The organism is Escherichia sp. 20412-1 (assembly GCF_003027595.1).
GTDB classification, from domain to species: domain Bacteria; phylum Pseudomonadota; class Gammaproteobacteria; order Enterobacterales; family Enterobacteriaceae; genus Escherichia; species Escherichia marmotae.
The window spans coordinates 57,672-99,200 of the sequence record NZ_PYQM01000016.1 but is presented as its reverse complement, the minus strand read 5'-3'; the positions used below and the strand labels follow the sequence as shown (position 1 = coordinate 99,200).

General features: G+C 50.5%; 43 protein-coding genes, 1 tRNA gene and 2 pseudogenes (1 of these 46 cut by a window edge). 24 read left to right on the top strand and 22 right to left on the bottom strand.

The window, feature by feature from the left end; genetic code table 11:
* Positions 1 to 134: 134 nt before the first annotated feature.
* The 3 genes and pseudogenes from C7B16_RS13155 to C7B16_RS13145 all read left to right on the top strand — a co-directional run.
* Positions 135 to 941, top strand: a pseudogene (locus tag C7B16_RS13155) (tyrosine-type recombinase/integrase); the annotation flags it as partial.
* Positions 942 to 1,035: 94 nt separating this feature from the next.
* Complete coding sequence (gene torS / locus C7B16_RS13150) at positions 1,036 to 3,780, top strand: TMAO reductase system sensor histidine kinase/response regulator TorS (protein ID WP_107179794.1); 2,745 nt, start codon at positions 1,036 to 1,038, stop codon at positions 3,778 to 3,780.
* Positions 3,781 to 3,851: 71 nt separating this feature from the next.
* Complete coding sequence (locus tag C7B16_RS13145; protein ID WP_016248569.1) at positions 3,852 to 4,925, top strand: 4Fe-4S binding protein; 1,074 nt, start codon at positions 3,852 to 3,854, stop codon at positions 4,923 to 4,925.
* Between the two features lie 49 nt (positions 4,926 to 4,974).
* Here the strand turns inward: C7B16_RS13145 and C7B16_RS13140 are convergent, their stop codons facing one another.
* From C7B16_RS13140 to cspG, 4 genes and pseudogenes are all read right to left on the bottom strand, one after another.
* A complete protein-coding gene (locus C7B16_RS13140) occupies positions 4,975 to 5,148 on the bottom strand; it encodes a GnsA/GnsB family addiction module toxin (RefSeq protein ID WP_001019201.1) in 174 nt (57 codons plus the stop codon).
* Positions 5,138 to 5,359 (bottom strand): annotated as a pseudogene (locus C7B16_RS25015) (cold-shock protein). Before C7B16_RS25015 ends, C7B16_RS13140 begins: the two are co-directional and overlap by 11 nt.
* The gene (locus C7B16_RS13125; RefSeq protein ID WP_071524879.1) at positions 5,334 to 5,522 is read right to left on the bottom strand and encodes a cold-shock protein; all 189 of its coding nucleotides are present in this window, start codon (positions 5,520 to 5,522) and stop codon (positions 5,334 to 5,336) included. Before C7B16_RS13125 ends, C7B16_RS25015 begins: the two are co-directional and overlap by 26 nt.
* Before the next feature lie 10 nt (positions 5,523 to 5,532).
* Positions 5,533 to 5,745, bottom strand: coding sequence for a cold shock protein CspG (gene cspG / locus C7B16_RS13120; RefSeq protein ID WP_000066492.1), 213 nt, complete (start codon positions 5,743 to 5,745; stop codon positions 5,533 to 5,535).
* 284 nt (positions 5,746 to 6,029) lie between these two features.
* On the opposite strand from cspG, the gene cspH reads away from it, so the two are divergent.
* The 8 genes from cspH (at position 6,030) to etk (ending at position 14,400) form a co-directional block, all read left to right on the top strand.
* Positions 6,030 to 6,242, top strand: a complete 213-nt coding sequence (gene cspH / locus C7B16_RS13115) for a cold shock-like protein CspH (RefSeq protein ID WP_000087760.1) — start codon at positions 6,030 to 6,032, stop codon at positions 6,240 to 6,242.
* A gap of 434 nt (positions 6,243 to 6,676) precedes the next feature.
* A complete protein-coding gene (locus tag C7B16_RS13110; RefSeq protein ID WP_038355270.1) occupies positions 6,677 to 6,991 on the top strand; it encodes a hypothetical protein in 315 nt (104 codons plus the stop codon).
* Positions 6,992 to 7,097: 106 nt separating this feature from the next.
* Complete coding sequence (gene gfcB / locus C7B16_RS13105) at positions 7,098 to 7,742, top strand: lipoprotein GfcB (RefSeq protein WP_105267714.1); 645 nt, start codon at positions 7,098 to 7,100, stop codon at positions 7,740 to 7,742.
* The gene (locus tag C7B16_RS13100; RefSeq protein WP_107179793.1) at positions 7,739 to 8,485 is read left to right on the top strand and encodes a capsule biosynthesis GfcC family protein; all 747 of its coding nucleotides are present in this window, start codon (positions 7,739 to 7,741) and stop codon (positions 8,483 to 8,485) included. Before gfcB ends, C7B16_RS13100 begins: the two co-directional genes overlap by 4 nt.
* Positions 8,485 to 10,581, top strand: coding sequence for a YjbH domain-containing protein (locus tag C7B16_RS13095; RefSeq protein ID WP_107179792.1), 2,097 nt, complete (start codon positions 8,485 to 8,487; stop codon positions 10,579 to 10,581). The genes C7B16_RS13100 and C7B16_RS13095 overlap by 1 nt, the downstream gene beginning before the upstream one ends.
* Positions 10,582 to 10,626: 45 nt before the next feature.
* Positions 10,627 to 11,766, top strand: coding sequence for a polysaccharide export protein (locus C7B16_RS13090; protein WP_038355274.1), 1,140 nt, complete (start codon positions 10,627 to 10,629; stop codon positions 11,764 to 11,766).
* Complete coding sequence (gene etp, locus C7B16_RS13085) at positions 11,754 to 12,200, top strand: protein-tyrosine-phosphatase Etp (protein WP_038355275.1); 447 nt, start codon at positions 11,754 to 11,756, stop codon at positions 12,198 to 12,200. The genes C7B16_RS13090 and etp overlap by 13 nt, the downstream gene beginning before the upstream one ends.
* A 19-nt stretch (positions 12,201 to 12,219) precedes the next feature.
* On the top strand, positions 12,220 to 14,400 hold the full coding sequence (gene etk / locus C7B16_RS13080) for a tyrosine-protein kinase (protein ID WP_107179791.1): 2,181 nt from the start codon (positions 12,220 to 12,222) through the stop codon (positions 14,398 to 14,400).
* Positions 14,401 to 14,441: 41 nt separating this feature from the next.
* Here etk and C7B16_RS13075 read toward each other — a convergent pair whose 3' ends face one another.
* From C7B16_RS13075 to hyaA, 10 genes are all read right to left on the bottom strand, one after another.
* A complete protein-coding gene (locus C7B16_RS13075) occupies positions 14,442 to 15,740 on the bottom strand; it encodes an AppA family phytase/histidine-type acid phosphatase (protein ID WP_107179796.1) in 1,299 nt (432 codons plus the stop codon).
* Between the two features lie 87 nt (positions 15,741 to 15,827).
* Entirely contained in the window at positions 15,828 to 15,920 is a 93-nt protein-coding gene (cbdX, locus tag C7B16_RS13070; protein WP_000270307.1) for a cytochrome bd-II oxidase subunit CbdX, read from the bottom strand.
* A 13-nt stretch (positions 15,921 to 15,933) separates the two neighbouring features.
* Positions 15,934 to 17,070: a cytochrome d ubiquinol oxidase subunit II gene (gene appB / locus C7B16_RS13065; protein ID WP_107179790.1), complete on the bottom strand. Its 1,137-nt coding sequence runs from the start codon at positions 17,068 to 17,070 to the stop codon at positions 15,934 to 15,936.
* Between the two features lie 11 nt (positions 17,071 to 17,081).
* The gene (gene appC, locus C7B16_RS13060) at positions 17,082 to 18,626 is read right to left on the bottom strand and encodes a cytochrome bd-II oxidase subunit 1 (protein ID WP_107179789.1); all 1,545 of its coding nucleotides are present in this window, start codon (positions 18,624 to 18,626) and stop codon (positions 17,082 to 17,084) included.
* Between the two features lie 134 nt (positions 18,627 to 18,760).
* A complete protein-coding gene (locus tag C7B16_RS13055; RefSeq protein WP_107179788.1) occupies positions 18,761 to 19,618 on the bottom strand; it encodes a hydrogenase expression/formation protein in 858 nt (285 codons plus the stop codon).
* Positions 19,615 to 20,013, bottom strand: a complete 399-nt coding sequence (gene hyaE / locus C7B16_RS13050; protein ID WP_107179787.1) for a hydrogenase-1 operon protein HyaE — start codon at positions 20,011 to 20,013, stop codon at positions 19,615 to 19,617. The genes C7B16_RS13055 and hyaE overlap by 4 nt, the downstream gene beginning before the upstream one ends.
* A complete protein-coding gene (hyaD, locus tag C7B16_RS13045; RefSeq protein WP_000003648.1) occupies positions 20,010 to 20,597 on the bottom strand; it encodes a hydrogenase 1 maturation protease in 588 nt (195 codons plus the stop codon). Before hyaD ends, hyaE begins: the two co-directional genes overlap by 4 nt.
* On the bottom strand, positions 20,594 to 21,304 hold the full coding sequence (hyaC, locus tag C7B16_RS13040; RefSeq protein WP_001156752.1) for a Ni/Fe-hydrogenase b-type cytochrome subunit: 711 nt from the start codon (positions 21,302 to 21,304) through the stop codon (positions 20,594 to 20,596). Before hyaC ends, hyaD begins: the two co-directional genes overlap by 4 nt.
* An 18-nt stretch (positions 21,305 to 21,322) precedes the next feature.
* Positions 21,323 to 23,116: a Ni/Fe-hydrogenase large subunit gene (gene hyaB, locus C7B16_RS13035; RefSeq protein ID WP_001516140.1), complete on the bottom strand. Its 1,794-nt coding sequence runs from the start codon at positions 23,114 to 23,116 to the stop codon at positions 21,323 to 21,325.
* A complete protein-coding gene (gene hyaA / locus C7B16_RS13030; RefSeq protein ID WP_001516139.1) occupies positions 23,113 to 24,231 on the bottom strand; it encodes a hydrogenase 1 small subunit in 1,119 nt (372 codons plus the stop codon). The genes hyaB and hyaA overlap by 4 nt, the downstream gene beginning before the upstream one ends.
* A gap of 404 nt (positions 24,232 to 24,635) precedes the next feature.
* Between hyaA and C7B16_RS13020 the strand changes: the two genes are divergently transcribed.
* From C7B16_RS13020 to tusE, 3 genes are all read left to right on the top strand, one after another.
* Positions 24,636 to 24,723 (top strand) — tRNA-Ser (locus C7B16_RS13020).
* 207 nt (positions 24,724 to 24,930) lie between these two features.
* The gene (gene yccA / locus C7B16_RS13015; RefSeq protein ID WP_000375136.1) at positions 24,931 to 25,590 is read left to right on the top strand and encodes an FtsH protease modulator YccA; all 660 of its coding nucleotides are present in this window, start codon (positions 24,931 to 24,933) and stop codon (positions 25,588 to 25,590) included.
* Between the two features lie 91 nt (positions 25,591 to 25,681).
* Positions 25,682 to 26,011 (top strand): sulfurtransferase TusE, encoded by a 330-nt coding sequence (tusE, locus tag C7B16_RS13010; protein ID WP_010376933.1) that lies wholly within the window; start codon positions 25,682 to 25,684, stop codon positions 26,009 to 26,011.
* On the opposite strand, the gene yccX is transcribed toward tusE, so the two are convergent.
* A complete protein-coding gene (gene yccX / locus C7B16_RS13005) occupies positions 26,008 to 26,286 on the bottom strand; it encodes an acylphosphatase (RefSeq protein ID WP_016248563.1) in 279 nt (92 codons plus the stop codon). The two genes, tusE and yccX, sit on opposite strands and share 4 nt — an antisense overlap.
* Before the next feature lie 94 nt (positions 26,287 to 26,380).
* Between yccX and rlmI the strand changes: the two genes are divergently transcribed.
* Both rlmI and hspQ read left to right on the top strand, forming a co-directional pair.
* On the top strand, positions 26,381 to 27,571 hold the full coding sequence (gene rlmI, locus C7B16_RS13000) for a 23S rRNA (cytosine(1962)-C(5))-methyltransferase RlmI (RefSeq protein ID WP_107179785.1): 1,191 nt from the start codon (positions 26,381 to 26,383) through the stop codon (positions 27,569 to 27,571).
* A gap of 57 nt (positions 27,572 to 27,628) precedes the next feature.
* Positions 27,629 to 27,946 carry a heat shock protein HspQ gene (gene hspQ / locus C7B16_RS12995; RefSeq protein ID WP_001295356.1) on the top strand — a complete coding sequence of 106 codons (318 nt, stop codon included), beginning with the start codon at positions 27,629 to 27,631 and terminating at the stop codon, positions 27,944 to 27,946.
* Between the two features lie 44 nt (positions 27,947 to 27,990).
* On the opposite strand, the gene C7B16_RS12990 is transcribed toward hspQ, so the two are convergent.
* Positions 27,991 to 28,404, bottom strand: a complete 414-nt coding sequence (locus C7B16_RS12990) for a CoA-binding protein (RefSeq protein WP_001516136.1) — start codon at positions 28,402 to 28,404, stop codon at positions 27,991 to 27,993.
* A gap of 172 nt (positions 28,405 to 28,576) precedes the next feature.
* Between C7B16_RS12990 and C7B16_RS12985 the strand changes: the two genes are divergently transcribed.
* Both C7B16_RS12985 and mgsA read left to right on the top strand, forming a co-directional pair.
* Positions 28,577 to 29,239 carry a DUF2057 family protein gene (locus C7B16_RS12985; RefSeq protein WP_000847778.1) on the top strand — a complete coding sequence of 221 codons (663 nt, stop codon included), beginning with the start codon at positions 28,577 to 28,579 and terminating at the stop codon, positions 29,237 to 29,239.
* A gap of 95 nt (positions 29,240 to 29,334) precedes the next feature.
* Positions 29,335 to 29,793, top strand: coding sequence for a methylglyoxal synthase (mgsA, locus tag C7B16_RS12980; protein WP_001516135.1), 459 nt, complete (start codon positions 29,335 to 29,337; stop codon positions 29,791 to 29,793).
* Positions 29,794 to 29,824: 31 nt separating this feature from the next.
* Here mgsA and helD read toward each other — a convergent pair whose 3' ends face one another.
* A complete protein-coding gene (gene helD, locus C7B16_RS12975) occupies positions 29,825 to 31,879 on the bottom strand; it encodes a DNA helicase IV (protein ID WP_001516134.1) in 2,055 nt (684 codons plus the stop codon).
* 122 nt (positions 31,880 to 32,001) lie between these two features.
* Between helD and C7B16_RS12970 the strand changes: the two genes are divergently transcribed.
* Together C7B16_RS12970 and yccS are read left to right on the top strand one after the other, a co-directional pair.
* Positions 32,002 to 32,448 carry a YccF domain-containing protein gene (locus C7B16_RS12970; RefSeq protein ID WP_001261229.1) on the top strand — a complete coding sequence of 149 codons (447 nt, stop codon included), beginning with the start codon at positions 32,002 to 32,004 and terminating at the stop codon, positions 32,446 to 32,448.
* A 9-nt stretch (positions 32,449 to 32,457) separates the two neighbouring features.
* On the top strand, positions 32,458 to 34,620 hold the full coding sequence (gene yccS / locus C7B16_RS12965) for a YccS family putative transporter (RefSeq protein WP_143192603.1): 2,163 nt from the start codon (positions 32,458 to 32,460) through the stop codon (positions 34,618 to 34,620).
* Here the strand turns inward: yccS and sxy are convergent.
* On the bottom strand, positions 34,583 to 35,212 hold the full coding sequence (gene sxy / locus C7B16_RS12960; protein WP_016261884.1) for a CRP-S regulon transcriptional coactivator Sxy: 630 nt from the start codon (positions 35,210 to 35,212) through the stop codon (positions 34,583 to 34,585). The genes yccS and sxy overlap by 38 nt on opposite strands.
* A gap of 217 nt (positions 35,213 to 35,429) precedes the next feature.
* Between sxy and sulA the strand changes: the two genes are divergently transcribed.
* Together sulA and ompA are read left to right on the top strand one after the other, a co-directional pair.
* Positions 35,430 to 35,939 carry an SOS-induced cell division inhibitor SulA gene (sulA, locus tag C7B16_RS12955; protein ID WP_000288698.1) on the top strand — a complete coding sequence of 170 codons (510 nt, stop codon included), beginning with the start codon at positions 35,430 to 35,432 and terminating at the stop codon, positions 35,937 to 35,939.
* A gap of 355 nt (positions 35,940 to 36,294) precedes the next feature.
* The gene (ompA, locus tag C7B16_RS12950) at positions 36,295 to 37,347 is read left to right on the top strand and encodes a porin OmpA (RefSeq protein ID WP_001516132.1); all 1,053 of its coding nucleotides are present in this window, start codon (positions 36,295 to 36,297) and stop codon (positions 37,345 to 37,347) included.
* A 73-nt stretch (positions 37,348 to 37,420) separates the two neighbouring features.
* Here the strand turns inward: ompA and matP are convergent, their stop codons facing one another.
* Complete coding sequence (gene matP / locus C7B16_RS12945; RefSeq protein ID WP_001516131.1) at positions 37,421 to 37,873, bottom strand: macrodomain Ter protein MatP; 453 nt, start codon at positions 37,871 to 37,873, stop codon at positions 37,421 to 37,423.
* Between the two features lie 187 nt (positions 37,874 to 38,060).
* Here matP and C7B16_RS12940 point away from each other — a divergent pair, with 187 nt between their 5' ends.
* Complete coding sequence (locus tag C7B16_RS12940) at positions 38,061 to 39,821, top strand: AAA family ATPase (RefSeq protein WP_000156540.1); 1,761 nt, start codon at positions 38,061 to 38,063, stop codon at positions 39,819 to 39,821.
* A gap of 68 nt (positions 39,822 to 39,889) precedes the next feature.
* On the top strand, positions 39,890 to 40,408 hold the full coding sequence (fabA, locus tag C7B16_RS12935) for a bifunctional 3-hydroxydecanoyl-ACP dehydratase/trans-2-decenoyl-ACP isomerase (RefSeq protein WP_000227927.1): 519 nt from the start codon (positions 39,890 to 39,892) through the stop codon (positions 40,406 to 40,408).
* A gap of 69 nt (positions 40,409 to 40,477) precedes the next feature.
* Here fabA and rmf read toward each other — a convergent pair whose 3' ends face one another.
* The 3 genes from rmf to pqiB form a co-directional block, all read right to left on the bottom strand.
* A complete protein-coding gene (gene rmf / locus C7B16_RS12930) occupies positions 40,478 to 40,645 on the bottom strand; it encodes a ribosome modulation factor (RefSeq protein WP_000828647.1) in 168 nt (55 codons plus the stop codon).
* 255 nt (positions 40,646 to 40,900) lie between these two features.
* Positions 40,901 to 41,464: a membrane integrity-associated transporter subunit PqiC gene (gene pqiC / locus C7B16_RS12925; protein WP_001516130.1), complete on the bottom strand. Its 564-nt coding sequence runs from the start codon at positions 41,462 to 41,464 to the stop codon at positions 40,901 to 40,903.
* Positions 41,461 to 41,529: the 3' portion of an intermembrane transport protein PqiB gene (gene pqiB, locus C7B16_RS12920; RefSeq protein WP_000445524.1), read on the bottom strand. It continues 1,572 nt past the right edge of the window; 69 of the gene's 1,641 nt are visible here — the last part of the coding sequence; its start codon lies off the right edge, out of view; the stop codon is at positions 41,461 to 41,463. Before pqiB ends, pqiC begins: the two co-directional genes overlap by 4 nt.

Sequence of the window (41,529 nt, the reverse complement as noted above, 5' to 3'; positions counted from 1 at the left end):
ACTATATCGTTGGATATTACAGCGCACTAAGACCGCACGAATATAACGGTGGATTACCCCCAAACGAATCGGAAAATCGATACTGGAAAAACTCTAACTCGGTGGCCAGTTTTTGTTGACCACTTCACACCGAAAGGGGGATCAGGCCGAAAACTCTACTCGACTACGCCAGCAAAATCAGGGCAATCCGAAGAAAATTGCCGGACAAACCGCTCACTGACATATCAACGAAAGAAGTGGCAGCAATGCTAAACACCTACGTAGCAGAAGGTAAAGCAGCTTCCGCAAAATTAATCAGGTCAACCCTTGTTGACGTTTTTCGTGAAGCAATAGCCGAGGGGCATGTGGCAACGAATCCGGTAACAGCAACCCGTACAGCAAAGTCAGAAGTAAGGCGCTCAAGGCTGACAGCTAATGAGTATGTCGAGATTTACCATGCAGCCGAACCTCTCCCTATCTGGCTAAGGCTGGCGATGGATTTGGCCGTCGTTACAGGGCAGAGAGTCGGCGATTTGTGCAGAATGAAATGGTCAGACATAAACGACAACCATCTTCACATTAAACAGAGTAAAACAGGGGCTAAACTCGCCATTCCGCTAACGCTAACGATTGACGCGCTCAATATCTCATTGGCTGATACACTACAGAAATGCAGGGAGGCCAGCAGCAGTGAAACTATAATCGCATCAAAGCATCACGATCCGCTTTCCCCGAAAACAGTATCAAAGTATTTTACAAAGGCGAGAAATGCATCTGGCCTCTCATTTGATGGAAACCCGCCAACATTCCATGAACTGCGTAGCCTGTCAGCGAGGCTATACCGGAACCAGATTGGCGATAAGTTTGCTCAACGTCTTCTCGGGCATAAATCAGATTCAATGGCGGCGCGGTATAGGGACAGCCGTGGACGGGAATGGGACAAAATTGAAATCGACAAATGATTTTATTTTGACTAATAATGACCTACTTACATTAATTTACTGATAATTAAAGAGATTTTAAATATACAACTTATTCACCTAAAGTGCACCAACTGTGAATTTAACCCTGACCCGAAGACTCTGGATGGGCTTTGCCCTGATGGCGTTGCTAACCCTGACCAGTACTCTGGTGGGATGGTACAACCTGCGTTTTGTCAGCCAGGTAGAAAAAGCCAATACTCAGGCATTGATTCCTACCATGAATATGGCGCGTCAGTTGAGCGAAGCCAGCGCCTGGGAACTTTTCGCCGCGCAGAACCTGACCAGTGCCGATAACGAAAAGATGTGGCAGGCACAGGGGCGAATGCTCACCGCGCAAAGCCTGAAGATTAACGCGTTGTTGCAAGCGTTACGGGAACAAGGTTTCGACACCTCTGCGATTGAACAACAGGAGCAGGAGATCTCCCGTTCGTTACGTCAGCAAGGCGAACTGGTGGGGCAGCGTTTGCAACTGCGCCAGCAACAGCAACAACTCAGTCAGCAAATTGTCGCTGCCGCTGATGCGATCGCACGTATGGCGCAAGGTCAGGCGAATAACGCTGCGACCTCTGCCGGAGCCACTCAAGCCGGGATTTATGATTTGATCGAACGTCATCAACACCAGGCTGCCGAAAGTGCGCTCGATCGGCTGATTGATATCGATCTTGAGTACGTTAACCAAATGAATGAACTGCGTCTCAGCGCCCTGCGGGTGCAGCAAATGGTGATGACTCTGAGGCTGGAGCAGATCCAGAAAGATGCGCCAACGTTGGAAAATCAACTCAATAATGCAGTGAAAATTCTACAACGTCGGCAAATACGCATTGAAGATCCGGGTGTGTGCACACGGGTGGCACAATCCTTAGAAATCATTCATCGTTATAGCGATTTACTGGCGCTTTATCAGCAGGACAATGAAATCAGCAATCGTCTGCAAACTCTCGCCCAAAATAACATCGCCCAGTTCGCACAGTTTAGTAGCGAAGTCAGCCAACTGGTTGACACTATTGAGCAACGCAACCAAAGTGGACTCACTCATCTGGAAAAAGCCAGTGAACGAGGGCAATACAGCCTGCTACTCCTGGGCGTCGTTTCCCTTTGCTCTTTGATTCTGATCCTCTGGCGCGTGGTTTATCGTTCAGTCACGCGCCCACTTGCCGAACAAACGCAGGCACTGCAACGCCTGCTGGACGGCGATATCGACTCCCCTTTCCCGGAAACCGCTGGCGTGCGGGAGCTGGATACCATCGGGCGGCTGATGGATGCTTTTCGCAGTAGTGTTCATGCGCTTAATCGCCACCGCGAACAACTGGCAGCGCAGGTCAAAGCGCGCACTGCCGAATTGCAGGAACTGGTAGTAGAACACCGGCTGGCACGGGCAGAAGCAGAAAAAGCCAGTCAGGCAAAATCGGCGTTTCTGGCGGCAATGAGCCATGAGATCCGCACTCCGCTGTACGGCATTCTCGGCACCGCTCAACTGCTGGCGGATAACCCGGCGCTTAACGCCCAGCGTGATGATTTGCGGGCAATTACCGATTCTGGCGAATCATTGCTGACCATCCTTAACGATATTCTCGATTATTCGGCTATCGAAGCAGGTGGCAAGAATGTCTCGGTCAGCGATGAACCGTATGAACCACGCCCGCTGCTGGAAAGTACCCTGCAATTAATGAGCGGGCGGGTGAAAGGTCGTCCGATTCGACTGGCAACGGAAATTTCCGACGATGTACCGACCGCGTTAATGGGTGATCCGCGACGTATTCGCCAGGTTATTACCAATTTGTTGAGTAATGCCCTGCGTTTCACTGACGAGGGGCAGATTGTCCTGCGTAGCCGCACTGATGGCGAACAATGGCTGGTCGAAGTGGAAGACAGCGGCTGTGGTATTGATCCCGCGAAACTGGCTGATATCTTCCAGCCATTTGTTCAGGTGAGTGGTAAACGCGGCGGCAGTGGACTGGGGTTGACCATCAGTACCAGCCTGGCCCAGGCGATGGGCGGCGAACTGATCGCCACAAGCACGCCGGGGGTTGGAAGCTGTTTTTGCTTACGGTTACCGTTACGCGTTGCCACCGCGCCAGCACCTAAAATAGTCAATCAGGCGGTGCATCTGGATGGTTTACGCTTGCTGTTAATTGAAGATAACCCGCTAACGCAGCGTATTACCATCGAGATACTGAACACCAGTGGTGCTCAGGTCACTGCCGTTGGAAATGCCACGCAGGCTTTAGAGACGCTGCAAAATAGTGAATCGTTTGCTGCCGCGCTGGTGGATTTTGATCTGCCGGATATCGACGGCATTACACTTGCCAGGCAACTTTCGCTGCAATATCCGTCGCTGGTTTTGATTGGCTTTAGCGCCCATGTCATCGACGAAACGTTGCGCCAGCGTACCAGTTCGCTATTTCGCGGAATTATCCCTAAACCGGTGCCGCGTGAAGTGCTCGGTCAGTTACTGGCGCACTATCTCCACCAGCAAAAAAATAACGATCAGCCGCTGGATGTATCGCAACTCAATGAAGATGCACAGTTAATGGGAGCGGATAAGATCCACGAATGGCTGACATTATTTAAACAACATACCCTGCCGCTTCTTGATGAAATAGATACTGCTCGCGCCAGACACGACAGCGAGAAAATCAAACGCGCTGCGCACCAGCTAAAAAGTAGTTGCGCCAGTCTGGGAATGCGCAGTGCCAGCCAGTTGTGCGGGCAACTTGAGCGGGAACCATTAGCCGCTCTCCTGCCGCGCGAAGAAATTACACGCAGTATCGCGGCTCTGGAAGAGTGGTTGAATAAGAAAGACCTGAACGCGATTTGAATCAATATCAGCCAGATAAGAAGACTTAGAATAGTAGCATTTAGCATGCAACTTAATGGACTGGCAAAATCATGGCTGAGAAAAAAAGAATCCGCTGGCAGCGGCGGCCAGGCACAACGGGCGGTAAATTACCGTGGAATGACTGGCGCAATGCCACGACCTGGCGTAAAGCGACGCAATTATTACTGCTGGCAATCAATATTTATATTGCCATCACCTTCTGGTATTGGGTGCGCTATTACGAAACGGCAGGTAGTACGCCTTTTATCGCAAGGCCAGGTGGTATTGAAGGCTGGCTCCCTATTGCCGGTCTGATGAATCTGAAATACAGCCTTGAAACAGGCCAGTTACCTTCCGTGCACGCCGCCGCGATGCTGTTGCTGGTCGCTTTTATCATTATCAGCTTGCTGCTGAAAAAAGCCTTTTGCTCGTGGCTATGCCCGGTTGGTACGCTATCTGAGTTAATTGGCGATCTGGGGAAAAAACTGTTTGGTCGGCAATTTGCCCTTCCTCTCTGGCTGGATATTCCTCTGCGTGCGGTGAAATATCTGCTGTTGAGTTTTTTTCTCTATATCGCGTTATTCATGCCCGCTCAGGCGATTCACTATTTTATGCTATCGCCCTACAGCGTGGTGATGGATGTTAAAATGCTCGATTTCTTTCGTCATATGGGGACAGCGACGTTAATCAGCGTGATCGTTTTGCTGATTGCCAGCCTGTTTATTCGCCATGCCTGGTGTCGTTATCTCTGCCCGTATGGCGCGTTAATGGGACTGGTTTCGCTATTATCGCCGTTTAAGATTCGTCGCAATGCCGAAAGTTGTATCGACTGCGGCAAATGCGCAAATAATTGTCCGTCACGGATCCCTGTCGATAAATTAATCCAGGTTAGAACGGTGGAATGTACCGGCTGTATGACCTGCATCGAGTCATGCCCGGTCGCCTCAACATTAACTTTTTCGCTGCGAAACCCCGCGATAAATAAAAAAGCTTTTGCGTTATCTGGCTGGCTAATAACACTACTGATATTGGGAATTATGTTCGCGGTGATTGGTTACGCGATGTATGCAGGTGTATGGCAAAGCCCGGTGCCAGAGGAATTGTACCGACGCTTAATTCCACGGGCGGCAATGATTGGTCATTAACAGAGTGACAAGCGGAACATCACCTCGTGCTGGGGTGATGTCCACAAAATCACATTATTTGAATTTTGACGTCATAGCCTTCAAGCCCGGTCATTTTCTCCCGCGCGGTGAAGCGAATTTCAGAGACTTCTTTCCCTGTGCTCTTGTTTAACTCGGTGATTTTTTGCGCAATAAAGTCGGAGATTTCTGTTTCGGCTTGTTTTTTTAGCTCTTCAATATTCACTGTTAACCTCTTCTGGTCTTAAAAGGCAGCAACACGCCAGTAAGGTGTTGGTTCCCTGTTCAGGTAACAAAAGTTATAAGCTATCTGCCTGAAAGATTCAATAATCAGTAGGTTATCGCTCAATATGCATACAGGGATGAGTGCAAACAGAAGATATAAAAAAGGCTCCGCGAGGGAGCCTGATATTATTTTGTGAAATCCAGTGGCGCATGGTCTGTGCGTATTTGTAAAGCAACGTTATCAAAGGTGATCATCGTCGATTTACAGAAAATACACTTAGCTCCCAAAGGATTTCGCTCCGTCACATCGAATGCCGATGTGCGGTACTGTGAACCATGACAACATGGACAGCGGAAATGGAGATGTTGAGTAATAACGGCAACCTTAGAGCGCAACAACGTTCGCTGCCGAGGGACCACGTTGCCCCTGCTCAATAGAAAATTCGACTTTCTGATTTTCATTCAGAGTGCGGAATTCATTGCTCTGGATGGCGGTGAAATGAACGAAGACGTCCTTGCTGCCATCATCAGGAGTGATAAAGCCAAAACCTTTATCTGCGTTAAACCATTTTACTAAACCAGTCATTTTATTAGACATATTTTACTTCCTTCATTTTGGGCCTTTCGGCAAACAGGGCTTTAATACAGAAACTACTTAGTGTTCAGGAGAGAGACTCAAAAGAAGGGGATAATGCCTGATAATGAGAACTGCTTTAGTAAACTACTTTGTATGCTGTCTGTCTTTCAAACCGACGCAGCTATTAACGCATGATACACATAATTAAGCAAATTTATTTTAGCCGTCCGGCGGTCTTAAATATCGCTGGCTTTATTTTTTTAAAACCGTATAGTGCAGCGCAGTATTTTTAGTAAGGAATTTGTTTGTCCCGTAAAATGACAGGAATTGTCAAAACCTTTGATCGCAAAAGCGGCAAAGGATTCATCATCCCCTCCGACGGTCGTAAAGAAGTCCAGGTCCATATTTCCGCATTCAGCCCCCGCGACGCAGAAGTACTTATACCAGGGTTACGCGTAGAGTTTTGCCGCGTTAATGGCCTGCGTGGACCAACAGCGGCAAATGTTTATCTCTCTTAATATGGCTCTGAATTCTGATTTGTTTCTATTTATATAGCCAAACAATCAATAACTGCATTGTAACCTGAGTTATATTTCCTCCATGTAATTAATACAATAAACCGAACCTGTCCGCGGCTAATAGCTATAAACGCCATTTAATTCGCGATTATAATACTGCGCGTAACTATATCATCAGCAATAATTAGTGGCTTTCTTAACAATTTTCTTATCTTTAATTTGTATTTTTCTGAGATTTATCTTATGCTCGCAAGTCGTATTTCCAGAGGGGAATCGTTAACAACCTTATATTTCCCTTTGCGCGCCTTTCCCACTCGCGGTTTATTGTGCCGGCTGTATGTGGAAAGGGAGGTTCCACAAGGATGTTATACTCAAAGTTGACAATCCTGATCTCAAGCGTACGTATTGTTCATGCGATGAATAAAGGAAAAGTTATGAAACACAAGCTTTCTGCAATCTTTATGGCCTTCATGTTGACGACGCCAGCTGCGTTTGCTGCACCTGGAGCAGAAAACGCAGCCGAGGCGAGCACGACAACGACTGGTACTACTGGCACAACGGCGACCACTACCGGCGCAACAACAACTGCCGCAACCACTGGCGGCGTGGCTGCTGGCGCTATCGGCACAGCAACTGCTGTAGGTGTGGCAACGGCTGTTGGTGTAGCGACCCTGGCAGTAGTAGCAGCAAACGACAATGGCGACGGCGGTTCTCACAATACTTCGACCACGACGTCTACTACGCGTTAATTCTGCCTGAAATCGTCGAAACTTAAGTTAAATAATGCCCGGTTGCGATATTCCCACCGGGTTTTAGAGATTTGCATTTTTTAAATTAACCTTTCAAGGATTAAAGGTGCGCCCTCTTATTTTATCGATATTCGCACTATTTCTGGTGGGATGTACTCACAGCCAGCAAAGTATGGTCGATACATTTCGTGCCAGCATTCTCGATAATCAGGATATCATCGTAGCGGATCAACACATCCAGGCGTTGCCTTATTCCACCATGTATTTACGCCTGAATAATGGGCAACGAATATTTGTGGTGCTGGGATATATAGAACAAGAAAAAAGCAAATGGTTATCCCAGGATAACGCCATGTTGGTTACCCACAATGGACGTCTTTTAAAAACCGTCAAACTTAATAATAATCTGCTGGAAGTGACAAATTCCTGGCAGGATCCTCTGCGTAACGCGCTGGCATTAAAAGATGGCAGTCGCTGGACACGAGAAATTCTCTGGAGTGAAGACAACCATTTTCGCTCTGCGACCGTCAGCTCTACTTTTTCCTTTGTTGGACTGGAGACGCTGAATATTGCGGGTCGCGATGTGTTATGCAATGTCTGGCAGGAAGACGTAACGTCTACGCAACCGGAAAAGCAATGGCAGAACACATTCTGGGTCGATTCGGCTACTGGCCAGGTTCGTCAAAGTCGGCAAATGTTAGGCGCAGGGGTAATTCCCGTGGAAATGACGTTTCTTAAACCCGCACCATGAATAAATTACAGTCGTATTTCATTGCCAGCGTACTTTACGTGATGACGCCCCATGCCTTTGCGCAAGGAACGGTGACTATTTATCTACCTGGCGAACAACAGACACTTTCCGTTGGCCCCGTGGAGAATGTTGTCCAGTTGGTGACACAACCGCAGTTGCGCGATCGCCTCTGGTGGCCTGGAGCTCTATTGACCGACTCCGCAGCAAAAAACAAAGCGATTAAAGACTATCAACATGTCATGGCACAACTGACTTCCTGGGAAGCAGAAGCTGATGATGATGTGGCGACCACGATTAAATTCGTGCGCCAGCAGTTGCTCAATCTCAATATCACTGGCCGCTTACCGGTCAAACTGGACCCTGATTTTGTGCGAGTCGATGAGAACAGCAATCCCCCACTGGTCGGTGACTATACGCTCTATACCGTACAGCGTCCGGTGACTATCACTCTGCTGGGCGCTGTTTCCGGGGCTGGGCAACTGCCCTGGCAGACGGGCCATAGTGTTACCGATTATCTACAAGATCATACCCGTCTGGCAGGCGCAGACAAGAATAACGTTATCGTTATTATGCCTGAGGGTGAGACTGTCGTCGCCCCTGTCGCTCTGTGGAATAAAAGGCATGTGGAACCACCGCCAGGCAGCCAGCTTTGGTTGGGTTTTTCCGCACATGTTCTGCCCAAAAAGTATGCTGATTTAAATGACCAGATTGTGTCTGTTTTAACGCAACGTGTTCCTGACTGATGAAGAAGAACTCTTATCTTTTAAGCTGCCTGGCTATTGCTGTCTCCAGTGCCTGTCATGCAGAAGTGTTTACCTACCCGGATCCGCTGGGTTCATCGCAATCAGACTTTGGCGGCACAGGATTGTTGCAGATGCCTAATGCACGCATCGCGCCGGAAGGTGAATTTAGCGTCAACTACCGGGATAACGACCAATACCGTTTCTACTCCACGTCCATAGCGCTGTTCCCGTGGCTGGAAGGAACTATTCGTTATACGGATGTGCGCACGCGCAAATATAGCCAGTGGGAAGATTTCAGCGGCGATCAGTCATACAAAGATAAATCTTTCGATTTTAAACTTCGTCTGTGGGAAGAAGGTTACTGGCTACCGCAAGTGGCGTTTGGTAAACGTGATATTGCGGGTACGGGTCTGTTTGACGGTGAGTATCTGGTGGCCAGCAAGCAAGCGGGGCCGTTTGATCTCACTCTCGGGATGGCTTGGGGTTATGCCGGGAATGCGGGCAATATTACCAACCCGTTTTGCCGGGTGAGCGATAAATATTGTCATCGTGCTGAATCCCACGATGCAGGCGATATCAGCTTTAGCGACATCTTTCGTGGCCCGGCCTCCATTTTTGGCGGTATTGAGTATCAAACGCCGTGGAATCCCCTGCGTCTGAAACTCGAATACGACGGCAATAATTACCAGAATGATTTTGCTGGCAAACTGCCGCAAGCAAGTCATTTCAACGTTGGCGCAGTTTATCGCGCTGCCAACTGGGCAGATCTTAACCTGAGTTATGAGCGTGGTAACACGTTGATGTTTGGCTTCACTTTACGGACCAATTTCAACGAATTGCGCCCTGCCCTGCGCGATACACCAAAACCGGCCTGGCAGCCTGCGCCAGAGTCTGAAGGGTTGCAGTACACCACGGTAGCGAACCAACTTACTGCGCTGAAGTACAACGCAGGCTTTGACGCGCCAGAAATTCAACTGCGTGATAAGACGCTTTATATGTCTGGTCAGCAATATAAATATCGTGACTCACGCGAAGCAGTTGATCGCGCCAACCGGATTCTGGTAAATAACCTGCCGCAAGGTGTCGAGAAGATTAGTGTGACGCAAAAGCGTGAGCATATGGCGATGGTAACTACCGAAACCGACGTAGCCAGCCTGCGTAAACAACTGGCGGGCACTGCGCCGGGTAAACCAGAGCAACTGCAACAACAGCGCGTTGAGGCTGAAGATCTTTCTGCCTTTGGTCGGGGCTACCGTATTCGTGAAGATCGGTTTAGCTACTCTTTCAACCCAACACTTTCGCAGTCGCTGGGCGGTCCGGAAGATTTCTATATGTTTCAGTTGGGGCTGATGTCCAGCGCCCGTTACTGGTTTACCGATCACCTGCTGTTTGATGGCGGTATTTTCACCAATATTTACAACAACTACAACAAGTTTAAGTCTTCGCTGTTACCTGCAGACTCTACCCTGCCCCGCGTGCGCACACATATTCGTGATTACGTTCGCAATGACGTCTATCTCAACAACTTGCAGGCTAACTACTTTGCCGACTTAGGCAACGGTTTCTATGGCCAGGTGTATGGCGGTTATCTGGAAACGATGTATGCCGGTGTGGGTTCCGAGCTGCTTTATCGTCCGCTTGATGCCAGTTGGGCGCTGGGTGTGGACGTTAACTACGTGAAGCAGCGTGACTGGGACAACATGATGCGCTTCACCGATTATTCCACGCCAACAGGTTTCGTGACGGCTTACTGGAACCCGCCGACGCTCAACGGAGTGCTGATGAAACTCAGCGTTGGGCAATACCTGGCAAAAGACAAAGGGGCAACTATCGACGTCGCCAAACGCTTTGATAGCGGCGTGGCGGTAGGGATCTGGGCAGCTATCAGTAACGTGTCGAAAGATGACTACGGCGAAGGCGGCTTTAGCAAAGGTTTTTATATCTCGATTCCGTTCGACTTGATGACCATTGGACCTAACCGCAACCGCGCGGTGGTTTCGTGGACACCATTGACGCGTGACGGTGGGCAAATGCTGTCACGCAAATACCAGCTCTATCCAATGACGGCAGAGCGAGAAGTACCGGTTGGACAATAACCTGGCGCGATTCATAACGTTACATTGACTGATAAATATAACCCAATGAAAAATAACATTTTTAAGTTTTCGGTACTGACATTGGCTGTTCTGTCTTTGACAGCATGTACCCTTGTTCCTGGTCAGAATTTATCGACCAGTAATAAGGATGTCATCGAGTTACCTGACAATCAGTATGACCTGGACAAAATGGTCAATATCTATCCTGTCACACCTGGGTTGATTGAGCAGCTACGCGCAAAGCCGATTATGTCGCAGGCTAACCCGGAGCTGGAGCAACAAATCGCAAACTATGAATATCGCATCGGCATTGGCGATGTGCTGATGGTTACGGTCTGGGATCACCCGGAACTGACCACTCCCGCGGGGCAATACCGTAGCGCCAGTGATACGGGTAACTGGGTTAACGCCGATGGCGCGATTTTCTATCCCTATATTGGTCGCCTGAAAGTGGCTGGAAAAACCCTCACCCAGGTACGCGATGAAATTACCGCGCGCCTGGATGCAGTTATTGAAAGCCCGCAGGTCGATGTCAGCGTCGCAGCGTTCCGTTCGCAAAAAGCATACGTTACCGGCGAAGTGAGTAAATCTGGCCAGCAACCGATTACCAATATCCCACTAACCATTATGGATGCGATTAACGCCGCGGGCGGTCTGACCGCAGATGCTGACTGGCGCAACGTGGTACTCACCCAGAATGGCGTGAAGACCAAAGTGAACCTCTATGCGCTGATGCAGCGTGGCGACTTGCGTCAGAACAAACTGCTGCACCCGGGCGATATTTTATTCATTCCGCGCAACGATGACCTGAAAGTCTTCGTGATGGGCGAAGTGGGTAAACAGAGCACGCTGAAAATGGACCGCAGCGGTATGACGCTGGCGGAAGCCTTAGGCAACGCCGAAGGTATGAATCAGGATGTCGCCGATGCGACGGGGATTTTTGTTATTCGTGCAACGCAGAACAAGCAGAATGGCAAAATCGCCAATATTTATCAGCTGAATGCGAAGGACGCATCAGCAATGATACTCGGAACGGAATTCCAGCTTGAACCTTACGACATTGTTTATGTCACTACTGCACCGCTGGCTCGTTGGAACCGTGTGATTTCTCTGCTGGTACCGACGATTTCCGGGGTGCATGACCTGACAGAGACTTCACGGTGGATTCAAACATGGCCCAACTAAAATTTAACTCTATCCTGGTGGTTTGTACTGGCAACATTTGCCGTTCGCCCATTGGCGAGCGCTTGCTGCGTAAACGTCTGCCAGGAGTAAAAGTCAAATCAGCAGGTGTTCATGGTCTGGTAAAACACCCTGCAGATGCAACAGCGGCAGATGTTGCTGCTAATCATGGCGTGTCGCTTGAAGGTCACGCCGCCCGTCAGCTCACCGCTGATATGGCACGAAATTACGATCTGATTCTGGCAATGGAATCAGAACATATTGCTCAGGTTACCGCGATAGCTCCCGAAGTCCGTGGGAAGACGATGTTATTTGGGCAATGGCTGGAGCAAAAAGAGATCCCCGATCCTTATCGCAAAAGCCAGAACGCATTTGAACATGTTTACGGCATGTTGGAGCGCGCCAGTCATGAATGGGCGAAGCGTCTCAGCCGGTAATTTGAGTTTATAAAATACGATGACAACTAAAAATATGAATACGTCGCCAGGTAGCACTCAGGAAAATGAGATCGATCTGCTTCGTCTGGTCGGCGAGTTATGGGATCACCGTAAGTTTATTATCAGTGTGACCGTGTTGTTCACGCTGGTAGCTGTCGCCTACTCACTATTAAGCACGCCGATTTATCAGGCGGATACGCTGATTCAGGTTGAGCAGAAACAAGGCAACGCCATTCTCAGCGGCCTGAGCGATATGATCCCTAACTCATCGCCGGAGTCAGCGCCGGAGATCCAACTGCTGCAATCGCGCATGATTCTTGGCAAAACCATTGCTGAACTGAATCTGCGTAATATTGTTGAGCAGAAGTATTTTCCGATTGTTGGTCGCGGCTGGGCGAGATTAACCAAAGAAAACCCCGGTGAACTGGCGATTAGCTGGATGCATATTCCGCAACTGAATGGTCAGGATCAGCAACTGACGCTGACTGTTGGGGAAAACGGCCACTATACGCTGGAAGGTGAAGGGTTTACCGTCAACGGTATGGTCGGTCAGCGTCTGGAAAAAAATGGCGTTGCGTTGACTATCGCGGACATTAAGGCCGAACCTGGAACGCAGTTTATCCTGAGCCAGCGTACCGAACTGGAAGCGATTAACGCGTTGCAGGAAACCTTTACCGTTAGCGAACGCAGTAAAGAAAGCGGGATGCTGGAGCTCACCATGACCGGCGACGATCCCCAGTTGATTACCCGTATTCTGAACAGCATTGCAAACAACTATTTGCAACAGAATATCGCTCGCCAGGCGGCGCAGGATTCACAAAGCCTTGAATTCTTACAGCGCCAACTGCCTGAAGTGCGCAGCGAGCTGGACCAGGCGGAAGAAAAACTCAACGTCTATCGCCAGCAACGCGATTCGGTTGACCTTAACCTGGAAGCCAAAGCCGTTCTTGAGCAGATTGTTAACGTTGATAATCAACTCAATGAGCTGACCTTCCGCGAGGCAGAGATCTCCCAACTGTATAAGAAAGATCACCCGACCTATCGTGCGTTGCTGGAAAAACGCCAGACGCTGGAGCAAGAACGTAAACGCCTGAATAAGCGGGTATCGGCAATGCCTTCCACCCAGCAGGAAGTATTGCGTTTAAGCCGTGACGTAGAAGCGGGCCGTGCAGTATATCTGCAATTGCTTAACCGCCAGCAAGAGTTGAATATTTCGAAATCCAGTGCGATTGGTAACGTGCGGATTATCGACCCGGCAGTCACTCAGCCGCAGCCAGTGAAACCGAAAAAAGCGTTAAATGTGGTGCTTGGGTTTATTCTCGGCCTGTTTATTTCGGTGGGTGCCGTGCTGGCGCGCGCGATGTTGCGTCGTGGTGTAGAAGCGCCGGAACAGCTAGAAGAACACGGAATCAGCGTTTATGCCACTATCCCGATGTCAGAATGGCTTGATAAGCGTACCCGTTTGCGCAAGAAAAGTTTATTTTCTAATCAGCAGCGCCACCGTACTAAAAATATCCCCTTCCTGGCAGTGGATAACCCGGCGGATTCTGCTGTAGAAGCGGTTCGTGCACTACGTACCAGCCTGCACTTCGCTATGATGGAGACTGAGAATAACATTCTTATGATCACCGGTGCGACGCCAGACAGTGGTAAAACATTTGTCAGCTCTACCCTGGCGGCGGTGATCGCCCAGTCCGATCAAAAAGTGTTATTCATTGATGCCGACTTACGCCGTGGTTATTCGCATAACCTGTTTACCGTGGGTAACGAACATGGCTTGTCAGAATATCTGGCAGGTAAGGATGAGATCGGCAACGTGATTCAGCATTTTGGTAAAGGTGGATTTGACGTGATTACCCGTGGTCAAGTGCCACCTAATCCATCAGAACTGCTAATGCGTGATCGGATGCGTCAATTACTGGAATGGGCGAACAACCATTACGATCTGGTGATTGTCGATACGCCGCCGATGCTTGCAGTGAGTGATGCCGCGGTAGTGGGACGCTATGTCGGCACCAGCCTGCTAGTCGCCCGTTTTAGTTTGAACACTGCCAAAGAGGTGAGCTTGTCAATGCAACGTCTGGAACAGGCGGGCGTCAATATTAAAGGCGCTATCCTCAACGGTGTGGTTAAACGCGCAAGTACCGCTTACAGTTATGGCTATAACTATTACGGTTATAGTTACTCAGAGAAAGAGTAAAACTGAGGGCATTCAGATAACTGAATGCCCTTTTTTATGCACTATAAACTGCAGGCCGGAATACGCGCTTCATTCACGATTTGCGTAAAATCCGCCAGTGAACACATGCCCTGCGCGTTTCTTTCTTCACACTCGGCCAACGTCAACTTCACTTCCCCTGGCGGCGTATCAAGCGACAGACGGGCTTTATCACGCATCTGCTGCAAGGTCTGGAATACCAGCGAAACCTGAATCCACTGACTGTTATCACTTAGCCGCCGCCAGCGTTCAAATACCAGTTCACCTCCCGGCGGGGTGTTATCCGGTTGGCCCGGCAGCGTCCAGTTAAGTCCCAGTGCCCCACCTAAATTCGCCAGGTTAGTATCATGCCCGGCAATAAACAGCAGCGAAGTCGGTAGCGTAACACCATAGCTCTGCCTTTGCGGATTATGTGGCGTCAGCGCCGTCAGGAGCAAATCCAACAGGGGCGTGGCACGGCTACGGGCCACTTCTGGGGTACGTTGCAGCAGATAAAACTGCGCATTATGCAGACTCAGCAAGGTGTTCCACTGGTGTGAATCAGTAATTCGTCCCCAACCAGGCTCCGGCATTCCCTGTGCCTGCTGCAGGAGAAATATCTCCGTCAGCATTGATGCCAGACTCACCGCACCGGTTAATGAAACGTTATCGGTACTTACTTTCAGTTCAGACGGCAATACTTGCGTCAATGAACAACTTTCGTCTTGTTTCTCTCGTTTGAGGCACAGACTTGATTGCGGGAAATTAAGCACCCGCTCCAGTTCGTGAAATGCCGTTTGCCGATGATCAGTAAAGTTAGTGATCGAGCCGCCTGCCCTGTTAAGAATAGCTTCTGTCACGTTCGCTTTATCCAGTTGGCAGACACCGGTTTTCAGCGGGTTAAATAGCGGATCGGGACTGGCGGTGTCTGACCGGGTATGTACGGTTATTGCACAATTGGGAGCCAGCCCAGCGGCAAAGGCTTCGCCTGTTTTACGGGTGCGTTCGTCGACATCAGCAATAATCGCCACCTGACCTGGTTTCGGACAGCCATTTTTTGCCAGCAAACCGCCAGCCACCAGACGCTGGCGTTGGTAATGTCCGAGATAAGAGATCAGCTCACCGCCTCGTGGTGTCAGCCAACCCAGTTTCACCGGCCAACCTGGCCATGTGTCTGGAGTAATTTCCTGCATGAGTTGCGTAGATTTAGTGGGGGCACGCACGCCATGACGGCTGACAATCACCACACTCTCCAATTTCAGTTCCGGCTCACTCTGAGCGTATGCAGGTAGTGGTGTTAACGGAAGCAGAAGAGAAAAAAAGGGGAGCAATATCGCTTTCATCGCCAGGTTTCCGTTTTTCATGTTTCGCATTATTGCCGGATACGACGCTGACGCTTCTTCTCCGGCCTATGTTCGTTGTGCGTCAAATCAACCTTTTAGACGCGGTTCCAGCCACACCAACACCACGGTGGAGAGTGAACACATCAACAAAATGCCGACGAACCACAATAAATACCACATTGTTCATCCCTCCTTAGTACAGCTCATGATCGTGATGGCGGAGAGTTTCAGTTGTCATACGCCCCCACATTTTGTAGTAGCTCCACACAGTGTAGAGCAACACAATAGGCAAAAATATCAGCACAATTACTAACATAATGCTCAACGTCAGTTGACTGGAGGTGCTATCCCACAGCGTCAGGCTGGAGATCGGGCTGATGTTCGAAGGCATAACAAATGGAAACAGCGTGATGCCTGCCGTGAAAATCACGCCAAATTGCATCAATGACGCCAGCAGAAATCCCCAACCGGGGCGACCACGATAAATCGCCATCACCGTCAGCAACGGGCAGAAGAAACCCAGCAGCGGGAAGATCCACAATGCCGGCGATTCAACAAAATTATTCATCCAGGCACCAGGCAATACCGCAACCAGTTTCATTAACGGATTGGATGGACCGTTAACATCCTGAGCGAGCAATACGAAGCCATCAATACCAACCCACAGCCAGTACCCCGCCAGCAAAAAGCAGAGCATCACCAGCAGAGCCGCGCGTTTGGTCGCCAGTTGCGAACGCAGGTGAATAGCACCGACTGTTTTTAGTTGCAGCCAGACGCCCCCCTGCAAAATCACCATTCCAAGACTGAGCAAACCGCACAGTAGTGGGAATGGCGTCAGTAATTGCCAGAAGCTACCGAGGTACTCCACGCGTAATTGCGGCGTGAAAGCAAACGGCACGCCGAGTAACAAATTGCCAAACGCGATACCGAAGACGACCGGCGGTATCAGACTACCGATGACCAGCCCGGCATCCCACATTTTACGCCAGCGTGCATCCGCGATTTTTCCGCGATAATCAAAGGCCAGCGGGCGGAAGAACAGCGAGCACAGCACCAGGATCATCGCCACATAAAATCCAGAAAACGCAGCGGCGTAAACTCTGGGCCAGGCGGCAAATAATGCCCCTCCCGCGAGGATTAACCAGACCTGGTTGCCTTCCCAGTGTGCGCCAACACTGTTAATCACTATCCGGCGTTCATCATCATCACGCGCCACCAGCGGCAGCAGGCAACCGATCCCCATGTCAAATCCGTCGGAGATCATAAAGACCACCAGAATCACGCCAATCAGTAGCCACCAGATGAAGCGCAATGTTTCATAATCAAACATGATTCTCTCCTTTACCCCTGCTGCTGCGTCGGTTGTTCACTCTGCATCGCGCTTGGCCCCAGACGGGCATATTTCTGCATCAGGTAGACTTCAGCGATTAAGAACAGGGTGTAAAGCCCTACTATCATGATCAGTGAAAAAGCCAGTTGTCCTGTGGTTAAGGCAGAGTGCGCGGAGTATGTTGGCAAAATGTCCTGAATCGCCCACGGCTGACGGCCAAACTCGGTCATAAACCACCCTGCTTCAATGGCAATCCACGGCAGCGGCAAACTCCAGAGCACCATTTTCAGCACCCAACGATGCTGGTCGATTTTGCCGCGCAGCGTCTGAACGAGCGCAATCAGCATTACCAGTAACAACAGCGAACCGCAGCCCACCATGATGCGGAAACTCCAGAACACCGGCGCAACTTGTGGAATAGCACCGCGCATAGCCGCCTGATACTGCGCAGGTGTGACATGATTCATATCCGGCGCATAGCGGGAGAGCAACATGCCATAACCGAGATCGTTTTCCAGCTCATGAAATGCTTGCAGTACATGCGGCTCGCGGTTGCCTTGCGAAATCTCCTGCATCAGCAGCCAGGCCATACGCCCGCGTTGCAATCGTGGATAAGTTTCAGCCATCAAATTTTTCAACCCTGGTACAGGCTTATCTAATGAGTGAGTGGCGAGGATCCCTAACAGCGCAGGGATTTTGATGGCAAAAGCGTTACGCTCTTGATCCTGTTCCGGCCAGGCAATGAGATGGAACGGCGCAGGTGCCGGTTCGGTTTGCCACTCCCCTTCCATTGCCGCCAGTTTTACCGGCTGAACGCGTGCGACTTCATAAGCAGAACTGTCTCCAAGTTGCAGCGCGCCGATTATCGCCAGTGTGCCAAAGACCGAACCGATAGCAAACGAACGTAAAGCGACATCACGCTCCCGTCCGCGCAGTAAGTACCAAGCGCTGATCGCCATAATGAACATCGCCCCGGTCACATAACCAGCCATCACCGTATGGACAAATTTCACCTGGCTGACGGGGTTAAAGACCAGATCGCTGAAACTGGTCATCTCCATACGCAAGGTGTCGATATCGAAATGCGCGCCGGTCGGAAACTGCATCCACCCATTGGCATTCAAAATCCACAATGCGGAGATATTGGAACCAAATGCCACCAGCCAGGTGACCAGCAGGTGCTGGTATTTATTCAGCCGTTGCCAGCCAAAGAAGAACAGACCGACAAAGGTGGATTCGAGGAAGAAGGCCATTAATGCTTCCATCGCCAACGGTGCGCCAAAAATGTCGCCCACATAGTTGGAATAGAATGACCAGTTAGTACCAAACTGAAACTCCATGGTGAGACCAGTAACCACGCCGAGAGCGAAGTTGATACCGAAGAGCTTACCCCAGAAGCGCGTAATATCGCGGTAGACTGTTTTGCCGGTGACCACGTAAATGGTTTCCATGATAGCCAGCAAAAAAATCAGCCCCAGGGTAAGGGGCACGAACAAAAAGTGGTATAGCGCGGTCAGTGCAAACTGCCAGCGCGACAAATCAATAACATCCCACATGCGAACTCCTGTAGGCGAAGAGAGGGAAATAACCCTTTAATAGTAGATCTCCCTTTTTATCCTTACAGTTTGTAGGTGGTTGTATTCGCTGATTGCGATATTCATAGGACTGAAAGCGATATTTGCCGCCATTTTCACTGTTGCGCACTTTCTATAAGCCACTGACACACCTCGCCCAACCGCTGCGCGGAGTCCGCCAAATCTTCCGGCGCTGCCAGCACAACTTCCGGTATCGGGCAGATTTCATAACTCTCAAGTAATGGGCCTTTTAACGTATCCATACAGCGTAAATGCCAGACATGTCGCAAACCGGTGGCGTTGATATAGCTCTCGCCATAGCCAATAGTGCGAATCTGGATATTACCCGACCCGCACAGCCGCGAGAGAAATAACCTGTCAGCCTCGCTGACAGGCAACTGCGTCAGGTTAATACTATGTGGCTGCGCCTCAGGATTACGCACATGCGCCAGCAATTCATGAGCCAGCGGCAGTCCGTTCATCAGACCATCAATGGGCGGTGGTAGCAGCGAATCTGTCGGCAGCGTATTATGCGTTGCCGCCTGCCATAACGGCAGCGGCGCGCAGCCTGTCTCCAGCCGGTCTTCCAGCAACAGCTCACCGCTACGCCTGCGTACTCGCCACAATCCGCAGAAGATCGCCTCCTGAATTTCACTTTCACTGCCGTCAATATGTTGGATGCGCACTGACACTTCCCCTTCTCCGAGAAGCGTATTGATAAAGTGGCGATCATCAGCATTGAGATTTAACAGATCGACGGCCAGCACCTCGCCTAATGGCGGTACGCGTTGCGTTAGTTGATGCTGTAGATCGTTTAACAGCGTAATCACCCGTGGACTATGAGCACACTGCTCCAGTGCCGCCATGCTCGGTTCATCATTCACCTGACAGGTAATTGGCAGCGGATTCATGCTGAAACTGTCATCATCAGGTTGCGTTCCTGGCCCCAGCAGATGGAAAAAAGTCTCACTCATGAATCACATTCCTGTTTTGATTCGACAAGGCCGCGCATCAGGTTTATCAGCTCTGCCCACGGGTGAATGCCATTCAATACGCCGCGATAATGACCATCAGTAAACACTAATGTGGCTGGAAAACGAAAAACACTAAATCTGTCTCCGATGGCTTCACTTTGCTCAAGATCGGCAATTGCCACTTGCCATGCATAATCTGGAAACTCACGCAGTAGCTCTGCGACCATCACCGGATTATCACTGACTTCAGGAGTACGTTTCGGATCGCTGCTTAACAGCACCACACTATCCGGCGCTTGCATAAGCCACTGATAGAGACGAGGCTCAGTGATCGGCGTCCAGCCACGCGCCAGCATACGTTGCCACAACGCACTAAAAGGTGAGTCGTTAATCATCCCTGCTCCTCCAGCGTCATCCGATACTGACGCAAGCGAACACCTTCGTAATTTTCCATCGACAGACAGTCATAATTGAGACAACGCGATTCCTCCGCCCGTTGTGGCACAACTCCCCACGCCGACAGTTGCACCAGCGCCGCCTGTTCCGCTGCAGGCAGTTGCTCCCGCGCAAGCTCGCTAAGGCTACCGCCGTAGTCGTCGAGCATTGCCGGTTGTAACCCGACGAGGGCAATATGTGTTGGCAGATGTCCGCGGATATCTGCCAGCGCTAATACTTCGGAGAAACTGTTCTGGTGCAGGCTCATTTTCTTCGCACTGAGATATGCCGGAATGCGCTCTCCGGCATATGTTCGTAGTGTTCCAGGTTCCAGCCCGTAATCAATAGCATCGAGAATCAACAGATGGCTGGCGTTTTCAACATACCCCAGCAGGTTCAGCCCCTGAGTACCACCATCGACAATCTCCACGTTTTCGGGCCAGTGATAATGGGCATACAGCCGTTCCGCCACCCGCACACCGAAACCTTCATCGGCCCACAGCAGGTTGCCCAACCCCATTACCACTACACGTTGCTCGCTCATGAACGCTCCTTGTCGCTGCTCATTTTTCCAAATTTGTGGCTACGGTAGCCGTTCACCATCGTGGAGATCACCGTGTCGTCGGACATGATGTCTTCACGCAGCGCCATATAAACATGACCAATCACAAATGCGCCAATCAACCACATGCCCAGCCGATGCCAGCTATGAATGTCCAGCGAGTTGCCGCCCGTCCAGTAGAAAAATTCCACTACATAACGAAACGGCGCAAAAATGGCGTACTGGCTGTGTTCGCTATACAGCGCAAAACCGGTGACGATCATAAAAACAGACATCAGGAAATAGCCGAACATCGCAGCCTGCGCGATGGGGTTATGGCCAATGTCAGCGCTCGGGCGTTTTGCCAGAAACAGATACCAGCGGATTTCGTACCACACGCCCAGCCACCAGCTTTTGCGCCATACCGGCACGATGAAAAGCTCGCGTGAGTAGCGATTGCCGACAAACGCCCAGTAGATCCGCATCAGCAAGACGACGGTAAAAATCATCCCGGCGCTGAAGTGTATTAGCCTGATGTAGCCCATATAGAACAGATACGTCGCCTCACCACTGACTGAAGGCAGCGGCTTGCCGATAAAGTAGCCGGTGACCATCAATACCGCCATGCACAGCACCGTCAGCCAGTGCCATATCCGCACGGGCGCTTCAAAGACATAGTGGCTGATAACGTTGTCGCTTTTCTCTTGCATGATGATTCTCCTTCGCTGTTAGCGCACCTGCACGGAGATCAGTTCGCTACCGTCGTCGCCCAGCACATGCGTTGAACAGGCGAGGCACGGGTCGAAGCTGTGCAGGGTACGCAGGATCTCCAGCGGTTGCTCGGGGATCGCCATTTTGGTGTTCATCAGTGCGGCTTCATAAGCACCAATTTGCCCTTTGGGATCGCGCGGGCTGGCGTTCCAGGTGGTCGGCACCACACACTGGTAGAGATCGATTTTGCCATCGCGAATAGCAGCCCAGTGACCTAAAGCCCCACGCGGTGCTTCAGTAAAGCCGACGCCACGGCACACTTTCGGCCAGGTCGCAGGCTCCCATTTTTCGGTGGAGGCGGTGGCAAGATTGCCGTTTTTCAGGTTGGTCATTAACTTGTTGAAAAAGTACTGTAACTTACTTGCAGCCCACTGAGCTTCATGGGCGCGGCACAGAATGCGGCCTAACGTCGACTGGATGCCAGAAAGCGGCAGGTTCAGCGCCGACATCATCCGATCAACCGACTCAACGGTCGCAGCATCGCCTTTGTGGTAAGCGATTAACGTGCGAGCCAGCGGCCCTACTTCCATCGCGTGACCGCGCCAGCGTGGCGCTTTGATCCACGAGTAGCGCTCCTGTTCATTCAGTTGCTGAATGTTTGTATCGCTGCCTTTAACGTCGCCGGGGTTGTACCACGGGTCGGTGATACCATCGAACGGATGACGCCCGACCTGATCGTCGGGATAACGATACCAGGCGTGATCGACAAATTCCTGCACCTGCTGCGGATCAACTAAATCCACTGGCAGTACGTTTTTGAAATCGCCATTGATCACCGCACCGCCAGGCATCAGCAGACTTTTCTCGCCAAAGTCGTTAGCGATATCCGGGAACGCACCGTAGCTGAGGACGCATTTATCAGAAAGGCCAGTGCCGATTTCACTCCACGGTTTGTTGAACTGGCCGATGGCTAAGGCGTCGGGGATCATCACGTTATTAATGAAGTCCGCCGTGCGGGTAATGATCGACTGCACCAGGTTCAGGCGCTCCATATTAACCGCCCCGACCGCACCGCTTTCGTCGATATTTATGGCACAAGGCATCCCGCCGACAATCCAGTTGGGATGCGGGTTTTTACCGCCAAAGACCGCGTGGATTTTGACGATCTCACGCTGGAAATCGAGAGCTTCGAGATAGTGAGCAAAGCCCATCAGGTTGGCTTCTGGTGGCAGTTTGTACTGCGGGTGCCCCCAGTAGCCGTTGCGGAAGATCCCTAACTGCCCGCCTTCGACAAATTTCTTCAGTCGATTTTGCACATCAAAGAAGTAACCAGGGGAAGACTTCGGCCACGAGGAGAGGCTTTGCGCCAGTTCGGAAGTTTTACGCGGGTCGGCTTGCAGCGCGTTAAGTACGTCGATCCAGTCCATTCCGGCGAGCTGATAAAAGTGCACCAGATGGTCGTGGCACCAGAGCGTCGCCAGCATAATGTTGCGAATGATATTGGCGTTATCCGGCACTTTGATGCCAATAGCATCTTCAATGGCGTAAACCGAAGCCAGGGCGTGTACGCCGGTGCAGACGCCGCAGATACGTTCAACAAACGCCCACGCATCACGCGGATCACGGCCTTGCAAAATGATCTCCAGCCCGCGAAACATCGTGCCGCAGGAGACAGCATTGGTGATCACATTCTGATCGTTAATATTCACTTCACAGCGCATATGACCTTCGATGCGCGTGATCGGGTCGACCACCAGGCGACGTCCGGCATTATTGATGGTGTATCCCTGAGTTTCGTACTGAGTGCTCATGCCTGTTTATCCTCATTGCCTGGCTGTTGTTCGGTCTCTGCTGGTTGCTGGTTATGACGTCTGCGCTGGTCAATCGCGCTGGCGACTGCATGTACGCCAACAGCCGCAGCCACGACGCCAAGCGCGGTTAAGCCCACGGTATCGGCGGTAGAGTGCGTTCCCATCTGCGGAATATCGACCACGCGGCTGTAGAATGAGCCGCGATCCCAGAAACCATTTTCAGAACAGCCCAGGCAACCGTGACCGGACTGGATCGGGAAGGAGACGCCATCATTCCAACGGGTTGAGGAGCAGGCGTTATAGGTGGTTGGCCCTTTACACCCCATTTTGTACAGGCAGTAACCTTTGCGAGCGGCGTCATCGTCCCAACTCTGGACAAACTCACCAGCGTCAAAGTGGGCGCGGCGATAGCATTTATCGTGGATACGTTGACCGTAGAACATCAGTGGACGCCCCATTCTGTCGACATCTGGCAGGCGATCAAACGTCACCATATAAGTAATGATGGCGCTCATCACATCCGGGATCGGCGGGCAACCAGGGACTTTAATGATTGGTTTGTCGGTAATGACTTTATCGATAGGCGTTGCCTGCGTCGGATTGGGGCGAGCGGCTTGTACGCAGCCCCAGGACGCGCAGGTTCCCCAGGCAATAATTGCGCTGGCCCCCGCAGCGGCACGTTTGAGTTTCTCAATAAACGGCCGACCGCTGCTGATACAAAACATCCCCTGCTCGCCCAGCGGCGGGTTACCTTCTACTGCAAGGATATATTTGCCGTTGTATTGCGTGATGATATCTTCAAAGACTTCCTCCGCCTGAGTACCAGCGGCAGCCATTAAGGTATCGTCGTAGTCGAGAGAAATAAGGGAAAGAATGACATCCTTCGCCAGCGGATGAGCAGAACGGATAAAAGATTCGGTGCAGCAGGTACATTCCAGACCGTGGATCCACACTACCGGAATGCGCGGTTTATTCTCCAGCGCCCAGGCAATCTTCGGTGCCATCCCCGCGCCTAATCCCAGCGAGGTGGCAGCCAGACTGCAATATTTAAGAAAACTCCGCCGGGTAACCCCCTGACGTCGCATAGCCTGGTAAAAGGTTTCCTCATTATTCATATCGCACGTCTCTTCTCCTTGCGACACCGACTGAAGTGCCGGGCGCTTTTGGTCGGCAAGCGACGTCCCTGTAGCAAGGTAAACTATCGCTTCACGAGAGAGACAGAAAACGAAAGCTCATCCTTCTGCACTGGCGCACGTCGCCAGAAAGTATTGTTAATAAAGCGTAGTGAACGTTTTGCACAAAACAATACAAAGTGTGTGGATTTATCTTTTAGCGATAAAAATGGATCTTATTTTCCTAAAAGCCTGACGCAGGAAGATTACGAGTGGTTTTTATGGCGACGAAACACCCAAATCGCTGTTATTTCACGCAAACAACACCATTTTGGCTGTTTTTCAGGCAAACAAACAAATTGGGGGTTTACACGACGCATCGGGATGTTTATAGTTCGCGTCATTCCGGAAGTGTGGCCGAGCGGTTGAAGGCACCGGTCTTGAAAACCGGCGACCCGAAAGGGTTCCAGAGTTCGAATCTCTGCGCTTCCGCCAAATAAGATAAGGGGTTAGCTAAATGCTAACCCCTTTTTCTTTTACCTGTCAAAATCACCATGCCGTTATACCATTCCCAATGGTTAAACTCGTCTTTGCTAAATCTGTTCCAGATCAAATGCGTAAAGATGGGTAAAACCTCTGGGTAGCTTTCGGCAATATCATTATGCTGCTTTATTAATTACACCTGTCATAGAGAGTGACTCCATGGATCGTATAGTTAGTTCTTCACATGACCGTACATCACTACTTAGCACCCATAAGGTGCTGCGTAATACCTATTTTCTGCTGAGCCTGACGCTGGCCTTTTCGGCAATTACCGCGACGGCCAGTACGGTTCTGATGCTGCCATCTCCGGGCCTGATTCTGACGTTGGTAGGGATGTATGGTCTGATGTTCCTGACCTATAAAACTGCCAACAAACCAACCGGGATTATCTCCGCGTTCGCCTTTACCGGTTTTCTCGGTTATATCCTCGGCCCGATTCTGAACACTTACCTGTCTGCCGGAATGGGCGACGTAATCGCTATGGCGCTGGGCGGCACAGCATTAGTGTTCTTCTGCTGCTCTGCGTATGTGCTTACCACCCGCAAAGACATGTCTTTCCTCGGCGGTATGCTGATGGCCGGTATTGTGGTGGTGTTGATTGGAATGGTAGCGAATATCTTCCTGCAACTGCCTGCCCTGCATCTGGCAATCAGTGCGGTATTCATTCTGATCTCCTCTGGCGCGATTCTGTTTGAAACCAGCAACATCATTCATGGCGGTGAAACGAACTACATTCGTGCCACGGTGAGTCTGTATGTGTCGCTGTACAACATCTTCGTGAGCCTGTTGAGCATTCTTGGCTTCGCCAGCCGCGATTAATCTCGCCCGATACCACTTACAGAGCCTCGCTTTATGCGGGGCTTTGTTTTTTGCTACACTGCAGCCTGTCTGACTAAGGTAGTAAATGAATATGTTGATCTTCGAAGGTAAAGAGATAGAGACCGATACCGAAGGCTATCTCAAAGAGAGTAGCCTGTGGAGCGAACCTCTGGCAGCCGTGATTGCCGAAAAGGAAGGGATTACGCTGTCGCCTGAACACTGGGAAGTAGTGCGCTTTGTGCGTGACTTCTACCTGGAATTTAATACGTCTCCGGCGATTCGTATGCTGGTAAAAGCGATGGCGAATAAGTTTGGCGAAGAAAAAGGTAACAGCCGCTATCTGTACCGACTGTTCCCGAAAGGCCCGGCAAAGCAAGCCACCAAAATTGCCGGCCTGCCGAAACCCGTGAAATGCATTTAACGGATACGAAAATCCGTTAATTCGCCAGAAGGATGATGCGGTTCGCTAAGCACCCGTTCCACGCGGGCTGAACGCGGACCGCCGCTCTTTAACCACTGCATTAATTTTTCCACCTGCCCTTCATCACCACAGGCAACCACTTCCACGCTGCCATCATCAAGATTTTTTGCGTAGCCGGTTAACCCTAGCCTTTTCGCTTCGTACTGAGTGGTATAACGAAACCCTACCCCCTGAACTCGCCCGTAAACCCAGGCAATTATGCATACTTTCGACATCACCGCTCTCCTTATCCTTAATGGACGCGTTGCAAATCCATGGAAAACTCCGGACAATGACGCCCATTTCTTTGCATCGACAGAATAGTAAATTATGAGTGTACGTTTAGTGTTAGCCAAAGGGCGCGAAAAATCATTACTTCGTCGCCATCCGTGGGTCTTTTCCGGTGCCGTCGCACGTATGGAAGGTAAAGCCAGCCTCGGTGAAACCATCGATATTGTTGATCATCAGGGAAAATGGTTAGCACGCGGCGCTTATTCGCCAGCGTCGCAAATCCGCGCTCGTGTCTGGACGTTTGATCCGTCAGAATCCATCGACATTGCCTTTTTCACCCGCCGCTTACAACAGGCGCAAAAGTGGCGCGACTGGCTGGCGAAAAAAGATGGTCTCGATAGCTATCGTTTAATCGCCGGTGAGTCTGACGGCCTGCCGGGTATTACTATTGATCGTTTCGGCAATTTTCTGGTGCTGCAACTGCTGAGTGCAGGCGCGGAGTATCAGCGCGCAGCATTAATCAGCGCCCTACAAACGCTCTATCCGGAATGCGCGATTTACGATCGTAGCGACGTGGCAGTACGTAAAAAAGAGGGGATGGAGCTGACCCAGGGGCCAGTAACCGGCGAGCTGCCACCTGCCCTGCTGCCTATTGAAGAACATGGCATGAAGCTACTGGTGGACATTCAACACGGGCACAAAACGGGCTACTACCTGGACCAGCGTGACAGTCGCCTGGCAACACGCCGCTATGTAGAAAATAAACGCGTGCTGAACTGCTTCTCTTATACCGGTGGATTCGCAATATCGGCATTGATGGGCGGTTGTAGCCAGGTGGTCAGTGTCGATACTTCACAGGAAGCACTGGATATCGCACGGAAAAACGTTGAGCTAAACAAACTCGATTTGAGCAAAGCTGAGTTTGTGCGCGATGACGTCTTTAAATTACTGCGCACCTACCGCGATCGCGGTGAAAAATTTGACGTTATCGTGATGGACCCGCCGAAGTTTGTTGAGAACAAAAGTCAGCTAATGGGCGCGTGCCGCGGCTATAAAGACATCAACATGCTGGCAATTCAGTTATTGAATGAGGGCGGTGTTCTTCTGACTTTCTCCTGTTCTGGCTTGATGACCAGCGATTTATTTCAGAAAATCATCGCTGATGCCGCAATTGATGCCGGTCGTGATATACAATTTATAGAGCAGTTCCGTCAGGCAGCCGATCATCCGGTGATCGCTACCTACCCGGAAGGGCTATATCTGAAAGGGTTTGCCTGTCGCGTCATGTAACTTGAAATGTGGAATTCTGTCCTTATATCAAAGGTGAAGATTTCCCGGGAGGTGACTATGATTGCCAGCAAATTCGGTATCGGCCAGCAGGTCCGCCATTCCCTGTTAGGTTATCTCGGAGTGGTCGTGGATATCGACCCGGTTTATTCGCTCTCTGAACCGTCACCTGATGAGCTGGCGGTGAACGATGAGCTTCGCGCCGCTCCGTGGTATCACGTGGTGATGGAGGATGACAACGGCCTACCGGTTCATACCTACCTGGCTGAAGCCCAGCTAAGTAGCGAATTGCAGGATGAACATCCAGAGCAGCCGTCAATGGATGAGCTGGCGCAGACGATCCGCAAGCAACTCCAGGCACCGCGTCTGCGTAACTAATCCCCATAAAATCCCCGGAAGGTTTTTGCCTTCCGGGGATTTTTTTATTTAGCCAGCCCCAGACGAGGGATCTCAATGGCCGGGCAACGATCCATTACCACATTTAACCCAGCTTCCCGCGCCAGTACCGCAGCTTGCTCATTAATCACCCCTAGCTGCATCCATAAGGTTTTCGCACCGATGGCGATAGCTTCCTGCGCTACATCCCACGCAGCTTCTGAATTACGGAAGACATCTACCATATCTACTTTTTCCGGAACTTCCGCCAGAGTACCGTAACCCTGCTGGCCCAGCAGCGTTTTACCGGCGACTTTTGGTGAGACAGGAATGACGTGATAGCCCTGATCAAGCAGATATTTCATTACGCGATAACTTGGACGGTCAGGTTTATCACTTGCCCCTACCAGCGCAATGGTGTGAGTGGACGTTAAAATGGCTGCAATATCGGTTTCTTTCATCATTTCCTCCAGACTATTTACCAAAGTGTACGACAATACCGACATACCAACCATGCAGCTAATACGAATGTATGAGAGCAAAAGATGGAAATATGTCTATATGTTAGTAAGTATGATTAAAGAAAAATTTTGATACATTATTATTCGGGCGGTCATTAGACAGGAGCTATCTATGAAAACCGGCATTTTGACCACCTTGATTGTATTATGTTTGCCGGTGACCGTTTTTGCCACCACGCTGCGGCTGTCCAGCGACGTTGACCTTCTGGTGCTCGACGGCAAGAAAGTTTCCAGTTCTCTGCTGCGCGGCGCGGACAGCATTGAACTGGATAACGGCCCGCATCAATTAGTGTTTCGCGTCGAGAAAACCATCAACCTTTCTGGTAATGAAGAACGTCTGTATATCTCCCCACCTCTGGTCGTCAGTTTTAATACCCAACTTATCAGCCAGGTGAATTTTCGCCTGCCCCGTCTGGAGAATGAACGGGAAGCGACCCATTTTGATGCCACTCCGCGCCTTGAATTGTTAGATGGCGATGCGACGCCGATCCCGGTAAAGCTGGATATTCTGGCGATTACCTCAACCGCAAAAACGATTGATTATGAAGGAGAGGTTGAACGCTATAACAAATCTGCGAAGCGCGCCTCGCTTCCGCAATTTGCCACCATGATGGCAGATGACAGCACACTGCTTTCTGGCGTTTCCGAACTGGATGCGATTCCACCGCAATCTCAGGTGCTCACTGAACAACGGCTGAAGTATTGGTTTAAGCTGGCTGATCCACAAACGCGAAATACCTTCCTGCAATGGGCGGAAAAACAACCATCTTCCTGATATTTTTGTGCCTGCGCGCAGGCTTTTTCGGTCTTTATCTTGCAGCGGTAAGTGCTTACAGTAATCTGTAGGAAAGCTAACTACGGATGTAAATTATGGAACTGACGACTCGCACTTTACCTGCGCGGAAACATATTGCGCTGGTGGCACACGATCACTGCAAACAAACGCTGATGAGCTGGGTGGGGCGGCATCAACCGCTTCTGGAGCAGCACGAGCTTTATGCAACGGGCACCACGGGTAACTTAATTTCCCGCGCAACAGGAATGAACGTTAATGCCATGCTAAGTGGCCCAATGGGCGGTGACCAGCAGGTCGGCGCATTAATTTCTGAAGGGAAAATTGATGTGCTGATTTTCTTCTGGGACCCGTTAAACGCCGTGCCGCACGATCCCGATGTGAAAGCATTGCTACGTCTGGCGACAGTGTGGAACATTCCGGTCGCTACCAACGTAGCAACGGCAGATTTCATCATCCAGTCGCCGCATTTCAACGACGCCGTGGATATTCTGATCCCGGATTATCAGCGTTATCTCGCGGAACGCCTGAAATAATATTGCACAGGTGGCAAATGCCACCTGTTTCTTACGGTTTTCTCGCCACCGGAACATCCAGTTTTTTCAGGACTTCGACAAAGGGAGAAGGATTCTCTTTGTTGAACAATGCCCATACCCGATACCTTGCACGAGTCAGCGCAACGTACATTAACCGCCGTTCTTCGGCGTCAGGGAAATCTTCCACTGGCGGCAATAGCGCCTCTTCCATAATCGACTCACGCGCCGCAGCCGGGAAACCATCACTCCCCTCCTGCAAACCAACAATGATGACGTAATCCGCCTGTTGCCCTTTGCTGGCATGAATCGTCATAAAGTCAATTTGCAACTTCGGCCAGCGCGTCGCCGCTTTTTCCAGACTGACGGGTTTCAAATGATGGTAACGCGCCAGCACCAGAATGCGCTCTTCCGGTTTGGCATAACCAGACAGTTTATCCAGCAAAGCATCAAGCTGGCTCTCTTCCAGCAGAGTAACGGCTTTTTTGTCGCCATTGGTTAAACTGTTTAGCGGCTTTTTCAGTTGACTGGGGTTTTGCTGGATAAAGCGATTCGCCACCTCCCCGATACGGCTGTTGAAACGATAAGTAGTATCTAAATCACAGCGATCGCCTTCACCGAAGTTTTCATGGAAAGCCGTGGTGAGCGACATTTGCGCCCCGCTGAAGCGGTAAATGGCCTGCCAATCATCGCCAACGGCGAACAACGTCGTCTGACTGTTTTGCTTGCGTAATGCCGCTAACAAAGCGGCGCGCTGCGGTGAGATATCCTGAAACTCATCGACCAGAATATGTTTCCACGGGCTGATAAAGCGGCCTTTCTCAAGGATTACAATGGCCTGATGAATCAAACCGGAAAAATCAACGGCATTTTCTGCCTTCAGTGCGCTTTTCCACGCCTTCAACAAGGGAGCCATCAACTTGATGCGTTTACTGAACAAGTCACGAATTTCCTCGGGCGCGCTGGCAATCATTTCAGCCTGTGCACCACCATGCATCCGCATCAGGTTTACCCAGCGATCGAGGCGAGATGCGAGACGACGCTGCAATTTTTCATCATCCCAGAAGTTACCTTCTGGCACTGACCACTGCATTTCTTCCGTCAGCCATTGCCGCCAGCCCTTCGCCTGCGCTTTCTTCTCGCTGCATTGCTTGCGCCACTCAGCAATAAAGAGTTCATGACGGGCAGTAGTATCATTTTCCAGGTTGCTGACTGTCGGTACTTTTTTGCTACCTTGCTGAATAATATGCAGCGCCAGTGAATGAAACGTGCGTGCGGTAATGTCTTCAGTATGGAGCCGTTCGCGAATACGCTCATCCATCTCTTCAGCCGCTTTTCGGCCAAACGCCAGCAATAAGATTTGCTCAGGAGACGCTTCGCCGCGCGCCAGCAACCAGCCGGCTCGCGCTACCAGCACGGACGTTTTTCCGCTTCCTGCGCCAGCAAGTACTAATAACGAATGCTCGCCATTGACAACTGCACGAGCCTGCGCCGGATTAAGTGGTGAAGACTCAACCTGACGGAAAAAATCCGCATACTTATTGAGCATGATTTCGGTGTACGCCTGATTATGCTGCAACCGACTGCCTTCAATATCTTTCAGCCAGGCCTGACATTTGTGCCACGCTTCACGACAGTTATCGAATTCGTCTAGCCGGTTGACCGGCAACGGTAACGCCGACAAAGCCTGGCGAATTTGTTGCTGTACGCCAGAAGTTTGCTCCCGCGTCAGCCATTTATTGTCGCCGGTGCGCGTGGCAATCAAATCGAGTTGCTGCTGTAAGACGCCGGCCGCAATTTCGCTCATCTCCTCGCTCCACCGCCGCCAGTGAGCATCAAGATGATGGTGAAAACGCTGTGTCTCAGCCCATTCGGTGCCGTGCAGACGCACTACTTTTTCATCAGGCAACACAAATTCCAGCTCGCCCCACACCAGACCGCGCTTACAGTGAATCGCCAGTAATTGATTGAAAGGAATGAGATATTCGTGACGATCGCCGGAAACTTTTATCCCGGCATTGAGGATCACCGCCCGATCGTAAGGGTGCTGTGCCAGACGCTTGCCAAGAGTTGTCGCTTTCAGTTCCATGTCTCTGTAGATCCACACGATGTTATTTCTTATCAGTGTAACCGTCAGAGAAAACGTGCTCCAGCCCAAAAAAACGTTACAATTGCCGCCCATTACTGAAAACCACAGTAAAGCGAGGTTTTATGCGTACCGTTTTGAACATTCTGAACTTTGTCCTGGGCGGATTCGCCACTACCCTGGCCTGGTTGTTAGCGACCCTTGTCAGTATTGTGCTGATTTTTACCTTACCGCTGACTCGTTCCTGCTGGGAAATCACTAAACTTTCGTTGTTGCCCTACGGCAATGAAGCTATTCATGTCGATGAACTGAATCCGGCGGGTAAAAATGTGTTGCTCAACACGGGCGGCACCGTACTGAATATTTTCTGGCTGATTTTCTTCGGCTGGTGGTTATGCTTGATGCATATTGCTTCTGGTATTGCGCAATGCCTCACCATCATCGGTATTCCTGTCGGCATTGCGAACTTTAAAATTGCCGCTATTGCACTGTGGCCGGTAGGTCGCCGCGTAGTTTCTGTGGAAACAGCTCAAGCTGCGCGTGAAGCGAATGCGCGCCGCCGTTTCGAATAATCTAATTTTATGGCCTTTATGCTAAGCCCTTTGCTCAAACGCTATACCTGGAACAGCGCCTGGCTGTATTACGCCCGCATTTTTATCGCACTTTGCGGTACTACTGCGTTTCCGTGGTGGCTGGGTGATGTAAAACTGACGATTCCGCTGACACTCGGAATGGTTGCGGCGGCATTGACCGATCTCGATGACCGGCTGGCGGGACGTCTGCGTAACCTCATCATTACGCTGTTCTGCTTTTTTATCGCTTCGGCCTCGGTAGAACTGTTGTTCCCGTGGCCCTGGTTGTTTGCCATTGGCTTAACGCTCTCCACCAGCGGCTTCATTTTGCTCGGCGGACTGGGGCAACGCTACGCGACTATCGCTTTTGGCGCGTTGTTGATAGCCATTTACACCATGCTGGGAACATCTCTGTATGAGCACTGGTATCAACAGCCTATGTATCTGCTTGCAGGAGCCGTCTGGTACAACATCCTGACGCTTATCGGCCATCTGCTGTTCCCTGTCCGCCCATTGCAGGACAATCTGGCGCGTTGCTATGAACAACTGGCACGTTATCTGGAACTGAAATCACGCATGTTCGATCCCGATATAGAAGACGAAAGCCAGGCGCCGCTCTACGAACTGGCTCTCGCCAACGGGAAACTAATGGCGACGCTGAACCAGACGAAGCTCTCATTGCTGACTCGCTTACGCGGCGATCGTGGTCAACGGGGAACGCGTCGCACATTACATTACTACTTTGTGGCGCAAGATATCCACGAGCGTGCCAGCTCTTCTCATATTCAATATCAAACGTTGCGGGAACATTTTCGCCACAGCGACGTGCTGTTCCGTTTCCAGCGGCTGATGTCAATGCAGGGACAAGCTTGCCAGCAACTGTCACGCTGTATTTTGCTGCGTCAGCCTTACCAACACGACCCGCATTTTGAACGCGCCTTCACTCACATTGACGCAGCGCTTGAGCGGATGCGCGATAACGGTGCGCCGATTGACTTGCTAAAAACGTTGGGATTTCTGCTGACAAACTTACGCGCCATTGATGCTCAACTGGCGACGATTGAATCAGAGCAAGCTCAGGCGATGCCGCATAACGATACTGAAAGCCAACTTGCCGACGACAGCCCACACGGATTAAGTGATATCTGGCTGCGCCTTAGCCGTAACTTTACGCCGGAATCCGCCCTCTTCCGCCACGCGGTAAGGATGTCACTGGTGTTGTGCGTCGGCTACGCCATCATTCAGATAACCGGGATGCATCACGGTTACTGGATCTTGCTGACCAGCCTGTTTGTTTGCCAGCCAAACTATAACGCCACGCGCCACCGCCTGAAGTTAAGGATTATTGGTACGTTGGTGGGTATTGCGATTGGTATTCCAGTGCTGTGGTTTGTTCCATCACTGGAAGGGCAATTGGTACTCCTGGTCATTACCGGCGTGCTCTTTTTCTCCTTCCGTAACGTGCAATACGCTCATGCAACGATGTTCATTACGCTGTTGGTGCTGCTGTGCTTCAATCTGCTGGGTGAGGGTTTTGAAGTGGCGCTGCCACGCGTAATCGATACGCTAATCGGGTGTGCCATAGCATGGGCAGCGGTAAGTTACATCTGGCCAGACTGGCGTTTCCGCAATCTGCCCAGGATGCTTGAGCGCGCGACCGAGGCCAACTGCCGCTATCTCGATGCCATTCTCGAGCAATATCATCAGGGACGTGATAACCGTCTGGCGTATCGTATTGCCCGCCGCGATGCCCACAACCGCGATGCAGAGCTGGCTTCAGTAGTGTCGAATATGTCCAGCGAACCGAACGTTACACCGCAAATTCGCGAAGACGCGTTCCGGTTACTGTGTCTCAACCATACATTCACCAGCTACATCTCAGCCCTCGGCGCACACCGTGAGCAGTTAACTAATCCTGAAATTCTGGCGTTTCTTGATGATGCTGTTTGCTACGTTGATGACGCGCTACATCATCAACCTGCCGATGAAGAACGTGTCAATCAGGCATTAGCAGACCTGAAACAACGGATGCAGCAACTTGAGCCGCGAGCAGACAGCAAGGAGCCTCTGGTTGTACAACAAATCGGGTTATTGATTGCATTACTGCCAGAAATTGGCCGCCTGCAGCACAGGATTACTCAAGTTCCACAGGAAACTCCTGCTTTGGCGTAATAGAATCAGCCCATTCAGCAAGCTCCTGGCGGCGTGCCACCGGGAGCGCTGCTTCATGAATACCGATAATTGCGCCTTCAAGCATAAACAAGATCTTTTCTGTCACCAGACTATTTTGCTGCCGCAGCCGCAACCAACACATTTTCGCCCCAAGTATACGTAACGCCCGTACATCCTTAATCCCCACTTCCCCGAGAATCGCTTCCAGATGAAAAGACATATTGGGCAAATCTTTCAGTCTTTCCCGGGTATTACGTGTAGTTTTCTCTTTAAGCGCTGCGTCGAGAGAATATTTTGACAGACGTACCAGCTTCAGTTGATTTCGCCATAAACTTTCATCAACCCGATAGTAATTGAGGGTAACGAACCGTCCACACTTTTTATATGTCAGCCAGACTGGCGGATGTTTTACACAGTATTGTGCGCTTTGCTCACAAGCCCGAAGATACAACTCACCATCAGAAACTACCGCAAATACCGTGTCGTCAACGGTCAGACTGTAACTACCAAACAATGATCGGTATTCAATTGTGCCCAACGTTGCCAGGTATTTCTGTGACTTATAGATCCGCTTATAGGAGAGGCTTTTCATAAAATTCCTTTTAAAATCATAATATAAAAGAATGATTCACATTAACGGATCCGTTAAATACGAAAATAGGCAACTTATTCTCAAGGGGCAAGATTAATTTATGTTTTCCAGCCACCAACGACAAAATTTGCGAGGCACTTTCCGAAAATAGGGTTGATCTTTGTTGTCACCGGATGTACTGTATATCCATACAGTAACTCACAGGGCTGGATTGATTATGTACACTTCAGGCTATGCACATCGTTCTTCGTTGTTCTCATCCGCAACAAGCAAAATCGCGCGTGTCTCTACGGAAAACACTACAGCTGGGCTAATTAGTGAAGTTGTCTATCGCGAAGATCAGCCCATGATGACGCAACTCTTGCTTTTGCCATTATTACAACAACTCGGCCAACAATCGCGTTGGCAGTTATGGTTAACGCCACAACAAAAATTGAGTCGTGAATGGGTTCAGGCTGCTGGACTACCTTTAACGAAAGTGATGCAGATCAACCAGCTTTCCCCTTGCCACACAGTGGAATCAATGGTTCGCGCATTACGCACAGGAAATTACAGCGTGGTGATCGGTTGGTTAGCAGATGATCTGACAGAAGAAGAACATGCTGAGCTTGTGGATGCCGCCAATGAAGGTAACGCAATGGGGTTCATTATGCGTCCAGTAAGCGCATCCTCTCACGCCACGAGACAACTTTCCGGGTTAAAAATTCACTCTAATTTGTATCATTAAGTAAATTTAGGATTAATCCTGGAACTTTTTTTACCGTCCGGCTGATGATTTCACTCATGGCTCATTTTCCCTGCGGAGGCTTGTCTGAAGCGGTTTCCGCGATTTTATGCTGTAAATTATCGTTAACAAAAAAGGTTAAACGTACCTTATACAAATCTTTTTTTTCATATGCCTGACGGAGTTCACACTTGTAAGTTTTCAACTACGTTGTAGACTTTACATCGCCAGGGGTGCTCGGCATAAGCCGAAGATATCGGTAGAGTTAATATTGAGCAGATCCCCGGTGAAGGATTTAACCGTGTTATCTCGTTGGAGATATTCATGGCGTATTTTGGATGATAACGAGGCGCAAAAAATGAAAAAGACAGCTATCGCGATTGCAGTGGCACTGGCTGGTTTCGCTACCGTAGCGCAGGCCGCTCCGAAAGATAACACCTGGTACACTGGTGCTAAACTGGGCTGGTCCCAGTACCATGACACTGGTTTCATTCCTAACAATGGTCCGACCCACGAAAACCAACTGGGTGCAGGTGCTTTTGGTGGTTACCAGGTTAACCCGTATGTTGGCTTTGAAATGGGTTACGACTGGTTAGGTCGTATGCCGTACAAAGGCGACAACATCAATGGCGCATACAAAGCTCAGGGCGTTCAACTGACCGCTAAACTGGGTTACCCAATCACTGACGATCTGGACATCTACACTCGTCTGGGTGGTATGGTATGGCGTGCGGACACCAAGGCTAACGTACCTGGTGGCGCATCCTATAAAGACCACGACACCGGCGTTTCCCCGGTATTCGCAGGTGGTGTTGAGTACGCGATCACTCCTGAAATCGCTACCCGTCTGGAATACCAGTGGACCAACAACATCGGTGACGCACACACCATCGGCACTCGTCCGGACAACGGCCTGCTGAGCCTGGGTGTTTCCTACCGTTTCGGTCAGGGCGAAGCAGCTCCAGTAGTTGCTCCGGCTCCAGCTCCGGCACCGGAAGTACAGACCAAGCACTTCACTCTGAAGTCTGACGTTCTGTTCAACTTCAACAAAGCAACCCTGAAACCGGAAGGTCAGGCTGCTCTGGATCAGCTGTACAGCCAACTGAGCAACCTGGATCCGAAAGACGGTTCCGTAGTTGTTCTGGGTTACACTGACCGCATCGGTTCTGACGCTTACAACCAGGCTCTGTCCGAGCGTCGTGCTCAGTCCGTCGTTGATTACCTGATCTCTAAAGGTATCCCGTCTGACAAAATCTCTGCACGTGGTATGGGCGAATCCAACCCGGTTACCGGCAACACCTGTGACAACGTGAAACAGCGCGCTGCACTGATCGACTGCCTGGCTCCGGATCGTCGCGTAGAGATCGAAGTTAAAGGTATCAAAGACGTTGTAACTCAGCCGCAGGCTTAAGTTCTCGTCTGATAAAAAACCCCGCTTCACGCGGGGTTTTTTCGTCTTCAGTAAAGTAAACAATCTTTGCAAGTTATTCCTTACCCAGCAAGGCCTGCAAATCCTGCTTCAAAGAAGACATTTTATTCGCATATTTTTCTTTGTTTTCTGCATCTTCAATTAGCTGGACAATCGTTTCGGAAAGCGTTTTACCGCGACGCTGCGCAAGACCTGCCAGCCGTTGCCAGACAATAAATTCCAGATCAATTGATTTCTTACGTGTGTACTGATGTTCCGCATTAAAATGGCGTTTCCGTCTGGCCCGAATGGTCTGCTTCATGCGATTGACCAGCTCCGGATTCATATGCTTTTCAATCCAGCCATTAACATGCACGGGTTCATTTTCCAGCGATAGCAACACGTCAACGGCTTCCTGGGCGGCACTGGCTTCCAGGTAACGGGTGATTAACTCCCCTTCACGGTGTTTCTTCACCAGATACTTCCATTTCCAACCGCTTTCCAGATTTTCAAGTTGTTGATATTTCATAGCGATCTCAATGTTACCCTGTAACTCTTTACAGAATATCAGTTTTTTAACTGTGTGATGAAAAGAATCTCGCATCCTGTGATGCTTTAGCGTGAATGCCTGGTCTTTTGTCAGCGCTTTCCACGTGTGCTGAAGTGTCGGTTACGGTATAATCGCATCTTTGACAACAGACTAAAAAACATCAACTTTGACCATTACGAAACTTGCATGGCGTGACTTAGTCCCTGATACCGAAAGCTATCAGGAAGTATTTGCACAGCCACATTTGATTGACGAAAACGAGCCTTTATTCAGTGACATTCAACCGCGGCTGCAATTTGCGCTGGAACAGTTACTGCACGCCCGAGCATCATCCTCTTTTATGCTGGCGAAAGCCCCGGAAGAGTCCGAGTATCTGAATTTCATTGCCGATGCCGCAAGCACGCTACAAAGCGATGCAGGCCAACTGATGGGCGGTCACTATGAGATTTCCGGCCACACCATTCGCTTACGTAACGCCGTTAGCGCAAATGATAATTTCGCAACACTAACGCAAGTCGTCATTGCTGACTGGGTGGAAGCGGAACAACTCTTTGGCTGCCTTCGCCAGTTTAATGGCGACATTACCTTGCAACCAGGGCTGGTGCATCAGGCAAATGGCGGTATTTTAATCATCTCCTTGCGTACACTGCTGGCACAACCTCTGCTGTGGATGCGGCTGAAAAATATCGTCAAGCGCGAACGTTTTGACTGGGTAGCGTTTGATGAGTCGCGCCCCCTCCCTGTCTCTGTTCCTTCAATACCGCTGAAGCTTAAAGTCATTCTGGTCGGTGAACGCGAGTCATTGGCTGATTTTCAGGAGATGGAGCCGGAACTGTCTGAGCAGGCTATTTATAGTGAATTTGAAGATACCCTCCAGATTGTCGATGCGGGATCAGTAAGCCAGTGGTGTCGGTGGGTTACGTTTATCGCCCGACATAACCAGTTACCTGCGCCTGGTGCCGATGCCTGGCCTGTGCTTATCCGCGAAGCCACCCGCTACACAGGTGATCAAGAAACTCTGCCGCTTGGACCGCAGTGGATCCTGCGCCAGTGTAAAGAAGTCGCATCCTTATGCGAAGGCGATAGCTTTACCGGCGAGCAGCTAAACTTGATGCTACAACAGCGGGAATGGCGCGAAGGATTCCTTGCCGAACGGATGCAGGATGAGATCCTTCAGGAGCAGATCCTGATCGAAACCGAAGGTGAACGCGTTGGGCAGATTAACGCTCTTTCGGTTATCGAATTTCCGGGCCATCCGCGCGCTTTTGGCGAACCTTCTCGTATTAGCTGTGTTGTGCATATAGGCGACGGCGAATTTACCGATATCGAACGCAAAGCCGAGCTTGGCGGCAACATACACGCTAAAGGGATGATGATCATGCAGGCGTTCCTGATGTCGGAACTGCAGCTCGAGCAACAGATCCCTTTCTCGGCATCACTGACTTTTGAGCAGTCATATAGCGAAGTGGATGGCGATAGCGCCTCAATGGCTGAACTCTGCGCCCTGATAAGCGCCCTTGCCGATGTACCGGTGAATCAGAGTATCGCTATCACAGGTTCGGTGGATCAATTCGGCCGCGCCCAGCCAGTCGGCGGTTTAAATGAGAAAATTGAAGGTTTCTTCGCTATCTGCCAACAGCGTGAGTTAAGTGGTAAACAAGGCGTGATTATCCCTACGGCTAACGTTCGCCATTTGAGTCTTCACAGCGAACTGGTGAAGGCGGTTGAGGAAGGCAAATTCACAATCTGGGCAGTGGACGATGTCACTGATGCACTGCCTTTATTATTAAATCTGATGTGGGATGGCGAAGGCCAGACGACGTTGATGCAGACCATACAGGAGCGTATTGCGCAAGCATCGCAACAGGAAGGTCGTCACCGTTTTCCGTGGCCATTACGTTGGCTGAACTGGTTTATTCCGAACTGATCGGACTTGTTCAGCGTACACGTGTTAGCTATCCTGCGTGCTTCAATAAAATAAGGCTTACAGAGAACATGGTAGATAAACGCGAATCCTATACAAAAGAAGACCTTCTTGCCTCTGGTCGCGGTGAACTGTTTGGCGCAAAAGGCCCGCAATTGCCAGCGCCGAACATGCTAATGATGGATCGGGTGGTCAAAATGACCGAAACCGGTGGCAACTTCGACAAAGGGTATGTTGAAGCAGAACTGGATATTAACCCGGATCTGTGGTTCTTCGGTTGTCACTTCATCGGTGATCCGGTAATGCCGGGATGTCTGGGCCTGGATGCCATGTGGCAGTTGGTAGGGTTCTACCTGGGCTGGCTGGGCGGCGAAGGTAAAGGCCGCGCACTGGGCGTAGGCGAAGTGAAATTCACTGGTCAGGTTCTACCTACGGCAAAAAAAGTGACCTATCGTATTCACTTTAAACGCATTGTTAACCGTCGCTTGATCATGGGTCTGGCAGACGGAGAAGTACTGGTTGATGGTCGTCTGATCTACACCGCCAGCGATCTGAAAGTTGGTCTGTTCCAGGATACTTCTGCATTCTGATTTAAATCAGGCTGCATATTAAAAGGCGAAACCTCCGCATTGCGGAGGTTTCTTTTTAAAGAGACAGAATCAGGCCATAACTACCCTGTCCGCCATGGCTTCTCGCCAGCCTCCCAGCCATTCTGACCTTTGATTCAGCGTCTGATAGGGACACATTTCTTTTGAGCGTCCGGCGATGCCGGCCTGATAACCACGTTGATGTGCCCGTTCCAGGCGATCTCGTTTTTGTCTCTTCATGCCTCGTTTCCCTCATACTGGTTTCTGGTGGAAAAGAAAACAGTGATTACTAAATGTGCAATCACAGTTAAGCAATACCGCGAATCATAACTGCCGTCAATGCGCAAAATTCACGCCACTGTCATATTTGTGAGCCACACGGACATGTTGGTTGTACAAAAAATGTGAAGAGGAACAAGTTTTTTACTGCGAATTGCACAAAAAAACCGCCTCTGGCAACATGCCGGAGACGGTTATATTTACAAATATTTATAATTAAGGTAGACGCTTTATCTCTTGCGCAATAGCAGCGGCTTCCTGACTCCAGACATTAGCCAGCACTTTGACCATTTCATCGTAACCATCCTGATTTTGTACCCCTTCCAGACGGAACGGCCGTTTGATCAGTTGTCCCTGGTGATTCAATAGCCACTCGCCACTGACAATAACCTTGCCATCATAGCGGCCGTTAAACTCAGTTACGGTTACGTTGAGCGTGTCCTGGGCGCTTCCCAAAGGCTGGGAGGCAACCACCCAACCAGGCAGTTGCGTACTCAGGTTGGCGACCAGGGTGTTGCGCAACTGTTGATCTAGTGGGCTGGCCCACAGGTTGTTGTTGGCAATCACATACTTCACATCGCTGGTTTGATAAACCACGCCATTCCCCGCCAGATAGTCAGGAACTGCGACCTGCTCTACCCATAACAGGCGATTACCCTGGCTGGCGGTACTTTGCGTACCGCTCTGCATAACAGGTAACTGGTAATAGTTTTTATTGATTTCGCCGGAGCTGCATCCGGCCAGCCACAGTGCCGCGATCGTCACTAGCCACTTTTTCATTGTTTCGCCCTCTTCGGCTCTGGATCTTTTTTGTCCTTCGCTTCAAATACCAGCGCGTTGCTCTT

What these genes read in the sequence shown, in the direction of transcription:
- C7B16_RS13145 (WP_016248569.1), top strand. Translation starts at nt 3,852, where the DNA reads ATGGCTGAGAAAAAAAGAATCCGCTGGCAGCGGCGGCCAGGCACAACG.
- cspG (WP_000066492.1), bottom strand. Translation starts at nt 5,745, where the DNA reads ATGTCTAATAAAATGACTGGTTTAGTAAAATGGTTTAACGCAGATAAA.
- C7B16_RS13110 (WP_038355270.1), top strand. Translation starts at nt 6,677, where the DNA reads ATGAAACACAAGCTTTCTGCAATCTTTATGGCCTTCATGTTGACGACG.
- C7B16_RS13100 (WP_107179793.1), top strand. Translation starts at nt 7,739, where the DNA reads ATGAATAAATTACAGTCGTATTTCATTGCCAGCGTACTTTACGTGATG.
- C7B16_RS13095 (WP_107179792.1), top strand. Translation starts at nt 8,485, where the DNA reads ATGAAGAAGAACTCTTATCTTTTAAGCTGCCTGGCTATTGCTGTCTCC.
- C7B16_RS13090 (WP_038355274.1), top strand. Translation starts at nt 10,627, where the DNA reads ATGAAAAATAACATTTTTAAGTTTTCGGTACTGACATTGGCTGTTCTG.
- etp (WP_038355275.1), top strand. Translation starts at nt 11,754, where the DNA reads ATGGCCCAACTAAAATTTAACTCTATCCTGGTGGTTTGTACTGGCAAC.
- etk (WP_107179791.1), top strand. Translation starts at nt 12,220, where the DNA reads ATGACAACTAAAAATATGAATACGTCGCCAGGTAGCACTCAGGAAAAT.
- C7B16_RS13075 (WP_107179796.1), bottom strand. Translation starts at nt 15,740, where the DNA reads ATGAAAGCGATATTGCTCCCCTTTTTTTCTCTTCTGCTTCCGTTAACA.
- cbdX (WP_000270307.1), bottom strand. Translation starts at nt 15,920, where the DNA reads ATGTGGTATTTATTGTGGTTCGTCGGCATTTTGTTGATGTGTTCACTC.
- appB (WP_107179790.1), bottom strand. Translation starts at nt 17,070, where the DNA reads ATGTTTGATTATGAAACATTGCGCTTCATCTGGTGGCTACTGATTGGC.
- appC (WP_107179789.1), bottom strand. Translation starts at nt 18,626, where the DNA reads ATGTGGGATGTTATTGATTTGTCGCGCTGGCAGTTTGCACTGACCGCG.
- C7B16_RS13055 (WP_107179788.1), bottom strand. Translation starts at nt 19,618, where the DNA reads ATGAGTGAGACTTTTTTCCATCTGCTGGGGCCAGGAACGCAACCTGAT.
- hyaE (WP_107179787.1), bottom strand. Translation starts at nt 20,013, where the DNA reads ATGATTAACGACTCACCTTTTAGTGCGTTGTGGCAACGTATGCTGGCG.
- hyaD (WP_000003648.1), bottom strand. Translation starts at nt 20,597, where the DNA reads ATGAGCGAGCAACGTGTAGTGGTAATGGGGTTGGGCAACCTGCTGTGG.
- hyaC (WP_001156752.1), bottom strand. Translation starts at nt 21,304, where the DNA reads ATGCAAGAGAAAAGCGACAACGTTATCAGCCACTATGTCTTTGAAGCG.
- hyaB (WP_001516140.1), bottom strand. Translation starts at nt 23,116, where the DNA reads ATGAGCACTCAGTACGAAACTCAGGGATACACCATCAATAATGCCGGA.
- hyaA (WP_001516139.1), bottom strand. Translation starts at nt 24,231, where the DNA reads ATGAATAATGAGGAAACCTTTTACCAGGCTATGCGACGTCAGGGGGTT.
- yccA (WP_000375136.1), top strand. Translation starts at nt 24,931, where the DNA reads ATGGATCGTATAGTTAGTTCTTCACATGACCGTACATCACTACTTAGC.
- tusE (WP_010376933.1), top strand. Translation starts at nt 25,682, where the DNA reads ATGTTGATCTTCGAAGGTAAAGAGATAGAGACCGATACCGAAGGCTAT.
- yccX (WP_016248563.1), bottom strand. Translation starts at nt 26,286, where the DNA reads ATGTCGAAAGTATGCATAATTGCCTGGGTTTACGGGCGAGTTCAGGGG.
- rlmI (WP_107179785.1), top strand. Translation starts at nt 26,381, where the DNA reads ATGAGTGTACGTTTAGTGTTAGCCAAAGGGCGCGAAAAATCATTACTT.
- hspQ (WP_001295356.1), top strand. Translation starts at nt 27,629, where the DNA reads ATGATTGCCAGCAAATTCGGTATCGGCCAGCAGGTCCGCCATTCCCTG.
- C7B16_RS12990 (WP_001516136.1), bottom strand. Translation starts at nt 28,404, where the DNA reads ATGAAAGAAACCGATATTGCAGCCATTTTAACGTCCACTCACACCATT.
- C7B16_RS12985 (WP_000847778.1), top strand. Translation starts at nt 28,577, where the DNA reads ATGAAAACCGGCATTTTGACCACCTTGATTGTATTATGTTTGCCGGTG.
- mgsA (WP_001516135.1), top strand. Translation starts at nt 29,335, where the DNA reads ATGGAACTGACGACTCGCACTTTACCTGCGCGGAAACATATTGCGCTG.
- helD (WP_001516134.1), bottom strand. Translation starts at nt 31,879, where the DNA reads ATGGAACTGAAAGCGACAACTCTTGGCAAGCGTCTGGCACAGCACCCT.
- C7B16_RS12970 (WP_001261229.1), top strand. Translation starts at nt 32,002, where the DNA reads ATGCGTACCGTTTTGAACATTCTGAACTTTGTCCTGGGCGGATTCGCC.
- yccS (WP_143192603.1), top strand. Translation starts at nt 32,458, where the DNA reads ATGGCCTTTATGCTAAGCCCTTTGCTCAAACGCTATACCTGGAACAGC.
- sxy (WP_016261884.1), bottom strand. Translation starts at nt 35,212, where the DNA reads ATGAAAAGCCTCTCCTATAAGCGGATCTATAAGTCACAGAAATACCTG.
- sulA (WP_000288698.1), top strand. Translation starts at nt 35,430, where the DNA reads ATGTACACTTCAGGCTATGCACATCGTTCTTCGTTGTTCTCATCCGCA.
- ompA (WP_001516132.1), top strand. Translation starts at nt 36,295, where the DNA reads ATGAAAAAGACAGCTATCGCGATTGCAGTGGCACTGGCTGGTTTCGCT.
- matP (WP_001516131.1), bottom strand. Translation starts at nt 37,873, where the DNA reads ATGAAATATCAACAACTTGAAAATCTGGAAAGCGGTTGGAAATGGAAG.
- fabA (WP_000227927.1), top strand. Translation starts at nt 39,890, where the DNA reads ATGGTAGATAAACGCGAATCCTATACAAAAGAAGACCTTCTTGCCTCT.
- rmf (WP_000828647.1), bottom strand. Translation starts at nt 40,645, where the DNA reads ATGAAGAGACAAAAACGAGATCGCCTGGAACGGGCACATCAACGTGGT.
- pqiC (WP_001516130.1), bottom strand. Translation starts at nt 41,464, where the DNA reads ATGAAAAAGTGGCTAGTGACGATCGCGGCACTGTGGCTGGCCGGATGC.